The organism is Zooshikella ganghwensis DSM 15267, assembly GCF_000428585.1.
Classification (GTDB): Bacteria; Pseudomonadota; Gammaproteobacteria; order Pseudomonadales; family Zooshikellaceae; genus Zooshikella; species Zooshikella ganghwensis.
The window spans coordinates 1-57,671 of the sequence record NZ_AUAF01000004.1; the positions used below are offsets into that span (position 1 = coordinate 1).

At 41.1% G+C, this 57,671-nt stretch carries 46 protein-coding genes and 1 pseudogene (1 of these 47 running past the window's edge); 12 read left to right on the plus strand and 35 right to left on the minus strand.

The window, feature by feature from the left end:
* Positions 1 to 175, plus strand: a pseudogene (locus F607_RS35945) (IS982 family transposase); the annotation flags it as partial.
* 268 nt (positions 176 to 443) lie between these two features.
* Positions 444 to 2,375 (plus strand): acetate--CoA ligase, encoded by a 1,932-nt coding sequence (gene acs / locus F607_RS0101590; protein WP_027706633.1) that lies wholly within the window; start codon positions 444 to 446, stop codon positions 2,373 to 2,375.
* A 48-nt stretch (positions 2,376 to 2,423) separates the two neighbouring features.
* Here acs and F607_RS0101595 read toward each other — a convergent pair whose 3' ends face one another.
* Positions 2,424 to 2,993, minus strand: coding sequence for a DUF4124 domain-containing protein (locus F607_RS0101595; protein WP_027706634.1), 570 nt, complete (start codon positions 2,991 to 2,993; stop codon positions 2,424 to 2,426).
* 64 nt (positions 2,994 to 3,057) lie between these two features.
* Positions 3,058 to 3,585 carry a DUF805 domain-containing protein gene (locus tag F607_RS32445; RefSeq protein ID WP_051310685.1) on the minus strand — a complete coding sequence of 176 codons (528 nt, stop codon included), beginning with the start codon at positions 3,583 to 3,585 and terminating at the stop codon, positions 3,058 to 3,060.
* 586 nt (positions 3,586 to 4,171) lie between these two features.
* On the opposite strand from F607_RS32445, the gene F607_RS27710 reads away from it, so the two are divergent.
* Positions 4,172 to 5,389, plus strand: a complete 1,218-nt coding sequence (locus F607_RS27710; RefSeq protein ID WP_051310687.1) for a GH3 family acyl-acid amido synthetase — start codon at positions 4,172 to 4,174, stop codon at positions 5,387 to 5,389.
* Between the two features lie 44 nt (positions 5,390 to 5,433).
* Here the strand turns inward: F607_RS27710 and F607_RS0101610 are convergent, their stop codons facing one another.
* Genes F607_RS0101610 through F607_RS0101640 form a run of 7 tightly spaced genes read right to left on the minus strand, consistent with a single transcriptional unit; the run spans position 5,434 to position 10,500 of the window.
* The gene (locus F607_RS0101610) at positions 5,434 to 6,597 is read right to left on the minus strand and encodes a glutathionylspermidine synthase family protein (protein WP_027706635.1); all 1,164 of its coding nucleotides are present in this window, start codon (positions 6,595 to 6,597) and stop codon (positions 5,434 to 5,436) included.
* Positions 6,598 to 6,649: 52 nt separating this feature from the next.
* Entirely contained in the window at positions 6,650 to 7,255 is a 606-nt protein-coding gene (locus tag F607_RS0101615; protein WP_027706636.1) for a DUF1190 domain-containing protein, read from the minus strand.
* Positions 7,256 to 7,271: 16 nt separating this feature from the next.
* A complete protein-coding gene (locus F607_RS0101620; protein WP_027706637.1) occupies positions 7,272 to 7,682 on the minus strand; it encodes a DUF350 domain-containing protein in 411 nt (136 codons plus the stop codon).
* 12 nt (positions 7,683 to 7,694) lie between these two features.
* Positions 7,695 to 8,345, minus strand: coding sequence for a YjfK family protein (locus F607_RS0101625; protein WP_027706638.1), 651 nt, complete (start codon positions 8,343 to 8,345; stop codon positions 7,695 to 7,697).
* Complete coding sequence (locus F607_RS0101630; protein ID WP_027706639.1) at positions 8,338 to 9,381, minus strand: ion channel; 1,044 nt, start codon at positions 9,379 to 9,381, stop codon at positions 8,338 to 8,340. Before F607_RS0101630 ends, F607_RS0101625 begins: the two co-directional genes overlap by 8 nt.
* Before the next feature lie 3 nt (positions 9,382 to 9,384).
* The gene (locus F607_RS0101635) at positions 9,385 to 10,071 is read right to left on the minus strand and encodes a PspA/IM30 family protein (RefSeq protein ID WP_027706640.1); all 687 of its coding nucleotides are present in this window, start codon (positions 10,069 to 10,071) and stop codon (positions 9,385 to 9,387) included.
* Positions 10,072 to 10,110: 39 nt separating this feature from the next.
* Positions 10,111 to 10,500: a DUF2170 family protein gene (locus F607_RS0101640; protein WP_027706641.1), complete on the minus strand. Its 390-nt coding sequence runs from the start codon at positions 10,498 to 10,500 to the stop codon at positions 10,111 to 10,113.
* Positions 10,501 to 11,379: 879 nt separating this feature from the next.
* Here F607_RS0101640 and F607_RS32450 point away from each other — a divergent pair.
* Both F607_RS32450 and F607_RS0101650 read left to right on the plus strand, forming a co-directional pair.
* Entirely contained in the window at positions 11,380 to 13,530 is a 2,151-nt protein-coding gene (locus tag F607_RS32450; protein ID WP_084611061.1) for a trypsin-like peptidase domain-containing protein, read from the plus strand.
* A gap of 166 nt (positions 13,531 to 13,696) precedes the next feature.
* Positions 13,697 to 14,206 carry a hypothetical protein gene (locus F607_RS0101650; protein ID WP_027706642.1) on the plus strand — a complete coding sequence of 170 codons (510 nt, stop codon included), beginning with the start codon at positions 13,697 to 13,699 and terminating at the stop codon, positions 14,204 to 14,206.
* An 88-nt stretch (positions 14,207 to 14,294) separates the two neighbouring features.
* Here F607_RS0101650 and F607_RS0101655 read toward each other — a convergent pair whose 3' ends face one another.
* From F607_RS0101655 to F607_RS0101680, 6 genes are all read right to left on the minus strand, one after another.
* Positions 14,295 to 15,548, minus strand: a complete 1,254-nt coding sequence (locus tag F607_RS0101655) for a heme biosynthesis HemY N-terminal domain-containing protein (protein WP_027706643.1) — start codon at positions 15,546 to 15,548, stop codon at positions 14,295 to 14,297.
* Positions 15,549 to 15,560: 12 nt separating this feature from the next.
* On the minus strand, positions 15,561 to 16,967 hold the full coding sequence (locus tag F607_RS32455; protein ID WP_051310691.1) for a uroporphyrinogen-III C-methyltransferase: 1,407 nt from the start codon (positions 16,965 to 16,967) through the stop codon (positions 15,561 to 15,563).
* A gap of 287 nt (positions 16,968 to 17,254) precedes the next feature.
* A complete protein-coding gene (locus F607_RS27725; protein WP_084611062.1) occupies positions 17,255 to 18,010 on the minus strand; it encodes a uroporphyrinogen-III synthase in 756 nt (251 codons plus the stop codon).
* Between the two features lie 39 nt (positions 18,011 to 18,049).
* A complete protein-coding gene (hemC, locus tag F607_RS0101670; RefSeq protein ID WP_027706644.1) occupies positions 18,050 to 18,997 on the minus strand; it encodes a hydroxymethylbilane synthase in 948 nt (315 codons plus the stop codon).
* A gap of 112 nt (positions 18,998 to 19,109) precedes the next feature.
* Positions 19,110 to 19,856 carry a LytR/AlgR family response regulator transcription factor gene (locus F607_RS0101675; RefSeq protein ID WP_233468487.1) on the minus strand — a complete coding sequence of 249 codons (747 nt, stop codon included), beginning with the start codon at positions 19,854 to 19,856 and terminating at the stop codon, positions 19,110 to 19,112.
* 6 nt (positions 19,857 to 19,862) lie between these two features.
* Positions 19,863 to 20,954, minus strand: coding sequence for a sensor histidine kinase (locus F607_RS0101680; RefSeq protein ID WP_027706646.1), 1,092 nt, complete (start codon positions 20,952 to 20,954; stop codon positions 19,863 to 19,865).
* A gap of 183 nt (positions 20,955 to 21,137) precedes the next feature.
* Here F607_RS0101680 and argH point away from each other — a divergent pair, with 183 nt between their 5' ends.
* Both argH and F607_RS0101690 read left to right on the plus strand, forming a co-directional pair.
* A complete protein-coding gene (argH, locus tag F607_RS0101685; protein WP_051310695.1) occupies positions 21,138 to 22,580 on the plus strand; it encodes an argininosuccinate lyase in 1,443 nt (480 codons plus the stop codon).
* Positions 22,581 to 22,800: 220 nt separating this feature from the next.
* The gene (locus F607_RS0101690) at positions 22,801 to 23,574 is read left to right on the plus strand and encodes a hypothetical protein (RefSeq protein WP_027706648.1); all 774 of its coding nucleotides are present in this window, start codon (positions 22,801 to 22,803) and stop codon (positions 23,572 to 23,574) included.
* Here the strand turns inward: F607_RS0101690 and F607_RS0101695 are convergent, their stop codons facing one another.
* From F607_RS0101695 to tkt, 17 genes are all read right to left on the minus strand, one after another.
* On the minus strand, positions 23,575 to 24,096 hold the full coding sequence (locus tag F607_RS0101695) for an HNH endonuclease (protein WP_230400353.1): 522 nt from the start codon (positions 24,094 to 24,096) through the stop codon (positions 23,575 to 23,577). It abuts the gene before it with no gap.
* A 395-nt stretch (positions 24,097 to 24,491) separates the two neighbouring features.
* A complete protein-coding gene (locus tag F607_RS0101700; protein WP_027706650.1) occupies positions 24,492 to 25,538 on the minus strand; it encodes a putative urea ABC transporter substrate-binding protein in 1,047 nt (348 codons plus the stop codon).
* Positions 25,539 to 25,563: 25 nt separating this feature from the next.
* On the minus strand, positions 25,564 to 26,772 hold the full coding sequence (locus tag F607_RS27730) for a toxic anion resistance protein (protein ID WP_051310697.1): 1,209 nt from the start codon (positions 26,770 to 26,772) through the stop codon (positions 25,564 to 25,566).
* A 15-nt stretch (positions 26,773 to 26,787) separates the two neighbouring features.
* Complete coding sequence (locus F607_RS0101710) at positions 26,788 to 27,597, minus strand: hypothetical protein (protein WP_027706651.1); 810 nt, start codon at positions 27,595 to 27,597, stop codon at positions 26,788 to 26,790.
* A 96-nt stretch (positions 27,598 to 27,693) separates the two neighbouring features.
* Positions 27,694 to 29,241 carry a phosphate ABC transporter substrate-binding/OmpA family protein gene (locus tag F607_RS0101715; RefSeq protein WP_027706652.1) on the minus strand — a complete coding sequence of 516 codons (1,548 nt, stop codon included), beginning with the start codon at positions 29,239 to 29,241 and terminating at the stop codon, positions 27,694 to 27,696.
* A 2-nt stretch (positions 29,242 to 29,243) separates the two neighbouring features.
* Entirely contained in the window at positions 29,244 to 30,065 is an 822-nt protein-coding gene (locus F607_RS27735; protein WP_051310700.1) for a vWA domain-containing protein, read from the minus strand.
* 36 nt (positions 30,066 to 30,101) lie between these two features.
* The gene (locus tag F607_RS0101725; protein ID WP_027706653.1) at positions 30,102 to 31,805 is read right to left on the minus strand and encodes an ABC transporter substrate-binding protein; all 1,704 of its coding nucleotides are present in this window, start codon (positions 31,803 to 31,805) and stop codon (positions 30,102 to 30,104) included.
* A gap of 358 nt (positions 31,806 to 32,163) precedes the next feature.
* Positions 32,164 to 33,060, minus strand: a complete 897-nt coding sequence (locus tag F607_RS0101730) for an ABC transporter ATP-binding protein (protein ID WP_051310703.1) — start codon at positions 33,058 to 33,060, stop codon at positions 32,164 to 32,166.
* An 11-nt stretch (positions 33,061 to 33,071) separates the two neighbouring features.
* On the minus strand, positions 33,072 to 33,905 hold the full coding sequence (locus F607_RS0101735) for an ABC transporter permease (RefSeq protein ID WP_230400354.1): 834 nt from the start codon (positions 33,903 to 33,905) through the stop codon (positions 33,072 to 33,074).
* Between the two features lie 791 nt (positions 33,906 to 34,696).
* Positions 34,697 to 36,031, minus strand: a complete 1,335-nt coding sequence (locus tag F607_RS0101740; protein WP_027706656.1) for a hypothetical protein — start codon at positions 36,029 to 36,031, stop codon at positions 34,697 to 34,699.
* Positions 36,032 to 36,033: 2 nt separating this feature from the next.
* On the minus strand, positions 36,034 to 36,186 hold the full coding sequence (locus tag F607_RS35915) for a DUF5989 family protein (protein ID WP_338112600.1): 153 nt from the start codon (positions 36,184 to 36,186) through the stop codon (positions 36,034 to 36,036).
* Positions 36,186 to 36,581: an SxtJ family membrane protein gene (locus F607_RS0101750; protein ID WP_027706657.1), complete on the minus strand. Its 396-nt coding sequence runs from the start codon at positions 36,579 to 36,581 to the stop codon at positions 36,186 to 36,188. The genes F607_RS35915 and F607_RS0101750 overlap by 1 nt, the downstream gene beginning before the upstream one ends.
* On the minus strand, positions 36,568 to 38,394 hold the full coding sequence (locus F607_RS0101755; protein WP_027706658.1) for a carbamoyltransferase family protein: 1,827 nt from the start codon (positions 38,392 to 38,394) through the stop codon (positions 36,568 to 36,570). The genes F607_RS0101750 and F607_RS0101755 overlap by 14 nt, the downstream gene beginning before the upstream one ends.
* A gap of 223 nt (positions 38,395 to 38,617) precedes the next feature.
* Positions 38,618 to 39,649, minus strand: coding sequence for a class II fructose-bisphosphate aldolase (gene fbaA / locus F607_RS0101760; RefSeq protein WP_027706659.1), 1,032 nt, complete (start codon positions 39,647 to 39,649; stop codon positions 38,618 to 38,620).
* Positions 39,650 to 39,773: 124 nt separating this feature from the next.
* Positions 39,774 to 40,940 carry a phosphoglycerate kinase gene (locus F607_RS0101765; protein ID WP_027706660.1) on the minus strand — a complete coding sequence of 389 codons (1,167 nt, stop codon included), beginning with the start codon at positions 40,938 to 40,940 and terminating at the stop codon, positions 39,774 to 39,776.
* A gap of 158 nt (positions 40,941 to 41,098) precedes the next feature.
* Positions 41,099 to 42,118, minus strand: coding sequence for a type I glyceraldehyde-3-phosphate dehydrogenase (gene gap / locus F607_RS0101770; RefSeq protein ID WP_027706661.1), 1,020 nt, complete (start codon positions 42,116 to 42,118; stop codon positions 41,099 to 41,101).
* 268 nt (positions 42,119 to 42,386) lie between these two features.
* Complete coding sequence (gene tkt / locus F607_RS0101775) at positions 42,387 to 44,390, minus strand: transketolase (protein ID WP_027706662.1); 2,004 nt, start codon at positions 44,388 to 44,390, stop codon at positions 42,387 to 42,389.
* 218 nt (positions 44,391 to 44,608) lie between these two features.
* Between tkt and F607_RS0101780 the strand changes: the two genes are divergently transcribed.
* The 5 genes from F607_RS0101780 to F607_RS0101805 all read left to right on the plus strand — a co-directional run bounded on the left by F607_RS0101780 (position 44,609) and on the right by F607_RS0101805 (position 50,087).
* Positions 44,609 to 45,625, plus strand: a complete 1,017-nt coding sequence (locus tag F607_RS0101780; RefSeq protein ID WP_027706663.1) for an ArsR/SmtB family transcription factor — start codon at positions 44,609 to 44,611, stop codon at positions 45,623 to 45,625.
* Between the two features lie 23 nt (positions 45,626 to 45,648).
* Complete coding sequence (gene metK / locus F607_RS0101785; RefSeq protein ID WP_027706664.1) at positions 45,649 to 46,809, plus strand: methionine adenosyltransferase; 1,161 nt, start codon at positions 45,649 to 45,651, stop codon at positions 46,807 to 46,809.
* Between the two features lie 177 nt (positions 46,810 to 46,986).
* A complete protein-coding gene (ahcY, locus tag F607_RS0101795) occupies positions 46,987 to 48,357 on the plus strand; it encodes an adenosylhomocysteinase (RefSeq protein WP_027706665.1) in 1,371 nt (456 codons plus the stop codon).
* Between the two features lie 77 nt (positions 48,358 to 48,434).
* A complete protein-coding gene (metF, locus tag F607_RS0101800) occupies positions 48,435 to 49,298 on the plus strand; it encodes a methylenetetrahydrofolate reductase [NAD(P)H] (RefSeq protein ID WP_027706666.1) in 864 nt (287 codons plus the stop codon).
* Positions 49,299 to 49,358: 60 nt separating this feature from the next.
* Entirely contained in the window at positions 49,359 to 50,087 is a 729-nt protein-coding gene (locus F607_RS0101805) for a 16S rRNA (uracil(1498)-N(3))-methyltransferase (RefSeq protein ID WP_027706667.1), read from the plus strand.
* A gap of 72 nt (positions 50,088 to 50,159) precedes the next feature.
* Here F607_RS0101805 and F607_RS0101810 read toward each other — a convergent pair whose 3' ends face one another.
* The 3 genes in view from F607_RS0101810 to F607_RS0101820 are tightly spaced (at most 37 nt apart) and all read right to left on the minus strand, a layout consistent with a single transcriptional unit that may run on beyond the window.
* A complete protein-coding gene (locus F607_RS0101810; RefSeq protein ID WP_027706668.1) occupies positions 50,160 to 50,639 on the minus strand; it encodes a chemotaxis protein CheW in 480 nt (159 codons plus the stop codon).
* Between the two features lie 37 nt (positions 50,640 to 50,676).
* Positions 50,677 to 51,762, minus strand: a complete 1,086-nt coding sequence (locus tag F607_RS0101815; protein ID WP_038289597.1) for a chemotaxis protein CheB — start codon at positions 51,760 to 51,762, stop codon at positions 50,677 to 50,679.
* Positions 51,755 to 57,671, minus strand: partial view of an Hpt domain-containing protein gene (locus F607_RS0101820; protein WP_027706670.1) — the 3' portion only. It continues 833 nt past the right edge of the window; 5,917 of the gene's 6,750 nt are visible here — the last part of the coding sequence; its start codon lies beyond the right edge, outside the window; its stop codon occupies positions 51,755 to 51,757. Before F607_RS0101820 ends, F607_RS0101815 begins: the two co-directional genes overlap by 8 nt.

The following is a 57,671-nucleotide window of genomic DNA, read 5'->3' on the forward strand; positions in this document are numbered from 1 at the left end:
GGAGACAACGATTGGTCAGCTAGTAGAAAGGTTTAATATTCAGCGAACCAAAGGCAGAACACTATGGAGCTTGACTAATCGAATTACCCGCAAGCTATTATCACACAGTTTGTGTGTATTATTTAATAGGAACCAAGGCAATGCTCCTCTTCAGTTAGCTAAATTAATAGGCTAAAAAGTCGAGCATCGCGTTAAAATAGTATTAACAGAGCCACTTTTAATAAAAATAATACATAAAAAATATACCCATAACGAAGATTTTTTAGGGGGGCAGTTAAATGCTCCTGCATAAACTGCATTGCCACCCTCCCTAATGGCCAAGAGCACCAATCTCGATATCCTTTAGGGTAAGCACAATGGATAGTGCGCATAAAAATGATTCGTTAAGGGTATACGTCAAGCGATGTAAACCCTCGCCAAGGGGTTAACAACAAGGATACGACATGTTCAAAATAAAAAACCACGCGGTAAAGGAATCCTTTAAAACCGCATACATTACTGAACAGAACTATCAAGAACTGTACCAAGAATCAATCAACAATCCAGATGCTTTCTGGGCAGAACAAGCCAAAGTCCACCTGCATTGGTTTTCACCATGGGAAAAAGTTTATCAAGGAGACTTTGCGCAAGGCGACGTTGCTTGGTTTGTCGGTGGCAAGCTAAATGTTACCTATAACTGTATTGATCGCCACTTGCCAACCAAAGCCAATCAAACTGCGATTATTTGGGAAGCAGATGAACCAGGCCAGTCACTCATCATTACTTACCAGATGTTACATGATCACGTGTGTCGTATGGCTAATGTCTTAAAAGAACGGGGTGTTAAAAAAGGTGATCGGGTTTGTATTTATATGCCCATGATCCCTGAAGCCGCTTATGCCATGCTTGCCTGTGCCCGAATCGGTGCGATTCACTCTGTAGTGTTTGGTGGCTTTTCTCCAGAGTCTCTAAAAGAACGTATTTTAGATGCTGACTGCTCTGTTGTTATTACTGCTGATGAAGGTGTGCGTGGCGGTAAATTTATTCCCCTCAAACAAAATACCGATGCAGCCTTAGAGCATTGCCCCGATGTTCATTCAGTGATTGTTATAAAGCGCAATGGCGGAAACATTGCCTGGAAAGCGGGAAGAGACATTTGGTATCACGAACTTGCTGCAAAAGTAGCTTCCAGTTGCCCACCAGAAACAATGGATGCCGAAGACCCATTATTTATTCTTTATACATCGGGTTCAACAGGGAAGCCCAAAGGCGTTTTGCACACTACAGGTGGCTACCTGCTACAAGCAACCATGAGCTTTAAATATATCTTTGACTATCAGCCTGGGGAGGTATATTGGTGTACTGCTGATGTTGGCTGGGTAACGGGTCACTCTTATATCATTTATGGTCCCTTAGCCAATGGTGCAACTACCTTAATGTTTGAAGGTGTACCAACCTACCCAACTCCTGCACGCTGTTGGGAAGTGGTTGATAAACATAACGTTAATATTTTCTACACAGCCCCTACAGCCATTCGTGCACTTATGGCACAGGGGCGTGAGTTTGTCAGCAATACCTCTCGCAAATCCCTTAGACTGCTTGGCACTGTAGGGGAACCCATTAACCCTGAGGCCTGGGAATGGTATTACCATGTCGTTGGGGATGGACGCTGTCCTATAGTTGATACCTGGTGGCAAACGGAAACAGGTGCAATTTTAATTTCGCCATTCCCTGGTGCAAGCACTCTTAAACCAGGCTCTGCAACAAAACCTTTTTTCGGTGTAAAACCTGCACTGGTTGATAACAATGGTCAGCTGGTCGAAGGCCCTGGCTCAGGAAATTTAGTTATTACAGGGAGTTGGCCTAGCCAAATCAGAACGGTTTATGGCAATCATCAGCGTATGCTAGATACCTATTTTTCGACCTACCCTGGCTATTACTTTACAGGGGATGGTGCACGACGGGATGAAGATGGCGACTATTGGATCACCGGACGAGTTGATGATGTGCTCAATGTTTCAGGTCATCGTATGGGAACAGCTGAAGTGGAAAGTGCACTTGTGCTACATGATGCTGTTGCTGAAGCAGCCGTGGTTGGTTATCCCCATGAAATCAAAGGACAAGGAATTTATGCTTTTATCAGTCCAATGCATGATATTGAACCCAGCCCTCAGCTAGAAGCTGAGCTGCGTAGTTTTGTTACCAAAGAAATTGGTCCAATTGCCAAACCAGATATCTTGCACTGGACACCTGCTCTCCCCAAAACCCGCTCAGGTAAAATTATGCGGCGAATTTTACGAAAAATTGCGTGTAACGAATTTGACTCACTAGGAGATACCACAACCCTTGCCGATCCTAGCGTTATGGAGACGCTCATTAAAAATCGTCAAACTTAATCTCTCAACCATCATGGCACACATATTCCTGACGCTTAGGTATGTGTGCTATGAACAATGTTTTTGGTACAGTTTTCGCCACTCTTCTACTTTTTCAGCACGCTCTTTTTCGGTCATCGGAATTTGGTTACCATCTTTATCCACAAGTACTACAGGGCCTTCGAGAGATTTTAAGTTGTTCTTTAAACGCTTGCACTTTAACTGTTTACGTTCCTCTGTTTTAGCATTTTTTATCTGCTCTTCCAGCTGAATATCTTCTTGTACTTGCTTGTTTACTTCTTCCCGCCTTACAGACTCCATTCTATCCTCGTCCATATAGTTGAAATCATTATTTTTAACTCTGATATCAACTTTATCAGCCTTCTGCTCTGCATCGACTGGAGGTTTATCACTATAGTGAATGCGCCCCTGATCATCACGCCACTGATACATTTCAGCTTGAATTGAGAAGCTAGCCACTATTAACAGTACTGGCACCACTAACTGCTGAAAGCTTTTAGGCATTTTGTTACCCACTTGCCCTACTCCTTCACAAACAACCACATACTTGCTTTGTTTTGCCTGCTTATTCTTCTTAAAGTATGCTGGCTCCAACCCATATTGCCAAGTAAAAGTCATTTTGATTTCTAGCTCATATTAATGAGCTTTCAAACAGTCACTTTCAACCGGTTAAAGTGTTGTTTTATTGCATGCTTACTAACAAACCATAATAAACAAGTGTTCGACTTACTTTATAAATGAAAATTAGTGGTAGGGCTGAAAACATACCAAATATGATGTAGGTTCGAGGAGAGTTTGCCCGCGGTAAAGGCCCATACTGATTTAAATCACAAAAACCTGGCTTCGCTAGCAAAATATAGAAAATGTAAAGGTTATAACCAGGTATAAGTAAAGTCCAAACCCACCATCCAGATCGACCCAAGTCATGAAATCGCATCAGCGCAACAGGTAAAAGAAAAACTGCTACATAACCCGCGAAATAAGGCCAAACAAGATATAAATAAATTTCGACTAACTTACTGTACTGAGTATTTTTAGCTATGCTCGCCATATCCACTGCAATTAACACAGGCGCAATAATCAGCAAAAAATAGGTTGCAAACCGCAATCTACCTACGCGAGCAATTTGAAATCGCGTTGATGTAAGAGTATCAGACCGAGTTGCTGTCATTTGGTCTGACTCATCAGTTAATATGGGATCACAGCGCATCACTACTCATTCACTTACTCTAACGTATACCCTTCAGTCCTTTGCTTTCTTAACGCTACGTAGCAAGTGTATTCTATTCAGCAGTTCAAGAGAGATAATTGGCTAGCAAAACACAAAAAAAAGGCTATCCGATAAAGATAGCCAAACATCAACGCTAGGTTTAGGGAAGTAAATAATTACAGGAGGAGGTTTAAAACCAAATACTTTAACAATGATTCATCAAGTGAATGACTAATGGATCTCTCACAACCACCAGAAAAAGTATACGACAATTATAGTAAGTTAATCAGAGAAAACCGCTAACCAGTTCAAATTATTGGCATGCGTTATAACTAATATTAATAAAAAATTTATTGTTCAAAAAACATGCGTATATAGTTTTTTAACATTAGTCATAAGCTAGGTTTTAACAGGATTTGTCTCTCGCGAAGAAGAGTATAGTAGGTAATATGTTTGCTCTGTGCTTTACTTAACTTATAAAAAGCTCTCAACCTCTCACAAGATATGCTCTGTACTCAGCTTTAAGACACCGGAGTTCAAGTTTTTTTAGTCATGATTAAATTTTCAACCCATATTTAATTAGTTTATGCTCAAAACGGCTATAAATGCACTATGGTACCTTGGTAATATCCCAAACACTTATGTATTCAAAAAAGCAGCGCTTCATCCTGAGCGCACGCAGTCTACCAAGTTATTCCAGTACATCAAAAATAATGCATCTACTCAATTTGGCCAGCAACATAACTTTGAACACATAAAAACTTTCAGTGACTATCAGAAGTATGTTCCTATTAGGGGCTACAACGACTTTGAACCTTGGATACAAAAAGTAATTGAAGGGAAAACACATATCCTCACAATCGAAAGTGTACTTTGTTTAATGCCGACTAGTGGTGTAACTGGAGATATAAAACTCATTCCTTATACACAAGGACTCCAAAAAGAATTTAGTTTGGGTGTTGCACCATGGATCAACAACACTTTTAAGTTAAAACCAAATATTATGGGAGGATCATCCTATTGGTCTATTGCGCCTAGTTTAATAGAGTTTAATCAAAAATCAGCCGTTAAAATTGGGTATACAGAAAAAAGTAGCTATATAAGCAGTAAAATTCATGGACTCATAAACTCCGTTATTGCGGTGCCTAACTCTCTGATCAAGCTTCATTCTATAGACTCATTTAATTATCTGACATTACTTTACCTATTAGCCTGCAAAGATCTTCGTTTTGTTTCTGTCTGGCACCCGTACTATTTTTCTCAACTATTAAAACAACTAAAAAGCTACTGGCAGTTACTACTAAATGATCTTGCCACGGGTTCTATTTCATTAGATGAAAAACATGATATTAATGAGTATAAAATTGAGCCAATGCCAAAGCGTAGTGAGTTACTCGCAAAATTTACAGCTGACCAATACACTCGTATTTGGCCTGAGCTTTCCTTGATAAGCTGCTGGGGAGAAGAAAACAGTGTCTATGCTCTTAAAGATATAGCGAATAAATTCCCTCAAGCAGTTATCCAAGAAAAGGGGTTAATTGCTACAGAAGCCTTTATTTCTCTTCCTCTAGGCGTTAATCAAAATATTAAACCTATTAGTATAAACTCACATTTTTTTGAGTTTATTAATGATAAAGGGCAATCCAAGCTAGTTCATGAACTACGACTAGGAGAAGAGTATAACTTGGTAGTCAGCACCGCTGGTGGTTTATATCGTTATTTCCTGCAAGATCGCATAAAAGTAGTAGATTTTTTCCTCAACTTACCCTGCCTTAAGTTTATTGGGAAACCATCTATAGACTGATCTTCATTTTCCAACAAGGATGGTTTATGCCTAAAAAAATAAAATCAACTTAAAATAATATGCGGTAAATAACGAGATAAGTCTTGAGTGACCAATGAACTATCTTCTCGTACTGAAATACCTGCAGGCTCTTCATTAATAAGCCATGAGCCAATGAGTGTATAGCTTTCACCAAATTTTGGTAATGGGTAATAGGCTTGAATTATTTTTCCCTCTTCACCATAAGGCCCATCAATAAAGGTTGTCTGTTGACCATTTTGATAAACTTCAACGTTGCTACCTTCTCGAGAAAATATAGGCTTTATAACATAGTCCTGTAAATCAATATTTTTATCATCTTCAAAATAGCTAGGTAATAAGTTCGGGTGATTAGGGAATAAACGCCAAAGCATAGGTAGTAATGCTTTATTCGATAAAATAGCCTTCCAAGGCGGCTCTAGCCATGCTGTTTTATTATTCAGTAAATAGGGTGCATATTCTTCCCTTAACATGAATTCCCATGGATAGAGTTTAAACATCCAACGTACCGCATGGTCCTCAAGGTCAGTAAAGTCACCTTCATCAGAAAGACCAATATCTTCTACATAAACAAAAAAAGTATCAATACCTGCTTGTTCTGCACAGTCTTGTAAATATTGTACCGTCCCTCGATCCTCATCAGTATCTTTACTGCAAGAAAAAAATAAAGGAGAACCTGCACGCTCTTTTGCTAGCTGAACAAATCGGGTTATGAGTTTTTCCTGCAAAGAATTAAACTGATCTGATTGACGTGGTAGTTTCCCTTTGTTTACACACTCTTCTAACCATAACCATTGCCAAAATCCCGTTTCATATAAACTGGTAGGAGTATCTGCATTATTTTCATACAGTTTTGCTTCGCTTTTTCCATTATAAGCAAAGTCCAACCTAGAATATAAACAGGCATCTTTTCGTTGCCAGGAGGAAGCCACAAAATCCCAATGTGTTTCTGGAATGCAAAAACGCTCCATTAGCTCTTCTGAGCGAATGACTTTATCCACTACGGCAAGGCACATCTCATGAATTTCTGCAGTAGGGTCTTCTATGTCTTGCTCAATCTGTCGTAATGTAAATTGATAATAAGCAGTTTCATCCCAATAAGGTTCACCATACATGGTATGAAATTTAAAGCCAAACTCTTCTGCTCTTTTACGCCAATCGGCTCGTTCTTTTATTGGAATCCGTAACATAATAATACAACCATTAAGCTTGTGTTACTTCTTATTTGGGCAGGGTTGGAGTCTAACCGCCCCAACCACCACTAGAGGATGAACGCGAACTCCAAGAAGATGTAGCTTTTGCTTTGGACCCAAAACCACCACGACTAATTGTCCGTGTCACTTTAGGCGGTTCTTTTTTAAATGAGTCTTTTGAAACATAAACACTTTTATTGTATCGACTACCATAGGTACGACCATCAGTCGTCATCCAGTGGTCTCGAATATCAGAATATGGTGAATACGATGTAATTAAAGGCCGGCTGTAGCGAAAGTCTATATCTCTATCATTATCAAGTGCTTTTGCCAGAACAAAACCGGCCATTAAGGGAATCCAATTATCACTTTTAGAGTGTTGAATACACTGCCCATAACCAAATTCATACTCACAGTCAGCTAAACCTGCATACTGTGGAGCCGTTTTATATAACGACTTTAATGCTTTCTGGTAGGCAAACTCACACTGAGATTCATAATTCGGGTTGGCGGACTTACATTCATCTAAAGATCGATAAACCACTGCATTAGGCTGATCCGAACAACCTACTAATAAACTTGTACCAAGTCCAATGCTGCCAAAGGTCGTAACCTTGCGCATTACCTCTAAATTAATAAAACGAGTGCGTTTCATGCTTCCTGCCTCCTTTTTAATAAGTCATGCAGGCAGCGTTTAAAATACCTATTGCGATAGACACGCCCCCAAGCACAATACCTGCAGATACTTCAGCTTTTTCAATACGAGAAGCAATTAACGGCATAAATAGACGAACAATTAAATAAGCCAGTACTTGTGTGATTAAAGCTACAACAGCCCACACAATAAAATCAACATAATTGACTGAGTTTTTGGCGGCACTACCCAACGCAATGGCATAACCTATTAACGTTCCTGTTAAAGCAATGGCGGCAGCTGAATTATTACTCTTAACCAATGCCCACTCATCATAAGGCGTAATCATCGTGTAAATAAATTTAAACGCGAATAACGCAATAACCGAGCTGATAAAATAAAGCGCAAAGCCCCCCAGCCCCTGAATGGAGGTCAAAATCATATCCATGTTTGGTTCCCCTTAACCAATAATTTCAATGTCAGATGAGGTGAGATTAATACCAACAGATTCCACTAAACAACGATCATATTGATTATCAATAATTTTTTCTTCAGCAGAAACTAACAAAAATTCAAACAAATTATCGTCAACCTCTCGCTCATACAACATTATAAATTGATCAGTAATAGAGGTTGAGCCATCTTGCATATAAGTCTTTTCTGTCATTGCCACAGGCGGAGACGTTTCACCTACCTCCTCCCACACTCGTTTGAATGTATTGTTCTCTAACAAATAGGTAGGTTGGCTGACATGCTCATCAAGCACTTTATCCCATTGACTTTGTGAAGAAATACCTTGTGTATTATGGAAAAAAAATAATTTCACATCATCAATATGATTCTCAGTTAAACCACCTTTGCAGACAATTTGTAAAAAACCATCGTCATCTGTATAAAATCGTAATAATGTCGTACTTTCATCCAGTTTAACTTCACCGACAGCCTGGATTAACTGATTTCGATGAGCATTGGCAAACGTCAGCTTCTCTTCAATTAAACGTAATTTAAGATCATTTAACTGGAAAGAGCCACTGATATTTAAGCCCATGATTTCTGGTGCTTTAACTGCTGCAGGCTCTTCTTTTTTCTTTTTCTTGAAGAAATCAAACATGACTCAACGTCTCCCAGCTAATCTGCAAAATTCTTTTTTCAGCAATATAGTAAACGCGATTACCTGGTAACACTTGATGATCTAAAGCTGGGTTGACCAAAAGCTGACCATCTTGCTCAATACCAATTGCTGTTGCATTATGCTTTTCTTTAAAAACATGAAATATCTTGCTAAACGCAATAGCAGTGCATTCCTTAGGATAAGTAGCGGAATACTGAGTCATACCATGGGCTACACTTAGAAGTTGGTGATGAAGCTGACTTGATCCTGGGTCCATTGCTGATTTAACCATTAATTCAGTAGCAATAGAGGGCATACATTCCGCACGAGGGCAATGCAGCTTAAGTAGTTCACTCAGCTGCTCTTCTTGAAAGTAAGCAATTAAGTTAGCGCGCGTATTTATTTTGGCACAGTACAATGCCGTCGTCAGTGTTGTGTCATCAGCTTCTGTATCTACAATGATAATATCAGCATCAACAACACACGCTCTTTCCAGTTCCTTACTATTGCTAAAACTTTCAACTTGAACAAAATGGATTGCGTCAGGCATTGGGTTTTCCATGACTTTATCCACACACAACACTACTTGCCTTTGTAAGTTCTGCTGAGTTTCTCGTAATAACAACGTCAAAAGATGTGCTGTTCGCTGTCCCCGCCAACCAATAACGAGAATGTGATTATTCATACTTAATGCTCTCAGTCCATTCATGCCTTTTTGCCATTGGTTAAGTACAAGTGCAGCTACTTTGCCTGCCGACATGGCAAACATACTCAACCCAAAAGGAATAACAAAAATAGCGGTAAACAACTGACCACCAGGTGTTACAGGGGAAAAGTCACCATACCCGACAGTTGATGCTGTCACTAATAACCAGTAAAAGAATATGGATAAATCAGTTATTGCGGTTTCATGAAAAAGAGTGAGTCCTATCCATGTGACCAATACATAAACAGAGAGGGTTAATAATAACCCTCGTACTGTCATTTGAATCACATGATTAGCAAAGAAGCTTTTTAGTCTTTGTAAAATGATCATTGATTACTGTTTTTTTGCTTTCAACCGCTCCAGGACACTTTGCGCGCTTTGGTTTTCCATAATACCTGCTGCTTTGAGTCTTTCTTGTAAGCCTCGTCCGTCTTCCTCAGCAGCAAGATCATTGGCCGCATCAATTTCTGCAGCGCGTTGCTTCTGCTTCTCTTGAATTCGCTGCAACGACTCTGCAGCCGTTTTCATCTTTGAGTTAGCCCCCAAGTGACGAGAAGAAACGGCTTCTTGTGCTTTATGTAACGAAGCTGTCGCTTTTATATTGTCTACCTGAGTCTGCATCTGTCGTAGTTTCAATTTAGCATCTTTTATGGATGCTTTCAGTGACCTAACCGAATTATTTAACTGGTCAAGCATACCTTGCTCTGTCGCCAGACTGCCTTCAAACTCAGCAATTTTTTCAGCGATTTCAACCGCCAAGGCTTCATCACCTTTTTCCATTGCTTGCATTGCATAATTCTCATGCTCAGCAATCGAGGCTTTTAGCTCTTTCGTTTTTTGGTCAGCCAGCTTTTGTTTCGCTAAAATAGTGGTTAGTGACTCTTCTGACTTACGTAACTGATCTTTTGCTTCTCTCATTTCCTGATCAAGAATTCGCAAGGCTTGGCTATCTGCAACTGTTTCAGCCACCTCATTTGCGCCACCTTTAATTGCAGTAAATAACTTTTTCCAAACACTCATGACGACAACCTCAATTAAATAAATTCGTAGATTTAGTTACTATTTTAAGAAGTGCTCGTAACTTTCTAGCATGCCTTCAACATTGGTAAACAACAGTTCAATCTCTAATACAATGCTATCCACTTTAGAGCTGGCAGATAATGCACCAAATGCCGAGTAATACTGTTCACCATTAATCGTTTCAAGCGAAATAGTTGTCAATGGAAACAGTTTATGTGTTTCAAGTATCGTTTTATTTAATTCATTAGTGTCATTAACTTGTGCTGCTGGAAATAAAAGTGATTCAACTAATATTTGTTCGCCACTTACTGTCAAAAAAGCTTCAATTTCTTCTTCGTTTTTAACTTTTATGACATCTTCTTCCTGAGTAACGTCCCAACGAGGGTCTTCAGCAAGTAGCTTTTGTACTTCATTTAATGTCCATGCCATTCTTAAACTCCTAATCAATAAACTAAAAATAAATTAAGGAATATCTACACGCAACAACGTTAGCTGAAAAGGATAGCATTCATATTAAGCTCTACGCATTAGAAGTAGAGTGTCATTTGAGTATGCATACTGACATGACCGACATATTATGTCAATCACCATTAGTCGCAGCCATTCAAAATCCTGTCAGCCTAGTTATCTAGCACAATAGCATCACTCTCCTTGCACAATATCAGAACTACCGCCCCAAAAGGTTGGGGGTAATATGACAGTATTGACCAACAACCCTTAGAAAAGTTTTGAACAATAAAGGCAATCAGACACCAAGGCTCTAACACTATTAAATGAGCACTCATGGTATTTTCCGGCGACTATGGTCAATAGCAGACAAAAGCAAGATTCCCCACATTAAACAGTTTGCCACAAAGATACGAGCAACTAAGTTTCCAACGGATGGTATGTAGCCTGCTCGGGGTTTACCATGCCCACTTTTAATGTAGTGGTCTTTACCATTTGATGATGCAGCTTGTACCTTTAAAACAGCTTTTGAGAATATAACGCGTCTTCACAAATCAGACGCCTGCACTCAAAACCTCTGTTTAGTTATAAAAGCAAAGGTAATTACCCAAACTAAAAGAGTTAATGTGGATGGTAAACGGATAGAGATAAATTTGTTTTTTTTATTCACTTTAAATATTGGCTGAGCATATTATCTAAAACCATTATTAGCAATGTCTGCCAGCATCAAGTGAACTCAAATGTCTTCATGAAATCAATGTTTTTAGCCAGCAAATAAAGTTTTTCTGTTATAAGTATTAAATATATAACTGCTCTTTGAGTGCACCAACATGATGAGTAATACTTACAATAGCACCAACAATGTATGATTTTAGACTGATATACACATACCTAAGGCATTGTGCGTGGTGCATTCGATTCGTAATTTTAACCTATATTATTACCAGCACAGCCTATGCAGGTGTCTACAAATGGGTGGATGATCAAGGAAATATCCATTTTTCGGACTCCCATCCTGAAGCATCAAGTGCTGATCAAGGCTTTGAGACAGTAAAACCTAATAAACCACACTCAAGATTACCACAAGTCAAAGTTGCTTATCCAAAAGCTTATAATAAAAATATTCCAGCCTCACCACTAGCAGTTACACCATTAAAAGCGGAACTACCCGATGCCCAATATGGTGAAATTTCTGTTGGCACTCAATGGGCAGGGTATCAGTGTGATAAAAAAGTAGGGAAGCTCGTCTGGAAAGTTGGTAACACCTATTTAGCTGATGAATCAGCATTAAAAATGATTCAAAACACGCTTACCAAAAATAATTATAAAGTCGCAGATAACCTTGAAACACGTTTTATGTTAATAAGCAAACTAAAAAAAATTATCGTTGACACATGTGATAACTATGATGAAGGCACTTCAAAAAGCGATGTTTATCTCAAAATAGAATGGTCAGTTTTTGATTCCTTGTATAGAAAAAAGCAAATCTCTATAGATACTGATGGTGCAAGCTATGCCTCTTCATATGGCAATACAAATCAAAACACTTCTCAAGCTATTCTTTCTGCAATCCAAGTTTCCTTTGACAACTTTCTCTCAGATCAACGCGTAGCAGACTCTGTTGCGATTAATATCAAATTACTGGACACTCCCAATAAATTCGAACTAATTAAAATACCTTTGCGTTACCCAGAAGAACAACTCACATTTAAACAACGCAGTGCCATCATAAAAAAAACTGCAGCTACTATACGCAATGTTTCTGGACATGGCAGTGGTGTGCTTATCAGCTCACAAGGACATATTTTGACCAATGCACATGTAATTTCTGAAGGAAACCAGTTTTTGGTTTTCTTAAATAACGAAGAGTATGTTGCTCAACTATTAAGAAAAGATGTGAAGCGAGATGTAGCATTATTACAAACCACAACAGCTCCTGATATACAAGCAACCGTTATTAGCCAAACACTACCTGATGTGGGAGATACAATTTATGTAGTTGGCTCTCCCCTCTCAGAGTCACTTAAGTATACCGTAACCAGTGGTATCATATCCGCTCAACGAGAGCGTAAAGGACTTAGTTACTATCAAACAGATACTGTTATTCATCCAGGAAACTCTGGTGGGCCAGTTTACAACAAACAAGGTGAGCTAATTGCGATTAGCGTTTCTGGTCTCATCAGCGCTGCAGGTACATCAATGGGAATAAATTACCTTATCCCCGTTAATGATGCACTGGCAACCTTAGGTATTATTCAAGGAACTGCACCAGAAAAAACCGCAACGCAAACAACTAACGAAGAAGGTCAAGCGAAATCAGCATTTGGTTTTAAAACAACCCACATAACTAAACAAAAAAACACCTTATCAACCGGTAGCTTCTCCCAAAAGCCCACAGAACCTGGGGCCTCAACAAATACAGCTAACTCAGCAAATAATTTTAGAACCAATGAAGATAAAGCATTTGACCTTTACCAAAGTGCACTGAATGCTAAAGCAAATAGAGAGTTTCAACGTGCAATCCACTTGTTGCAGCAAGCTTTAGATGCTGCAACAATTAAACAAAAGCAGGTTATTTTCGATGAACTCCATATCGATACACCTTATGCTTATGCTCAATACCTCATCCAGCAGCGAGATATAGACGAAGTAAATACCATCATCAACAGAATGAAACAGTACGTCTCTCAAACAAGAAATCGTATAGCTAACTTAAAAAAAATTGAGCAATTAGAAACCACTTTACAGCACTTAAGTTCAGCTGAGCAAGCAAATATGAAAGCTAACCTAACTCCTGTAAAAATCTATATTATTGAAACATATTTAACGACTGGTCAGGCACCCCAAAATTTGCAAGAAATGAAAACTTTTTTTATGACGAATTTTAGAAGTGACATAACTTCTAAATTTAAAGTTTCAAACTATGAGCGCCAAGGTAGATCTATTCGTATTATTTTTGAAGATTATTCGGAAAATAAAACAACACTTAGCTTTACGCTTCCTTCCCAATGAAGCTAACTTAACAGACTAGCTCCACTAAAAATCCTTCACTATGAGTATAGATAGTTTATTCCCATAAAAAACTGCAGAAAAAATTCCCTCTTCTTTTGCTCTTTTAGTTCATTTAATTTCAACTCTCTCCTCAAAAGTACCTTACTAAAGAAAAGAGCACATACTGATGAACACAGATATTGATTATGCTAATAGAACTCACTCCACTTGTATTGATACAACATTTAAGACAACACCAATTTTAACCCTTGTAAACTGCACATCTTATCTACCACTTCACATGTCATTACGACATATTTTATTACCACAAGGTATGGCTTTGGCTAAAACACCTCGCTTGGTTGTCCCAAGTGGAGAAACAATTGAAACTTATATCGTTTCCAACAACGAATCCAAGGTTCAGTTTTCCTTAAGTCATGTTGTATATGACTATCCAACTGGCCACAAAACCATTGTTTTTATAAGTTACGAGTGGCAACCCACATCAGGTGAACGACTTGATGTTCAGTATGATATATGGAAAGGCACAAGCCGAATTGTCACAGAGAAAAGACGTGTACAAAAAAATTATGTAGTCGATATGTATAATGACAATTATAACTTACGTGTATTGACGATTATGTCTGTAGACCAGATTGCTGTCACCCTTGCGCCATGGGATAAAAGCTGGCGATGAAATATCATGTATAAAAAAAGAGCAGATTTCTGCTCTTTTTTTAGGGTAGTGCTGCAAGAGTATGACTACATTATTAACCGGTTTCCTATTAAGCCGCTGGCTGTTTTGCAATGGGAGTTGGATACTTAGTGACGTCTGAGCGTGCAACTAAAGCTAGCCCTTCCCTAAAGTGCTCTGTACTTTGTTGATGATCACCTAGGTGTGCTAGTAACCTACCCAACTCATTATACACTTCAGGTGTCTTACGAACTTTTAATGTGGATTCAAAGTAACTTCTTGCTTTACCCCACATTTCACTACGTAAGCATAAACGACCCAATGCCAGCATTATCTCAGGATTATCTGGATAACTTGCCAATAGCTGATCACACAGTGCCAACTGTTTTTTAACATCTTTTCCCGCCGTTAAGCCATAAAGCTTAATAAGTCGATCATCATAATTTCGACCAAGCGCCTCGCGCACGACTTTTTCAGCAACAACATGAGCATTTAGTTTTAATAAACAGCGTACATAAACTTCAACCACTGATACTTCGTGTTTTGCTTGGCGAGGTAAACTATCCCACACCGCTTGAATAGCTGAAGCCCTATCTTCATCCTTGTCCTCAATTTTGCTACGCTGACATGCCTGTTCGAGTTGCGCTTTCCAGGTGCGTTGCTGTAAGTCCTTTAACTCATCGTCCGAAATTACTTTTCGACGTTCTAATACAGGCAACAGCTCAGCCAGCTGATCCCAGTCATTAAGACGAATGCACACTTGTTTTAAAAGCTTTAAAACATATTTATGCCGAGGGACTTTACGACGTAACTCTTGCAAAGTTGCCAAGGCCTGCTCAAATTGCCCGGCAGATAATTGAAGTTGTGCTTGAGCAATACCTACACCTACTTTAGCACCAGATACACTTTTATCTGCTTTTCGTAAATAATCACTGACACTCTCACTATCGCCAGCTTCAAAAGCCGCTCGCGCTGCCGCCAAATAGTTAATTAGAGGGGCTTCACCTTGTTCTGCTGACTTTGACAGTAACCGTTGAGCCTGATCCCACTGGCCATTTATAAGGCAATTTAATCCTCTCACCGACTGACGCTTAGCACGTTGTTGGCGACTTGATGAGGTGATTGGTACAACCCAGCCTGTAGTACTCAACAACAAACTTATTAGCCAACGTAAAGCTTTATAGCCCAAAAAACCAATGCCCATAAATACAAACAACATCCACAGGGTGCTTTCAAAGACCATTCCATCCCAGGCAATACGGACATAGCCCTGATCTTGATTCATCCCGGTAATGATTGCGGCAATAGACAGCAATAATAATAAAAAATAAAAGAATATTTTCATTTTACTCCGCCCTTAATTTTGTGTCCGTTGTACTTCAGACATTAAGGCGTTGCGACTGCCGGCCTCAGTAGAAGTGTCACTCTCTGATTTATTTTTGGGTAGTTTACCCTCATGAAAACGGTGCAAATTATCAATATAGGCTTTAATTGCTTTAAGGGAGCCAGAAATATCAGGCATTTTTTGCGCAAGTTTAACGTTCTGTAATTCAGCAAGTTGTCCTAACATAGATTCAGCATCGCGACTGGAAAGCGAAAAGTAATTTTTTACCCAAAGCTCTGCTTTACTCAAGCTATTCAAATATATTTCTTGCTTTCCTTGTAACAAGGCAAGTTGCGCCTGCTCCAACATTAAACGTAAATTATGGCGTAAATAAAGTTCTTCATTAGGTGTTAATAGTAATTCTACTGGTTTGTCACGATCGGTGGAGAAACGAAAATACTGTGTAAATCCATCCCATAATACTGCAATATGGTTTTGAGCATACTCAAAAAAGCCATCATCCACTTTTTCCTCATCGCTAGTTGTAACTTGAGTAGGCTTCTCTGGCTCATAGCCTGCAGGTGGTATCAACGGAAGCTCATTAATTGCGCCTTCTAATGCTGATAATTGCAAATAGAGTCCTTCAAGATCAATGCTGGGAATCGCACGAACAGCCACTAAATCTTTGGCTAGCGCTTCACGAACAGGATAAAGCGAGTAATTATCCAAACCTGCCAGTATTTTATCCGCGCTCACTAAAATCGCTTCTACGCCCTGTGCATCCTTTTCTGTCAGTAACCGTTGATTGGCAAGACGCAACATATACTCCACTTCAGCTAACTGCCAGTCATCACGGCTTGTGCCTTGCATTTGATTAAACTGCTGACGTAAGTTACTTAAACTTTCTGATAAATCATTTGCTTGGTTACGGACTGATTGTGTTTGTTGCTGTTGCTTACTTACCAACTGTTGTATCTGCTGCTGTGATTGTTGGTTAGCACGCTTCATTTGCTGAAGCTCTCCTCCCAACTTATTATCCAACTGCTCAACCGCTGCAGATGTTGTCAGCTCTGGATTAAACTTTGTGCCTTCATGCTTAAAGTAATAGCCCACATCATAATCAATGTAAGCGATTGCTCCTACCAACCCCAAAGTGATTACACTGGTTGTTAAGGCAATAATGCTAACGAGATTACGCTTTTTGGGCATTTGCCCTGCAACAGCTTGCTCAGCAGGAGGCGTTTTTTGGGCCATGGAATGTTGGCTATCAGGTGCTGGTTGGGATGCTTGCAGATTTGTACTTTGCTCCTCTTGCGATGGCTGCTGATCAGCCTTTTTTGGATTTACTGTATTCGCCTGTTCATTGACATCATGCTTTCCTTTTGCATCTGGACTCGATGCCTCATTTGGCGTGTTATTTCCATCTTTCTTCGTTGTCATGAGCAAATTACCAAACTTTACATTCAAAAAAGCTGCTGAACAGGTTCAACAGATTCAATAGTACATTAATATTTCACAACTTGATGTGGACATATTTTAACTCAGGAAAACTACACTCGCTGTGAAAGGCTGACCAAGCCTATCAGCAATCTATTCACTTGCTGATTTTTATTTGTATGACACTTTATACATACTTACCGATACTAATACTGATACCTAACTTATGACTGGACCACCAGATACTGCCTCACAACGCCAAAGATTCTAACGTAACAAAAAAAACAGGATTAGGTTTTAAGAATATATCGCTGTATGCATTTCAAAATAGCTTGGTCACTCGCCCCCTCAGCTACAAAAATATCAGCCCATTGTTGATTTTGTTGGAGCAATGCCACACGTTCACTAGGCACAATAAGTTGCAGGTTGGCAGCCATCGTACCGTCAATATACTCTAATAAGTTACTAGCGATTTCTCCACTTGTGGCAATTATTGTTGTGACACCTTGGTCTTTAATGAGCTGTTCAACATCTTGAGCATGATACGCTGGCTCAATACGCTCATAAACACAACACACTGTCACATCCGCCCCTCTTGACTCAAGCGTTTGCTGAATCAATGAACGACCTCCTTTGCCTTTAATAAGCAACACTCGTTGCTGTTGTATTGCTTGTAATGATGGCAAAGCCAACAATGCTTCACTATCAGCACCCTGGTCTGATAAAGTACTGTCAATCGACAACTGTTGCATAACAGACGCCGTTGCTTGACCAATCGCAAACCACATCAAGCCTGCCGGCCACTGCGGCCAATACTGTTCAGCCTGATACAGTCCAATTTGAGCAGCCGCAGTACTGGTTACAATCACTTTATCGAACTGTGCTAAATTCTGCCAAATGGCACGAAGTGGTGCTGATTCTGGTAATGGCTGAATGGCAATCATAGGTAAAGCCAGTGCACGCAGCCCAGCCAATGCCAAGCTTTGGACCAATTGACTGGCCTGAGGTTCGGGACGAGTCACTAAAAATACTGGTGTAATCATCATTTCATCGGTTATGTGCTATCTTCCTGATTGATTGAAAGCTTATTTTATGACCAATGGATTCGTCCAATTCTCTAATAGTTTCTGCAAAATATCACCCGCCCCTTGTTGTATTAACTCTTTTGCCACCGTTTCACCTAATACTTTAGCCTGGCTGATATCACCTTCAATTTCACTCATATACACCTTACTGGCATCAGGCTCAGCAACAATTGCCGTTAAGCTCAGCTTGCCCTCCTGTAACGTTGCATAAGCGCCAATTGGAACCTGACAACCTCCTTTCAAATAAGTAACTACAGCACGCTCTGCTGTCACACAGGCAGCCGTTTCAGTGTCATGTAAAACACTTAGCGCCTTTTTAAGCTCGGTATCAGCTGTACGACACTCAATACCTAAGGCTCCTTGGCCTGCGGCAGGAATCATGATGTCCGGAGAAAAATAGTCCGTAATGCGCGCTTCCAACTCGAGTCTTTTCAGTCCCGCAGCCGCAAGGATGATGGCATCATATTCACCCGCATCCAGCTTGCCTAGACGCGTATTGACATTTCCACGCAAAAAATTAATCGTTAAATCAGGTCGGTGTTTTAACAGCTGGCATTGCCTTCGTAAGCTGGAGGTTCCAACGATAGCCCCTTGTGGAAGCTCATCCAAACAACTGGCACTATGGCTGACAAAAGCATCACGGGGATCTTCGCGCAACCCAATAACTGGTAGACATAACCCTACTGGAAACTCCATAGGCACATCTTTCATGGAATGTACTGCAATATCTGCAGCACCAGAAAGCAGCGCTTTTTCTAACTCTTTAACAAAGAGTCCTTTACCCCCTATTTTTGCTAAAGGCGCATCAAGCAGTTTATCCCCTTGGCTTATCATCGCGACAAGCTCAACATGTACGTCAGGATAAGCACATTCAAGTTGTTGCTTAACATGGTTTGCTTGCCAAAGAGCAAGTGCACTTTTACGGGTGGCAATTCGAATGGTTTTCACGTCAACACTTCCGGTTAAGGGCTATTCACACCGATAGTGTAACAATTTGCGGCAATACAAACAGCCCAGGTAACTCTGGGCTGCTCAACAAACATAGACAGAAAAAGAAGTACTATAAAGACTTTAGTAGCCGACGCATCTCTGCAACATGCCGGCGACTCACTTGAAGAGGTTTAATCACATCTCGTAAATGAATCTCATAAGAACCTTGATCATTACGTGTCATACTTTCTATCGCTCGACGCGCCACCAAGGCATTGCGATGAATTCTAACAAACGCATCAGCAAATTCAGTTTCTAATTCTTTTAGTGTTTCATCAATAAGTACCTCACCTTTGGCATGGTTTACTGTCACGTATTTATTATCGGCCTGAAAAAAACGAACATCGTTCAATGGAATAAGTTCAATGCCTTTATATGTTCGCGCACTTATATGCGTTCTTTTTTTCAGCTCATTTTCGGACAGTCGATCATTTAACGCAGCTAACTGGGAGCGATTGGTGCGTTGTGCATTTTGAAGTGCTTTACATAGCGCTTCCTGCTTAACAGGCTTCAATAAGTAACCTACAGCCTGAACATGAAACGCTTCTAAAGCATATTGATCATATGCAGTACAAAAAATGATAGCAGGGGGACAGTCCATTTCACACAGAACCATAGCTGCTTCTAAACCATCCATCATCGGCATACGAATATCTAATAAAACAACATCAGGTTTACGCTGATGAGCAATTGCAATCGCCTCTGCCCCAGTTCGCGCTTCTTCTTCAAGGACGCAAAACCCCTCAATCCCCTCTGTCATACGGCGCAAACGGTCACGGGCTAAAGGCTCATCATCAGCAATCAACACTTTGATCATTACTGCTCACTCTCCCCGGCCAGCCTCAACTCCTGGCTGGCATGGATATTTTAACTCCGTCACAAACATATTGTCGGACTTGCTGGCAGACAGCTGGGCTTGATACCCGTATAGGGCTTGTAAACGGGCCTGAATATTAGCCAACGCTAAACGATTACCTTTTCCCGGCTGTTGTTGATAATACATAGCTAACGGGTTAACAACACGCAAGATAAGTAGATCATTTAAATATTCTAACGTGACTTCTATCACACCTCCATCCGGAATTGGTTGAATTCCATGCAGCACCGCATTCTCTAAAATGGGCTGAATAGTCAATAACGGAATCGGTAAATCCATTGGCACACCCTTCATATGCCAGTTCACAGTTAAGCGCTCCCCAAACCGGTGCTGTTCAATACGAATATATTGCTGACAAACTTCGACTTCCCGCTGCAAAGTGACTTCTAAAGTCACATCATCCAGTGTAGCCCGTAGTAACCCTGCCAGATCCTCAACAGCTTGCTCAGCTTTATCAGGATTGATAACTATCAGGCTAGCAATACTATTGAGACTGTTAAACAAAAAATGTGGATGAATACGCGATTGCAAAGCTTGTAAGCGCGCCTGTAGCTCTGCCTGTTGTTGATAGTATAGTTGCTGGTGAACATAAAAATAGCGCAAGAATAAACTGGCTAAAATAACAGCCAGTAACACATACTTACCCAGCTTGGTAATATCAATACCTTGCCAAAAAGGCTGAAACCCTCTTGGTAAATAGAGCGCCCATTCTGCAGCAAGCGCAAAAGTAACTGTGACAAAAACCACAATACCATAGCAACATGCTAAGGTGAGCCATAAAGGTTTTTTAGCTAACCAAGAACGCAACCAACAAAGCAATGCAGCACTTACCAACACAATCCACTGAACAAAAAACGAGGCTAGTGCCAGTCGATTCCAGTCAAATGTAGCTTCCTGTGGCAGTGCAAGTACCCAAACAAATACAATCAACTCTGCCAGCAGCACCAATAAAAATACCGCTTTTGTAGTGCACAAGTCAGGCAGAAAAAAGTCATCTTTCAACGTTCCTGGTTGTTCTAAATCAGTGTTATGCGCCATAAAAAATAACTTATTTATTTGAAGAGTATTGGTTATCAAGAGCGGATCATTAGAACGAGTATTCCAATTATCAGCTAAAAAAGATTGCTACATAAATATTTTAATTGTGTATCAAATATACGCTATTATCATTTCTCTATGGTGGAGAGCGCTCAAAACATACGCAGATAAAAGGCCAACTTAATGAGTAACTCAAAAAAAATACAAACCAATCAGCCTTCAACCAATCAACAGTGGGGCGGTCGATTCAGTGAAGCGACTGATGCCTTCGTTGCCTCATTTACGGCCTCTATTCACTTTGACCACCGTCTCTACCGACATGACATTAATGGCTCTATTGCTCATGCTAAAATGCTTACTAAAGTAGGCATCCTGACAGCCGCAGAGAGTGACTCAATTATTACAGGCTTACAAGAAATAGCAGATGAGATAGCCTCAGGTAAAATTGAATGGTCAATTGCGCTTGAAGATATTCATATGAATATTGAAGCACGCCTTACGGATAAAATTGGTATTGCGGGGAAAAAACTTCACACTGGACGCTCGCGAAATGATCAGGTTGCCACAGATATACGACTGTACTTGCGCGATCAAATTAATGCCATTTTATTTGCTATTACTCGTGTTCAACAAGCGCTTACTGAACTGGCTTGCCAAGAAGCAAATACTATCATGCCAGGCTTTACCCATTTACAAACGGCACAACCGGTTACCTTTGGCCACCATTTAATGGCTTGGTATGAAATGTTAGAGCGTGATTATTCACGATTAGAAGACTGTCAACGTCGAATGAACCAGTGTCCCTTAGGTGCTGCTGCACTTGCTGGAACAACCTACCCTATTGATCGTCATTATACGGCACAAGCACTCAACTTCGATCAGCCAACTGGCAATTCATTAGACTCTGTAAGTGACCGTGATTTTGCAATCGAATTTACAGCTGCTGCTAGCATTATCATGATGCATTTATCTCGCATGTCAGAAGAGCTAATTATCTGGACATCAGCGCAATTCAATTTTATTGATTTACCTGACCGTTTTTGTACAGGCTCTTCCATCATGCCACAAAAGAAAAACCCTGATGTACCTGAACTTATTCGTGGAAAAACAGGCCGAGTATATGGACACCTTAATGCGCTCTTAACATTAATGAAAGCGCAGCCACTCGCCTATAACAAAGACAATCAAGAAGATAAAGAGCCCCTCTTTGATACTGTGGATACACTACTAGGGTGCCTGAGAGCCTATGGTGATATGATCCCAGCCATTCGTGCAAACAGAGACATTATGTGCGAAGCGGCTCGTAAAGGCTTTGCAACAGCAACAGATTTGGCTGATTACTTAGTCAAAAAAGGCGTCGCCTTCCGTGATGCGCATGAAATTGTGGGGCAATCTGTCGCTTATGCTCTCAAAAAACAGCAAGACCTATCTGAGCTTTCTCTTGAAGAACTACAACAGTTTTCGACGGTCATTACCAGTGACGTTTATAATGTGCTCACCCTTGAAGGTTCGGTCAGTGCACGAAATCATTTTGGTGGTACCGCCCCCTCTCAAGTAATTGAAGCGACAAATCGCGCACAAAACAATCTCTCCAAGCGCTTAGCTACCCTCTCAGAAGTTGAATAACATACGATTATTAGCAATCAAACGAAAAGTAATAAGAATACCCACAGTAATGGGTATTCTTACAACCTTCTGTGTTAAAGAGAAACTTAAATTGTCATCATAGTTTTATCTAAATGCAATATAACACTATACTATCAGTACAACCCTTCTTAGGGAAAAAGTACCCTCAGTGAAGGGTATATCGATGGCAACGCTTCTTTAAAACCAGGAGTAGTACGGTGTGAAACCGGCTCATCACGAAACCCAGATTCATACTTTTTTAAATTTAAGCTCAACACAAATTGACCGCTTTACCTTTTGTTCACAAGAGCAAAGAAAACTCCCAACAGGCTTTTTAGCTATAGAACCTTTTATACAGCAAAAAACTCAAAAAGGTATTCTTCAGTTTTTTTTCCAGATAGATAACCAACGAGCATTCATTTATTGTAGTGATGAGATGGGAGATTTTTATTACTTTCATGTTCCCTACCTGAACCATCACTTATTTCTGAATAAACTACAACGATTTACTCATCACTGGCTGAGTCAAAGAGATGCGGATCTTAAACCTGGAACATCTATACAGGAGCTGCAATTTTGGGAAATAATCACGATTAATAACGATCAGTCTCAGATTACCCCCATTGCCACTAAAAATTTTCACAGTGATTTTGGTAATGAATTTGATATCCACGTTCAAGTTACACTAAATCACACTAAGAATACCAACATAAAAATAACATGTGAAAACAAGGAGTACGATGAAAACCATTTGGGAAAAGTAGTCTTTATTAAAGTTGCACAAGCAATTTTAAACCACCGAGAAATGTCTCTTCCCTACCCCGCTTATATTATTAACCTTGATCTATCGCCATTACAGCATACGGTATTTAAAGGAGTATTTCCCAGTTTTATTGACCATATACAATATAAACTACTCATTGAACAACAACTCAATTCAGCCCTACAAAAAGAAGCCATGCAAATCCCTAACGATATAGAACTACCAGAGTAGTTAGTGCACAAACATTTCCCAATGGGGTCTATTACTAAACCTATTCCTCAAAAACTCCATTTGATCTGCTAGCACATGGTGATTTGCTAAATATAAAAACTCGTAAATATTAGGCTGAAAAGGCACTGCCAATAATTCCATATCAGCTTCTTCAGGTGTTTTATTCCCCTTACGCATATTACACCGTTTGCAGGCCGTTACGACATTAGTCCAATGATCTTTTCCACCTAAACATCTTGGTTTTACATGATCTCGGGATAAGTCACTGTAGCCAAATTGCTTGCCACAGTACATACACATGAAGTAGTCCCGTCTGAATAAATAAATATTTTTTAAAGGTGGCGCATTACTTTTATCCTGAACTTTACCATCGACAGCCATAATACTTGGTAGATAAATAATTGAACGCTGCCCCGTACGGGATATTCCTCCTCGCATAACAAAAGTTTTTTCACCAATGCTCCATAAAACTTGCTGTTTAACATGTAAGATAACGGCTTCTTCTGTTGTAAGCCACCGCACTGGTTTTCCTGACTTGTCAAGTTTTAGTATTTTATGGGCCGTTTCCATCATGCTACCTTTTATTTCACGAATAAGTACTCCAAAATAAAAAAGCCCAGTGAGACATCTCAACTGGGCCTTGAACTACAGCCAAGAAAAATACTATGCCTGTTAGCATCATACTGTGGCATAACGATTTCTACTTGACTAAACATGTTTAAACCTGCTTTCAAAGTAGCTCCATAGTCAAATCTACATTCAGGAATGGAGCTTTACTTTTGAGATACAATATGACTCTGTTATTTTTTACAGTGACTATTGCAACACATATATTACATAAGTATATATTGCTTTTAGCAGATCGTGTATATAGATATTAGAAATATACCAGGCTTTGCCGGTATAAAATCTTTTTATTACAGTTTATTATCAGCAGCCATTTTCATATACTTGTCTGTAAATCGAAGCTTAACATTTTTCTTATTACCTAACACATCTCTATTAGCAAACTCTATTCCTACAAAGTCAGGAGAGGAAGCATTTGCGCCAAATAACCCTTTATCGAACGAAAACTGTCTGACATGCTCCATCGTTTTCTTCACATCACCACTAGCAGCCAACTCCGAAGCTTCTTTAGCAGTATAAAACATATGTGTTGTTTTTAACTGAGCATTGAACTCAGCTTCAGTCGCCCCTGAGTTACTAGCCATAAATTGGATAGCCTCTTTACCTACTTTATCACGCTTAGACATAATGGCCATTGTTTCATACCAGGCACCCGTTAATGCTTTTTTTAGGCGCTCATCTGCGTCTGTTTTTACGATCATTAAGTCTAAAATTTCACCTGGAATTTTTGAGGAATCATACACCAGGTTTGCACCTTTACTGTTTCTTACTTGTTGTAGAGGTGGATTCCAAGTTACAGTTGCCGCATTTTCATTAGCAATAAAAAGTGAAGCAATATCAGAGTCGGAGGTATTAACCACCTTAACATCTCGCTCTGACATACCATTCATATCCAGTGCTCTTGCGAGTAGATAGTGAGATACAGAGAGTTCAACTAACGTCACCTCACGACCTTTAAGATCTTTAACCGTTTTGCCATTTTTAAGTACAATGCCATCATTGCCATTTGAGTAATCACCAATGATGATAGCCGTTGAGTCAATACCACCAACTGCCGGTATGGTTAAGGCATCCATATTCGTCATAGTGCAAGCATCAAACTTACCACCTGTATAAAGATTAATTGACTCTATATAATCATTTACCAGTGTGAGTTTTATTTCAATATCATACTTATCAGCCCACTTTTTTAAAATGCCTTTTTCATCAGCATAGGCCCAAGGTTCCCAACCAGTATAATGAGACCATGCCACATTAAACGTATCTGCCGCTTGTATTAACGTACTTAATAGTGATGCAGTAGCAAATAGAGTTGCCTTTTTTAAAAAACTAATCATTTTTTCTCCTTAATTTTGGAATCTTTTAGCGACCATTTTCAACATCAACTATTTCCAAACCAAATTCTTGTTCAACCGCTTTACCTTTTTGGAGCTTATCAATAGCCTTACCAGCTCTTTCATTTAATTGATCCATCTCCAATACAGTCTGCGCCATTTTTGGAAGCGCTTCTTGACGGAATTTTGATAAGTCTTCAATTGCAGCATTTACATCATCAAACGCTTTCTTTAGCGTATCCATATCCAATTGCGTAGATGCTGCTTGCTTATGAATCTCGGCCCCCTGCTGACGTAATCGTGCAGCAGTACCTGCGATAAGATTATTGGTAGTTTCATTAACAGCTGCCACTTTCTTAAGCACAATACGCTGATTTTCTAATGCAAGCGCTAATGTCACCGCAACCTGAAGCGCCTGTACAGTGACACTAACAGCACGATTAACACCACGAATTAACTCTTTATTATTGCGAATAATTACTTCAATCGTGAGAATACCTTGCTGGTTAACCGCAAGCTGCTGTTGCAAGTCCATAATACGCTGAGTTAAAGGAAACAAAATTTCTTCTTTAATAAAATTATGCTTCGGATCATCCATTGGAATTTCTGTTTCCAACTTTTCATTTAGCTTATCTGCTATTGCTTGCGCTAACGTAATAGCTTTTTTCAGCCGGACCGTCAGATCATGCATAGAGGACTGGTCTTTTTGTAACGTAATATTATCGCGTTTCAGCTGCTCACGACCTTTTTCTAAACTTTCCACAATGTCGTCAATGACACGCCCTGAACTTTGATACATTGCAAAGTATCGGGCTAATGGAGAACCTACAAATGGCAGCTTACACAGCAACCGACGGATAAAACTGGCTGAAAACTCAAATTTATTCGGATCAAGAGACTCTACAGTATTACGAAGTTGTAATAACGAATCAGCAACAGGCCCTCCATCTTCTCCAGCTTGAGCCAAGCTATGTATTGGCTGCTTTAGCATATCAGAGCGCGCAGCAGCTTCACGTTGAAGCTTTCCACCTACTTGCTCAACAGCAGCGATTGCTTGATTTTTTTGGTTTAAATCCGCAGGACTTACGCTAAGCAAGTTATCAACAACTGATGCTGCTTGTGTCATTAATTCGTTGGAAATATCTGCTTTTACAGCATCATCTCCAGTCATGAGTTCTTTACGGACAGTTTCCACATCAAACGTATTTAACGTTTGTTCAGTTGACACTTGTACCATAACTATATGCTCCAACTATTGCTGCAAATTATAATCTGATGCACGCTCTGCGACTTGTTGTAACTCTTGCATTGCCATATCCATATCAACTTTAGCTCTCCCACTTGTTGTCTTAATATTTGCAAGTTGGGTTGAGACATTATCAATTTGGGTGAGCGCCTGTTCATTGGTTACAAGTAAATCATGCATACGCTGCAACTGACTCTCATACATATCTAAACGGCTTTGCAATGTTTTTCTTTCCAGATCAGCATTTGCTGAACTATCTTCAGCTAGCTTACTGATTTTTTTTTGTAAGGTTTCAGTGTCCATAGCACTTACACTTTTCAAACCAAGTGCAACCCCTTCTAAATTGTCTAAACCAGCAAGAAATACCTGCTCAGCAATGGCGAGGTATCGACTAAACGTCAACTCAGTCGAATTAAATTTTTTCTGTAAAATGTCCTGGAAGTTATCAAATTTCTTTTTAAATAATTCCAGTTGACGAATACCCTCCTTAGAGTCAACCGTATTTAGTTCACTCTCTAGCTTTTTAAGCATCGCATTACGTTTAGTTACCATCGATTCATGAATTTCTCCTAAAAAAGCAATGATATGATTATTCTCTTGAATAAAGTACTCATATATCCACCCCAGAGATGCACCTGCAAAACCTGTAATAGCACCCACTAAAGCAATGGTAGAAAAGTCAAAGAACATCATTGCTGCGGTGGAAAGTACACCAACAACTGTGGGATATAATAAAAAAGGGCTTTGTAGCGAACGCTTTAATACCGCTTTACTAATTGCCTTTTTAGATAGGTCTACTTTTTTACCGACCAACATAAGATATACCTACTGTTATATACTTCAGCAATCATCGCTTTCATTTTGCCTATATTTTTGGTTTATTCTCAACAACTCGCTCTGTACTTATTCACATTAAAAGTTTTCTCCTACTAGAACCAATTCCACACGCGGCAACCTGTAGTAATAAGCTCTAGAGGATTCACCTGAGCGTTTAGCAAGAGGTTTCGTTCCACCAAACCCTTTTGCACGAATGCGGTGCTCTGCAATAGCATGAGTGATTAATAAATAACGACGCACCGCATCGGCACGTTCTTGAGAAAGTCTTAAGTTAGCGTCTTTATCACCTCTAGTTGACGTGTGACCACGCACTTCAATCCGAAAACGCGGATAGTGCTTTAAGTTTTCCGCAGCCCGATCAAGCTGTTCTTTACCTTCCAAGGTAAGCTGATCTGTTCCAGATGAAAATACGACAGGGCGTACTTTTAAGGTTCCTACATCTACTAACCGATCCCACTGTTTATCCGTTAAAGCTTTAAAATCAGGGGCTACGGTACTTTGAGAAACTTGATCCAGTTGTCCTTGCTGTGAAAACTGATCGAATAAACTAGCGACAAACTGGCTATTAGTTATCCGGTAAGGATCTTCACCAGGCAAAGGGTTATGAGTAACATCTCCATACTCACGCAATATACCAATTGTGCCTTCAATCGTATTGATTAAGGTTTCATTCGCATAGCCTTGCGCATGTGTACCAAACCAAATTCGTGCATTATCAGCCAGAGAAATCCAGCGCACACCATCAAGTACAGTACTAATTTCATCGTCATCTAATCGTAGCGTTTTTTTCAAATCTTTTTGCAGTTGCTTCGGGTTATCCCGATAATATTTTTGGGTTTGATAATAGGCCTGTAAAAACAGTTTTACTTTTTCAGGCTGGTCTTTTGATAACTCTCGATTTACTAAAAGTACATCCACAATTAATTGTGCAGTTTGATCACTACCCAATATTCTAATAATGCCATCTTCTTTTAACGCTTTACTGACATGAGGCTCCCAGAGTACTGCGGCATCCACATCACCCTCTAACAGTTTTTCTAATGCCTGCGCGGAACCTTCTGCTGTTACCGCCCAGTTACCCCGCTGTCGTAGGTGTGGGATATCAAAATGTACTGATAATGCCTTAAGTAAATGGTCACTGGGAGAATCTGGAGTAAATGCTATTCGTATATTGTTTTTTGCTTTTAATTCATCCAGCGAAGCAAGTGTATCTTCTCTTGCAACCAGAGCATCCCCCCCTTTCGACTCATCAATCACATTAATAATGGTTCCAGGGTAATTAGTCTCACTTCCTGTTAAAACATAAGCATCAACTGTCGCCACCGCAAAATCCAGTTTTCCTTTTGCAAGTCCTTTCATGCGTTGTGCATAATCGGCTTTATCATTGATACAATTTAATCGGTAACCTTCCTGCCGTAGTCTCGACTTAATATGAGGAGAGCATAATGGGAAATAACCTACCCAATCATCAACCGCAATACTAATTTCACCTTTTGTTATACGCGCATCACTCGTTGTCTTTTGTTCCCATTCTGAAAACCAGGGTTTTATCAGGCTGGTTATTCCCATGACAACCAGACCTAAAATAATTAAAAATATGGTTGCTTTAACGTGCTTTGACATAACTACTCACCAAACGTATCAAGCGTAAAATCCTCTGACTCTGCCAGTACTTGTTCTAAACTACGCTGCAAACTTTGTGGATCATTCGCCGCTTTATAATCAATAATACCAGGCTGATTCAGAGAGTGAGCTTCGTTAATACAAAAGCCAATGGTATGAATCATTACTGGGGATTCTCGACCAATTTTTCCAACTATAGACTCTGGCTCTTCGCCAATATTTGCCTCACCATCAGTCACAATAACTAAGTGATATTCACCATAGCCTAGTTGCGCTTTGGCTTGTTGAGAGAGCGCTTGATAACCTGTGCGAATGGCCGAAAGCAAAGGTGTACCACCTTCAACAGTGACAGATTTAACTGCTTGTACGAACTGGTCTTTGTTATTAGACGAGAGTGTAACCCTTTCAGAAAGTCCGTTTTTATCAAATACTAATAACCCCAAGTTCGCACTAGCAGGAATCTGACCTGCAAAAACTTCTAGTGCTTCCATTGCGGCGTATATTTTTAACTTTCCACCACCACAATCTCCCCCTGCCATTGAACCACTACCATCAAGCACTACATAATAATTAGTTTGCAATAAATCCTCTGCCACAGGGTTATTTTCTGGCAGTGTTGGCCAAGTGTTGAGTAAAGGCTGCATATTATAGGGGCGTCCATCATCACGAATTGATGGGACAGATTGAATATCTTCTCCATTAACAAGCGAAGATTTTGCAGCGCTATTTGCAGCTGAACTATTTTGTGTACTGTTTGTACCTGACTCTTCACAAGCAGTTAGCCAAAACGACAACACAAGTATTATAAATAAGCGTTTATCCATGTGACCATTCCTTACCTTGACTGCTTTTCAGATTGCCTATAATGGTCTGAACACGGACGACTCTGCTTCAACCTGCAGAATTCTAAACTGCACCCGCATATTTGACCGCCATTGCTTTTCTGTTTTTGGTACACAAGGATCAGCACCACAAACCCCTGTTTTAGGTGCACTAATACCATGGCCAATAACCGCAAACTGGGAAGAGTCTAGTGATACTCCTTTACTTTTAGCAAAATCGATGATGTTATCACGTACTTCTTGTGCTCGACTCAGACTTAAATTTCGTGCTGCTTGCTTAATTCTGCCCAACACCATCTGCGAAGCATTTGCTTTGCGTTTTCGTAAATAATTCATGGGATCACTATGCCCTTCTACAGTGATAATTGCGCCACCATAGGTACTGGCTAAATCCATTACTTTTTTGAAAGCATCTTCATATAGCTCAGCAGAAAAAGTTTTTTGGTTAGGTTGAAAAAATACTTCAAATGAAAATAACTCACCTTGGTCAAGATTACCTTGTTGTTGTTTTTGCGTGACCAAAGCAGCCACTTTACTTTCATCAAACTTAGGGGCTTCAGCTACATTAACTTGTGATAAACCTTTTTTAAGCTTGTCATAATCCCACTTCGCCTGAGCAACTTCTTGCTGTTGGCGTAACAAACCCACTTGCTGCAATCCATTCTGACTTTCTTTAACAATGACAGTAAAACGACGTGGATACGTATTATTTGCAAAAAATTTAACATTTCCATCATATCCAACATGACGAGCATCCTGATACATACCTTCAGCATCCGCTAAAGCCTGTTCACTATCCAACAAGCCTTTTGCAGCCGCTCTCATCATTTGCTCATAAGCCTTGCTATCCACCGAACGTTGCTGAACAACATTGGTCATAGACTCTTGCCCTAACAACAAACTCCGTGCAAATTTTTCTACCAATTCACGATTTTGTTTAAAAAAATCACTACGAACAGCGTAAACATCCGCAATCACTGTATCCGCAGTTTTTGTGGATAATAATATTTTTGCTCCTTTAACTGAGTCTTCAGCCCCTGTTCCTACAGTTCCTCCAGAGGTCAACGCCAATGCATCCGGGATAATGACAAACACCGCATCAATATCTTTTTCATAAAATGCAGCCATAGGACTATTATCAGTGCCTGTTAAGTCTTTCACCCAGCGGACATTAATATCCTTAAACGTTAATCCTGCATCAGCAAGTATTCGAGATAAATAGTCAACATGAGGCCCATAAGCTTGTAATACGACTGTTTTGCCTTTTAAATCCTTTACAGTTTTAATGCCAGGCTTAACGACTAAGGCATCGCCTCCAGCAGAATCTGTTAACTTATAAATTACAATAGGCTTTGTTTTGGCATCTTTACTGATAACATCCATGGCCATGTTCAACATACCAATAGTCCCCCTCAGAAAAGGAGAATCACCTTTCAAATAATGTTGAACTTGTTTTGCAAAATCATCTTCACGCGTTAGTCTTAATTGAAGTCCTTGTTGTGCAGCAATTGAGTTAGCTTGAGTAGACAGACTATTACCATTAGCGTGTATGACTGCTATGTCGCCTCCCCAACTAATAAAGGGAACCTGCAGTACACCCCCTTTTACTGTCCCAATGCTAGCTGGAACCACTTGATCTAAGGGCTTTATATTTATGTATTCAACCGCTGCAGCTAAACTGCTTAATAGTAGGCTTGCGGTCACTACTAATGCTCGCAGCATATACCTCTCCTTTCATATAAATCTTTTTGTTATCTATACCCAATACGAATGATTTCTAGGTTTTGTTATCTTCACTCCTCACCCCAACCACCTATTAATATAGGCTCATGGGGCTTCGTCACTCGATGGCCGCACCTAAAAACCATTCGTATTGGGTATATCTTTAATATGCAGTAATTATTGTGAATACAAACTGTCTTATTAACTCAATAGAACTGCGAAATCATACGATGTTTACATTCATAAAACAGTGAAGATTACGTATTTTTACATATTTTTTAATTTTTTTATCGCAAAAAAATTTTAAATAACTAATAACAACTTTAGTTTAAGCCAACATACGCTACTTGTACCTTATTCAATACTCATTTAACGTCCTGAATGAGTCTGGATGGTTTAAGTTAAAATTATCAACATGTTGCCTTATTTCAGGACTGAATCCTTCTCTTCTGACCGACTCAATCAAATCTCTGAACTCCACTTGATCTTTAATCACTGTGCTGCCTGCACTGTTTTTAAGAGAATGATCAGCCACAATTTTTCCTCCGCGATTAACACTAGGTCCATTACCTCGATCATCAGTATAGTACTGAGATAACACAAGTAACCGCGATCCCAAAAAACAGGCTTCCTCTAAATCATGAGTAACGAAAAATATTGTAAGCTGCTCTTTTTCCCAAATATCCAATAAAAAAATCTGCAAATCTTCACGAGTATCTGGATCTAGAGCACCAAAAGGCTCATCCATCAACAATATGGGATGCTTCATAATCAGCGCCTGAGCAATGGCTGCACGTTGCTGCATACCACCAGACAGCTCATGAGGATATTTTTCTGCCGCTTCAGCCAAACGAACTCTCTCAAGCAAACTCATTGCTTCTTCTTTCCAGTCAGACTGACGTCGCCAGGGCATCCACCACTGCTGGTGAGTAAGATGCTTCCCTAACAATACATTGTCTAAAACCGATAAATGAGGAAACAATGAATATTTCTGAAAGACAATGCCTCGGTAAGGATCAGGAAATCCAACAGGTTGCCCTTCCACTAAAATTGATCCCTGGTCTGACTGTTCTTGACCAAGTATCAATCTTAGCAAGGTGGACTTTCCACAACCACTTGGTCCCACTAGTGTACAGAACTCACCGTGTGATACATGCAAGTCAATGTCATCTAACACACATTTTGAGCCATAGCTTTTCACTACATCAGTTATTTCTAGCTTTTTGAATGCAGCACCAGCCCCTGTTAATGTCATATGATTTGCCTTTACTTTTTGCTTTCTGTATACCAGCTAAACACTTTGCGATTAAGCAAACTTAGCAGGAAATCAAGAGTGAAACCCAGAAGTGTAATCCAGGCAACATAAGGAATAATCACATCCATCGCTAAATATCGACGCATAAGAAATATGCGATAACCCAAACCTTCAGTTGCAGCGATTGCTTCAGATGCAATTAAAAAGAGCCATGCAGCTCCTAAACTCAATCGTAAAGAGTCAATTGCTCTAGGTAACACCTGCGGTAGAATAATACGGTATGCCAGAGCCATGGAAGAGGCCCCCATAGTTAATGATTTTACCAGCTGCTCCCTTGGTATTTTTATCACCGCTAAATATATATCCCTTGTCATTACAGGAAACGTACCAATAAAAATAAGTGCAACTTTTCCAAACTCATCAACACCAAATGCGATGAATAGAATGGGTAAAATTGCCAGTGGAGGTACCATTGCCACCATCGTGATAAAAGCTAAAAGTACAGACCGGAAGCCTATAAACAAGCCCATATTTAAGCCCAATAAAATGGCAACCAGTAACGCACTACCTACACCAATCACTATTCGGGTCAAACTGGCAAGGGTATCTTGCCAAAGCAGATATTCACCCGTTCGACGATCAGGAGCAAAAGCCATCCGTTGAATAGCATCTCCCATCTGAGACAAACTCGGCAGAATCTTATCCGCAGGATTTTCAGCCAAACGCGCATCAGAAGCCCAAAGGTACACAACGACCACTAAGACAAAAGGCAATACTATTAGCAGACGCTTTAGCCATACAGGTGGATTTGCATGCAACCCCATGACTAATGGTGGTTTATTCATAAATGGCACCTTATAAACGATCACAAAGTTTTCTGCATACTACACTATAAAGTGTAATCACTGATCATCCACTAAAGAAGGTCATCTATAGTTTGTAGTTCTTCACACTCTCTAGGCTTAAACCACATTTAAGACCGAAGAACTGAACCTCAACAAAGTAAATGCAATACCCGAAGAATAACGAAACTTGATATTAAAGACAGGTCGAATCTAAAAGAATAAATAACTAAAAAAGCGAATAGAGATTTATAAAAAAGCTAGCGTATCAAGATACTATTAACTGAAACCGCGAGATAAAAAAAGCATAGTGATAATAATTAAAAATGTTACTTTTATGCAACAGAATAGTTACTGTCAAAAAATTTGTTACAGATTGTATACTCACAATCTCCGGTTATGGTTTATAAATAAACCATAACCGCCCTTATTATGTCGCAGTATTTTAACAAAAATGTCGCTTATACGCAATATTTATAGAAATAAGCTCACCCTAGAAAACCAAACCAACGTACAACAATATAGTTTAGCTCTGAAGTCGCACATAATTTAAGAAGTGATAACATCCACAGTTGTTTTTAAAAGCGCTAGTAAGACTCTCATCCTGTGAAAATGCTTATATTAATAAGTAGGCATAGTGAAAATATCTGACAACTAAGCTGTACTAATGTATCAGTACGCATTAGTACAACTTAGTTAATCCAACAAGAGCGTTATCGACAACAGAAATAATTCGTGTAAGTTCTATATCACTAAACTTTAAGTTATTATCCAAAACTTGTACGTTATTAATCTTATTTTTTTGTATAAATATGTTGAACTTGAGCAAAATTACCCATTGGCTTTAACCTTTTTAATTGGTCTTCTCTCAACCTAGGTAGCTCGTTTACATTCAATTTTTCGATTAACCCTCGATCAAAAACCATCCAGAACTTTTTCTTATCAACAAAAATAAGACCAGGATATGATGCACTCTCTGCTACTGCAAACCCTTGCGTAAAATCTGGAATTTCCTTGACTATGGTATCAGCAATAGCTCGAGCAATCACAGCATATCCTGATAATACTGGATGGCCATTTTCATTCTTTGGATATAGCATTACTCGATTTAAAGCAGCTTTCTGTAAAGGTTCAACAATATCTATATACACACTTCCATTACCAATCTTACTCAACTCTTCACTGAACCATTTGATTCGCACTTCCTCATCTGCAATTAATTTTTTATAATGATCTGGAGTACTTAATCCTTTTTCTAAATTAACTTTATCTTTATAAACTAGCTCTTTTGTTGGGATAATAGTATATATAGTTTTAATATTAATTGGATTTAAAATATTTCTTATATCTTTTGCTACCTGCAGCATTATTTTATACCCAACATCAACAACAGGTGATTGCAAGTTATTCTCACCACGAATTTTAGGTGTAAAAACTGTTGATACACCATCACCAAAACTGACAGCCCATTGATATTTTTTAGGCTCTGGAAACTCAACCGTAGGAGCATCATTGGCTGACAAATTAGTATTCAGTCTATACCTTGCCCAAAGATCTGATCCATACGCTAAACTGAAAGTTTCTAAAGGGTCATTACCAGTATAAAAAGCAATTATCAGAAGAAGAGGCTGAAAAACTGAAGCATTTCGCGCAGCTTCAAAGTATTGAATTGCCCCCCAACCACCTGTGGCCATAGTGTATTGCGTTATAAATTTATTTTTCGAATCCAAGTAATTATTAAAGATATGTGGCCAGTTATATATAATAGGCGCATTATTGCCATAGGTTTGGCTATCCCCCACAATCACTATCTCTGCATGATTTGGAACGCCAAAGTTTCTAAACCCTAATATATCGTGGGGGCCAACTCCCCCCATTTCAGGTAATAGTGGTTTAGCTCTCACTTTAAAAACTGGATCTTGTATTAGAAAGTCCATAGACTTAATATCTTCGTCTCTGAAAATATTGTCAAAAAAAGGAGGAACCTTCTTATCTATTTGTACTAGTTGCAAGTCAGTACCTTGACCAAGCAGACCAGGCGCTAAATATCTCAATAAAAGCAAGGCAATAGATAGTAAGAATAGAGTAATTAAGCCAATAGAAGTATATTCTTTAAGTTTCTCGTTCATAGTTAAAATAGTGTATATATAAAAGGTGCAATGGCTGAGCCTTGAGATAAAACGATTAAAGCCCCTAACAGTACAAATACTGTAATAATTGGCATTAACCAGTATTTTTTGCGAGCTTTCATCAGCCCCCAAAGATCTTTCATTAAATCCCACATTAGAAAGGCCTCTCGAAATCAAATGTTTTCATATGGTCTGATGGTATTATATAGCTACTCTTAGACTCATATTCATCTGACTCTATCTCAAGTTTTTTAAGTTTTCGCAGGACAAAACCAAATGGGGTTATTACAATAAAAAACAGTAAAGCTAATATTAAAAAAGTGTTGACTTTACCAATCACTCCAGCAAACGTCATCCAACCATCAAACAATTTGTTCTTGAAATTAAAGCTAGCAAGTAGGAGTAAAAAAGATATGCCAGCAATAATAAAAGGCCATAATGGTATTTCATACTCAAAAACCCATGGTAATAAAAGTCCAAAAATAAGTATTACCATCACACCAAAAATAACAAAAAAATTATTAACCTGTTTTCTATCAGTCTGGTTCATAGTCCTTTTTCCATTTTCTTGCCAGTAATTCTTCTGGCTGTTGACTTTTATAAATAAGAACTTGTTCCAATACCAGTATATCCATGTCAGTCGCCATGAAACATTCGAAAGCATCTTTTGGCGAGCATACAGGAGGTTCGCCTCGAACATTAAAAGATGTATTAATTACCATTGGAACACCTGTAAGCTTGTAAAAACTTGAAATAAGTTTATGAAACTTAGGATTGGTTTCCTCACTTACAGTTTGCAGCCTTGCAGAGTAGTCAGCGTGAGTTATTGCAGGCACATCAGATTTTTCAATACTTAATAGCTCTAACCCTTTTACAGAGTCAGGAATTTTCTTCCTATGATTTTCTTTTACAGGAGCTGTAAATAGCATGTAAGGGCTTACCTGTGAAAAGTCAAAGTATTCTTCTGTATACTCTTCTAATACTGCAGGAGCAAACGGTCTAAATGACTCCCTAAACTTAATTTTCATATTCATTTTCATTTGCATATCTGGAGAACGTGGGTCACCAATTATTGATCTACCTCCCAATGCTCTTGGCCCAAACTCCATTGGCCCTTGATACCAACCAACAACATTTTGGTTATTAATTTCATTTGCAACTTCAACACAAAGTTCATCATCAGATTTTATAGTATAAACTACATTGAGACTATCTAAGTAGTGGGTTATTTCTTCTAAAGAGTACTTATTCCCAAGAAATGCTCCTCGCATATTATCATTATGACAAACCCTTCTCTCATTATTGAAGTGTAAGTACCACAGCGCCAATGCAGCACCTAGTGACCCTCCCGCATCGCCAGAAGCAGGTTGAATCCAAACATTAGAAAAAGGTCCACTTTGTAACAACTTGCTATTAGCCACGCAGTTCAAAGCCACCCCACCGGATAAGCAAATAGAATTAATTTGCTGATTTTTATAAAGTGTATTAGCAAGTTTCAAAATAATTTCCTCGGTTACCTCTTGTATTGATGCAGCAATATCAAGATCTAACTGTCGAATAGACTGATTTGGTTTACGAGGCTCATCTTTAAACAATTTTGCAAAGGAGTCATTTGTCATTTTCAACCCAGTAACATAGTCAAAATACTCCATATTTAACTTATATGACCCATCATCCTTTATCTCAACAATTTTTTCTCTTATTAAGTTACTATATTTTGCTTCTCCATAAGGCGCTAACCCCATTAACTTATACTCACCACTATTAACTTTAAAACCTGTAAAATAGGTAAAGGCTGAGTAAAGTAGACCTATTGAATGAGGGAAATTAATTTGCCACAAAGGTGTAATTTTTTCTTTTTCGCCTAACCAGGCACTCGATGTAGCCCACTCTCCTACCCCGTCAAGACATAGAATAAGGGCCTTATCAAATGGTGAGGGATAAAATGCTGATGCAGCATGAGATAAGTGGTGCTCAGAAAAGAACAGTTTTCCTTTAAATTTTTCCTCAGCAATATTACTTAATTGTTGCTTAATTTCTCTTTTAAGATATAGCTTTTCTTTAAGCCAAATTGGCATTGAGGTTTTAAAGGACTGCCACCCCTTGGGTGCATAAGCCAAATAGCTTTCCACCAAACGTTCAAATTTCAATAAGGGCTTGTCATAAAAAACTACACAGTCAACATCAGACAGTTGAATACCTTCCAATGACAAGCACATCTTGATGGCTTTTACAGGAAATCTTGCGTCATGCTTTATTCTGCTAAACCTCTCCTCTTGTAAAGCATATAAAATTTTTCCATCTTTCAGTAAGGCTGCAGCACTATCATGATAATATGCAGAAATACCTAATATATAAGTCATTACAGTTTTCTTTCTTATAAAATTTTATTTTCATAAATATAGCTATTACTCTAGTTCAATGAGAGAAAGCTGTTATACCTTTCGCACAAACTTAAATAAAATTTATTAAAGAAATGAGTAATGATTTAGATAATCATTAAAAAACTACGATACTTTTTTTGCTCATAGATAAAAAAAAGGGCCTATATGGCCCCTTTTTTTTGGAATAACTAAACAGGGATGTTTAGATATTTTTACCCAATGAAGTATTTTCAGAACGCAAGTCGCGACATGCTTGAGCAATACGTTCAGCCATACCCAACTCTGCAGCTTTACCCCAAGAGCGAGGGTCGTAGACTTTCTTATTACCTACTTCACCTTCAACTTTTAGGACACCGTCATAGTTTTTAAACATATGATCCACAACCGGGCGTGTAAATGCATATTGTGTATCTGTGTCAATATTCATTTTAACTACGCCGTATTCCAGTGTCTCATGAATTTCATGCAATTCAGAGCCAGAGCCACCGTGAAATACTAAGTCTAAACGAGCATCTTTTCCTAGCGCTTTTGCTACAGCATCTTGCCCATCACGCAAAATAGTGGGTTTCAGTTTAACGTTACCTGGCTTGTAAACACCATGTACGTTACCGAACGTTGCGGCCAGCAAGAAACGACCCATTGAGCCAATTTCTTTCGCTGCCATCACCATATCTTCTGGTGTAGTGTAGAGCTTGTCAGCAGAAACACCGGAGGTGTCGTGACCATCTTCCTCCCCACCAACAACACCTGTTTCAATTTCCAGAATAATTTCATTAGCGACACAGTCAGCCATGATTCTTTTAGACTCTGCAATGTTTTGATCCATTGGTAGAGCAGAACCATCATACATATGAGAGTTAAACAGATTCGGCAAACCTGCTGCACGACGTTTTTTAGTTTCTTCAATAAGTGGCTTCAAGAATGAGTCAACATACTCTGGATGGCAGTGGTCAGTGTGCAGAGCAACGTTAATATCATACTCTTCAGCAAGAATATGTACGTAAACAGCCAGCGCAATTGCACCTTTTGACATTGACCCTACAGCTTGGCCAGACGCAAACTTTCCACCACCTGTGGATACTTGAATAATGCCATCAGAGTTTGCCATTTTTAAGCCCAGCAAAGTAGCATTAGCTGTTTCACTGGAAGAAACATTAATTGCTGGGTAGGCAAATTTATTCTGCTTTGCATTATCCAGCATTTGACAATACTGTTGGTAATTAACCACTGGCATGATGCGTTTTCTCCGATTATTGAAATATTTAAAAGTTTGTAGTGTAGTGAGCTCAACCTGTCGCCAAGCCCATTACCTTAAAGTCTAATAACCAAGCGCAATGTGCTTTGGTTATATGGTGTAATTAACTTTGTTGAGCACGCTCTTCAAGCATTGCCACAGCAGGTAGTTTTTTGCCTTCTACAAATTCCAAGAAAGCTCCACCACCAGTAGAGATATAAGACACTTTCTCAGCAATATCATACTTATCAATTGCCGCAAGTGTGTCGCCCCCACCCGCCAGAGAAAAAGCATCACTATCTGCAATTGCAAGTGAAAGCGCTTTTGTACCTTCACCAAACTGGTCAAACTCAAAAACACCTACAGGTCCATTCCAGATAATGGTTTTAGTTTCAGCCAGCAATTCTGCAAACTGTTTTGCTGTTTCAGGGCCAATATCTAAAATCATATCGTCATCTGCAACATCATCTACAGATTTAATAGTAGCTTCTGCAGATTCAGAAAACTCTTTAGCAGTAACTACATCAACAGGCAGTGGAATATTGGTTTTAGCCATTAGCTTTTTAGCTTCAGGAATCAAGTCATGCTCACATAGAGACTTACCTACAGGTTTACCTGCAGCGGCTAAAAATGTATTAGCGATACCACCACCCACTATCAACTGATCAACGACATTTGATAATGATTCAAGCACAGTCAGCTTGGTAGAAACCTTAGAACCACCGACAATAGCTGCAACAGGCTTAGCAGGACTCAATAAAGCTTTTGCTAAAGCATCTAATTCATTGGCTAACAAAGGTCCTGCACACGCTATTGGAGCATACTGCCCAACACCATGGGTAGATCCTTGTGCCCGGTGAGCGGTACCAAATGCATCCATAACGTAAACATCACATAGCGCAGCCATTTTTTTAGCTAACGCTTCATCATTCTTTTTCTCGCCCTTGTTAAAGCGAACATTTTCCAGTAATACGACCTCTCCGGCATTAACCTCAACACCATCAAGCCAGTCTTTCAATAAGCGAACTGGCTGGCCTAGTTTTTCGCTCATATATTCTGCAACAGGTGCTAAAGAAAACTCTTCAGCATATTCACCTTCTGTTGGACGACCTAAGTGAGACATTAGCATCACTTTTGCACCGGCAGCGATGGCTTGCTTAACCGTTGGCAAAGAAGCCATGATACGGGCATCACTGGCAACCTTTCCATTTTTTATGGGTACGTTCAGATCTTCACGGATAAGTACTCGCTTGCCCGCCAGATCAAGATCAGTCATTTTCAATATGGTCATGCTGTTTCCTATATACCTTCTTGTTGCAACGTATTACTCAATACACATCTATGAGTGTATTACTCCTATCTTTCACTGTTTTTATTGGTTTATGTGATGTCATTGGAGCACTCGACAACACCATAAGATGTAGTGTAATCGAGAATTTTTGTGTTGTTTCAAGCCATCTGCTTAAGCCAATGTAGACTGACGTCCAGCATACGATTGGCAAATCCCCACTCGTTATCAAACCAGGTGACCATTTTCACCATCTGACCACGAATAACTTTGGTTTGGGTCAAGTCAACTATAGATGAGTGTGAATCATGGTTAAAATCACATGAAACAAGTGGCTCTTCAACGTATCTCATCAGCCCTCTTAATGGGCCTCGAGCCGTTTGACGGATCATTTCATTTATTTCCGCCACGGTTGTTGTACGTTTTACCTGTACAGTTAAGTCCATTGCTGACACATTAATGGTAGGTACACGCATTGATAAAGCAGCGAAGCACCCAGCTAAGTGAGGCATGAGACGGTCTATTCCCTTAGCCAATCCAGTATCTCTCGGTATAATTGACTGCATTGCACTTCGTGTCAGACGTAAGTCTGTATGGTGATATGCATCAATAACCGGCTGATCATTCATGGCGGAATGGATAGTGGTAATCGTCCCATGCTCAATACCAAAATGGTCGTCTAATGTTTTTAGTACAGGAACAATACAGTTGGTGGTGCAAGACGCATTGGAAACAATTCTGTGGAAAGGTTTTAATTGTACTTCGTTAATACCATAAACGATGGTGGCATCAACTGTAGATTCTGCTGGTTGTGAAAATAACAGCCGTTTAGCGCCACTTTGCAGATGCACTTCGGCAGTTTCTCTATCTGTGTAGGAGCCCGTACACTCCAAAACCAAATCAATCCCAAGTGCCTCCCAAGGCAAATTTTTAGGTTCGGGATGATTAAGCAGCCGTATTTGATCCCCATTAACAACGAGTGAATTATTTTCTTGTCTGACCTGAGCAGGAAAATAACCATGCGTAGTATCAAAACGGGTAAGGTAAGCTATTGTTTCAGGATCGGCTAACTCATTAATGGCTACTACTTGCAGGTGCTGGCGATAACGGTTTTCATATAACGCTCTTAATACGCACTGCCCAATTCGACCATAACCATTAATTGCTATACGGTGGGCCATTAAGTTACTGGATACCTCACTTTAAGTTTCACTTCTGAAAAAACTCCAATCAGGTAAACACTTTACTTAGGAGCGACTGGTCTATTATATGTTGTTGTTAACAGCCACGTAATGTTTGTATGAGACTTCTTGGTAGCACTTATTAGTCACTATCAAGCTTAGCAAAGTAACGAATTAACCTCTACTACATGCTTTGTTATTGAACATTATAAAACCTGCCCCATAACCAAAATGGGCGACTAACGCCGCCCATTTCTGCATGCCGGAATTAAATATCAGAAAGTAAATCTTCTGCAGTACTCACAACATGGTCTACTGTAAAGCCAAACATCTCGAATAATTCACCCGCAGGTGCTGATTCGCCATAGGTTGTCATACCCACAATACGACCATCCAAGCCAACATATTTATACCAGAAGTCAGCATGGGCAGCTTCGATAGCAATTCTTGCGGTGACTTCTAAAGGTAAAACTGACTGTTTGTATTCAACAGACTGCTCATCAAACACATCAGTAGAAGGCATTGATACAACACGTACCTTATGTCCTTTAACGGATAGTGCATCGGCAGCATCCATCGCCAAGCCCACTTCTGAGCCTGTTGCAATTAGAATCAAGTCAGGTGTACCTTCGCTATCACGAAGTACATATCCACCCTTAGCTACATCTGCAACTTGAACATCAGTACGTGCTTGATGAGGCAGGTTTTGACGAGAGAAAATCAATGCAGAAGGGCCATCTACACGCTCAATGGCAGACTTCCATGCTACTGCAGTTTCAACCGTGTCACATGGACGCCACATTGCTAGGTTGGGTGTTGATCTTAGGTTCGCCAATTGCTCAATCGGCTGGTGTGTAGGACCGTCTTCACCCAGACCAATAGAGTCATGTGTATACACGAAAATACTGCGCTTCTTCATCAAAGCAGCCATACGCACGGCATTACGCGCATATTCCATGAACACAAGGAACGTCGCACCATAAGGCACAAAACCACCATGCAATGCCAGGCCATTCATGATCGCAGACATCCCAAACTCACGAACCCCGTAAAACAGGTAGTTACCTGCAGGCATCTCTTTGCTTACACCTACGCAACCTTTCCATAATGTCAGGTTAGAACCTGCAAGGTCAGCGGAACCACCCATAAACTCAGGCAACAAAGGACCAAACGCGTTTAAGGTATTTTGCGATGCTTTACGACTTGCAATAGTCTCACCTGTCAGCTGACAGTCACGGATATATTGGTCCGCTTGAGCAGAAAAGTTAGCTGGCAACTCACCACTCATGCGACGACTAAACTCAGCAGCTAGCTCTGGATATTCTTTTTGATAAGCAGCAAATAGGTCATTCCATTGCTGCTCACGGTTTTTGCCCGCTTCTTTCGCATCCCAAGCACTATAAATACTTTCAGGCACTTCAAAAGGTGCATGCTGCCAACCCAACTGCTGGCGAGTTAAGGCAATTTCATCATCACCCAGAGGTGCACCATGACATTCTTCTTTACCAGACTTATTTGGAGAACCATAACCAATAATGGTTTTACAGCAGATTAACGTGGGTTGATCCGTGTTAGCACGAGCTTGTTCGATCGCCGCTTTAATGGCTTCAGGATCATGACCATCAACACCAGGAATAACTTGCCAGCCATAAGCTTCAAAACGCTTGGCAGTATCATCAGTGAACCAGCCTTCTACCTCACCATCAATGGAAATACCATTATCGTCATAAAAGGCAATTAACTTACCAAGCCCCAGCGTACCAGCGAGAGAGCACACTTCATGGGAAATACCTTCCATGAGGCAGCCATCACCTAAGAATGCATAAGTAAAGTGATCAACAATAGAAAGATTTGGACGATTGAATTGGCCTGCCAATACTTTTTCTGCAACAGCAAAACCTACTGCGTTGGCAATACCTTGTCCCAAAGGACCTGTTGTTGTCTCAACACCAGGCGCATAACCATACTCTGGGTGTCCTGCTGTTTTTGAATGCAGTTGGCGGAAGTCCTTCAAGTCATCAATAGACAACTCATAACCACTCAAATGCAATAAAGAGTACAACAACATGGAGCCATGACCATTAGATAGTACAAACCGGTCACGGTTACTCCAGTCAGGATTTACAGGATTATGTTGCAGGTAATCGCGCCAAAGTACTTCTGCGATATCTGCCATGCCCATGGGGGCACCCGGATGGCCACTTTTAGCCTTTTGTACTGCATCCATGCTAAGTGCACGAATTGCATTAGCACATTCTTTCCGAGGTGACATGGCTTCACTAGACGGCATGGAAAACTCCTAGGATGTTCAAGTAGCAACCAAAGAACGGCATTTTCGCTTTTTCTGGCCTTCACAGCAAATTTCTTGCACGTTAAAACCACCTACCAACCATCAAATATTAAAAAGCAAATATTAATAAACAATATCTATATCAATGAGATTTGATATAGATATTGTGATCACATTTTAATACTGCTAGACTGCCCCACATGAAATCCCAAGACCTACTACCAAATGACACCTATCACCTTTCGATTGATCGACTGGTCAGGCTTTGCAAAGCCTGTGCAGACCCTCAAAGAATGGCTATTTTACGGGTACTAAAAAACAACTCATTTGGAGTTCTTGAGTTATCAACTATTTTGGATTGCCGACAGTCTGGTGTCAGTCATCACCTAAAAGTATTAGTTCAAGCTGAACTAATTACGCACCATCGCGAAGGTAATTCGATCTTTTACCGACGAGCGGTGATACCTCAACCCCATCCTCTAAGAGCTGTCATTCAAGGTTTATTCAATAACCTTGATCAGTTGCCTTTGGAGGAAAAGTATCAGCAAGGGGTGGATATGATTCGTGCCCAGCGTGCTGAATCATCCCAGGCGTTCTTTGCACGCCATGCTGACCGCTTCAATGAACAACAAGTGCTTATTGCAGAATACGGACAATACGCAAGGGTTGCTGCTGATGCTGTCCATGGGCTTCACTTTGAGTCAAAAAATACGGCCATTGAAATTGGTCCAGGTGAAGGGGTATTTCTTGCGGAGCTAGCACCACAGTTTTCAAAGATTTTTGCTGTTGATAACTCACAGCAAATGTTAGACCGTGCTCAAGCCTTTGCTCAGGTGAACCAGCTTAATAATATTGAGTTTATACATGGGGAAGCCCAACAAGCACTTGAGCGTGGAGTACAAGCAGACTGTGTGGTAATGAATATGGTTTTACACCATGTCCCTTCACCCGCAGAGCTGTTTATCACCATTGGTAAACTTCTTAAGCCAGAAGGGCATCTGGTGGTATGCGACCTTTGCCGCCATGACCAAAGCTGGGTCAGGGATAATTGTGGCGACTTATGGTTGGGGTTTGCCAGTGAAGACTTTTCCGAGTGGGCACACAATGCCCAGTTGGAAACAGGAGAAAGCCTGTACCTTGGGCTGCGTAATGGTTTCCAGATCCAGGTACGCTGCTTTCGTAAACAATCAAAGCCAAATGAATCAAGTATCACTTAATTTCCAGAAAAGGATATGCCGTTATGGCTGAATACTCTTTGTTTACGTCAGAATCCGTCTCAGAAGGACATCCTGATAAAGTAGCGGACCAGATATCCGATGCCATTCTAGATGCCATTATAAAAGACGACCCTAATGCACGCGTTGCTGTTGAAACACTGGTTAAAACAGGCATGGTTTTGGTCGCAGGCGAAGTCCGCACTGAAACCTATGTAGATATTGAAGACCTTGTTCGTGATGTTGTACTGAAAATAGGTTATGACCATTCAGATATGGGCTTCGATGGCGCTTCATGTGCTGTCTTAAATGCGATTGGTAAACAGTCGGCTGATATCGCCGTCGGTGTCGATGAAAGCGACAGCAAAAAACTAGGTGCTGGCGACCAAGGCCTGATGTTCGGCTATGCCTCCAATGAAACCGAGGTACTGATGCCTGCGCCTATTACTTATGCACACCGCTTGGTAGAGCGCCAAGCTCATGTGCGCAAAAGAGGTGTTTTGCCCTGGTTACGTCCCGATGCAAAAAGCCAAGTCACTTTCCATTATGACAGCTACGGTAAGCCAGTGGGTATTGATGCGGTCGTCCTTTCAACCCAGCACGAAGAAGGTATCAGCCAAGAGAATATTCGCGAAGCTGTGCTTGAAGAAATTATCAAGCCTGTGCTACCAGCCGAGTGGCTTGGCAAGCATACCAAGTACTTTATCAATCCAACCGGCAAGTTTGTTATTGGTGGACCTGTTGGTGACTGTGGACTAACAGGCCGCAAGATCATTGTTGACACATACGGTGGTATGGCTCGTCATGGTGGTGGTGCTTTCTCTGGTAAAGACCCATCAAAAGTAGACCGCAGTGCGGCTTATGCAGGTCGATATGTGGCCAAGAATATTGTTGCTGCGGGTCTGGCTGAACGCTGTGAAATTCAGGTGTCTTACGCCATTGGTGTCTCTGAACCAACCTCGATCAGTATTAACACCTTCGGTACAGGTAAAGCGTCAGACGAACAAATTGAAGCTTTGGTACGTGAGCACTTTGACTTAACACCACAAGGTTTGATTGACATGCTGAATCTACGGCGTCCTATTTACCAGAGAACAGCAGCCTATGGGCACTTTGGTCGTGAAGAACCTGAGTTTTCCTGGGAGCAAACAGACAAAGCTCAAATTCTTCGTGATGCAGTAAGCTAATTACCTAGACTTCAAGGATTGAAATGTTGCAAAAATATGCGCAACTTTGGCCTTAATTTTTATCATGGTGATTTTAATAAAGCCGCTTTAGCCATATTTTTGCAACACATTGAATTGCACATCTCAGCAAACATCGCCCGTTTATAATAAAAAATGACAAATCACAGGACAGAAGCTATGGCAAATAATGACTATAAAGTGGCTGATATTTCTCTGGCAGACTGGGGACACCAGGAAATAGCCATTGCTGAAACAGAAATGCCCGCCCTCATGGCTATTCGTGCCCAATATAAAAATCAAAAACCCTTAGCCGGCGCGAAAATCATGGGCTGTATTCACATGACAATCCAAACTGCTGTATTAATTGACACTTTAATTGATCTCGGCGCAGAAGTACGCTGGTCCTCATGTAATATTTTCTCAACCCAAGATCATGCTGCAGCAGCAATGGCAGATAAAGGTGTTCCCGTTTTTGCCTGGAAGGGTGAAACAGAAGAAGAATACTTGTGGTGTATTGAGCAAACCATTCTCAAAGATGGAAAGCCTTGGGGTGGTAATATGATTCTAGATGATGGTGGTGACTTAACAGAAATACTCCATCATAAATACCCCGAATTATTAGATGCGGTACATGGCATTTCAGAAGAAACCACTACAGGTGTCCACCGTCTACTTGAAATGCTTGAGCAAGGCACCTTAAAAGTACCCGCCATTAACGTTAACGACGCCATCACCAAGTCCAAAAATGACAATAAATATGGATGTCGCCATAGTCTGAATGATGCGATAAAAAGAGGAACAGACCATTTACTTTCTGGCAAAAAAGCGCTGGTGATTGGTTATGGTGATGTCGGCAAAGGCTCAGCTGCTTCCCTTCGACAAGAAGGCATGATTGTGAAAGTGACCGAAATTGACCCCATCTGTGCTATGCAAGCCTGTATGGATGGCTTTGAGGTCGTATCCCCCTATATCAACGGCAAAAATACAGGTAATGCTGATGGTATTAATCAAGCCCTGTTAAATACCACTGATTTAATTGTTACGACTACCGGTAATGCCGATGTTTGTGATCGCTTTATGTTAGCTGCGCTCAAGCCTGGCGCCGTTGTCTGTAACATAGGTCACTTTGATATCGAAATTGATACGGCCTACATGCGTAAACACTGGCGTTGGGAAGAAATTAAACCCCAAGTCCATAAAATTTATCGCAGTGATGAGGCTAAAGATTTCATTCTACTGCTTTCTGAAGGACGACTCGTTAACCTGGGTAATGCTACAGGTCACCCATCACGTATTATGGATGGCTCATTTGCCAATCAGGTTTTAGCCCAAATTCATTTATTCCAAGCCAAGTTTGCAGACCTATCACCTGCCGAAAAGACCAAAAGTCTTTATGTACGAGTACTGCCTAAAAAACTCGATGAAGAAGTAGCTCGCTATATGGTGGAAGGTTTTGGTGGTGTGATTACCCAGCTTACACCTGAGCAAGCTAAATATATTAATGTAGCTGTTGAGGGACCTTATAAACCCGATAGCTATAAATATTAATTTATACCAGAGCACTTCCTGGCTATTCGCCTTAGCTGGCCAGGAAGACATGGTAAAACTGTCGTATAGCCACAACTATGGAATCACAAAAAAAACACCCAAAACGCTTTAGCTTTGAATTTTTCCCAGCCAAAACTCCCGCAGGCCAAGAAAAGCTTTTAACAACGGCGAAGAGACTGGCCGAGTATAAACCTGACTTTTTTTCTGTCACCTATGGCGCTGCAGGCTCTACCCGTGATAGAACCAAAGACACCGTGCTTGCAATAACTGAAGCAACACAGATAGATACTGCACCTCACCTCTCGTGTATTGGTGCCAGTAAAGAAGAAATCGCAGACTTATTAAACGATTATAAAACACATCAGATTAAGCGTATCGTTGCACTTCGTGGGGATATGCCTTCTGGAATGGGGCTAGCTACAGGCGAAATGCGCTATGCTAATGAGCTTGTCAGCTTTATTCGGGAAACAACCCAGCAGCAATTTATTTTAGAAGTAGCTGCCTATCCTGAAATTCACCCTCAGGCGCCTAATGCAGAAAAAGACCTGGAAAACTTTAAGCGTAAAGTAGATGCTGGAGCGAATGCTGCAATTACCCAGTATTTTTATAATGCCGACAGTTATTTTTATTTTGTTGAACGCTGTGAAAAACTGGGCATTACCATTCCAATTACCCCAGGCATTATGCCGATCACTAATTACACCAAGCTAGCTCGATTCAGTGATGCTTGTGGTGCAGAGTTACCTCGCTGGATCAGAAAACAACTTGAAGCCTACGGTGATGACATCACAAGTATTCGTCAGTTTGGGGAAGAAGTTATCACTCGACTGTGTGAGCAGCTACTAGACGCTGGCGCACCAGGCATTCACTTTTATACGCTCAACCAAGCCGATCCAAGTTTGGCTGTTTGGAATAATCTGGACCTGTCAAATCGACGTTAGTCAGAACCCCTCACTATGCTATAGTTGCCGTTCTGGCAATATAGCTTAGTGATTGACCTCATGCGAATTCCTCGAATTTATACTCCCCAACCACTATCCCATACTACACTCCTGACACTTGATGCTTTAGCCGCCAACCATGTGGGTAAAGTGTTAAGAATGAAGCCTGGGGAACAGATTTATTTATTTAATGGCACAGGGGATGACTATTTAGCAGAACTTAGCGAGGTCTCCAAAAAGACTGTTGTTGCCAATGTACTTAAGAAACTCACAACCCAGCATGAATCGCCCTTATCAATCCACATAGGCCAATGTTTATCTCGTGGTGAGCGTATGGACTACGCTATTCAAAAGGCGACAGAAATGGGGGTGACACAAATTACACCGCTGTTTAGCACACGCTGTGAAGTCAAGCTAGCCAAAGAAAGGCAGGAAAAAAAGCTACAGCACTGGCGACAAATTGCCATAAGTGCGTGCGAACAATGTGGCCGTAATCTGTTACCTGAAATCCATGCGCCTTTACCCATTGATCAATGGTTAGCCCAACGTTCGGAAGCATTACGATTAGTGCTGCATCACCATGCTGCAACCCCACTGGGCAACCATAAACAACCCCATGATATTGCGCTACTCATTGGTCCTGAAGGTGGACTAACAGAGGAAGAAGTCAGCCTGGCTAACCAACATCAATTTCATTCAACAACCTTTGGTCCGCGTGTCTTGAGAACAGAAACAGCCCCCGTGGCAGCACTTGCGGTACTTCAGTATTGCTGGGGGGATTGGCGGTAGAAGAATCGCTGTATTAAAAAACAAAAGCCTGCATTTGCAGGCTTTTTAAACTTAGCAAAATAGATCGCGAGCTTAAGCTAAACCATAAGCCAAAATCATCGTTTCAAGGCTATCAAGTTTAGGAATGATTGCTGGCTCGCCATGGGCAAGTACATGCATTGCTTCAAGCTCACCTTGGTTAGGCTCATCCTGAGCAATCACATCTGACTCTGTTAGGCGTACTGAGTGTGGTATACCTTGCACGACAATGGCAAAAAAAGGCAGCTCCCGATTGCCACTGATGCTGTTAATAATCGCTACCCTTGCATTACGGCTGGTGCCTCGATACTCCTCACCGTTAGCCACTTCAAACGAAATGACCGGTATTGACTGATCGCGCCAATTTATCTGTCCAAGATGCCACTCAGGAGTATCACTTGAAGATGAAGGTTGTTGAAAACCAATGATTTCAGCCACACTCACGTTGGGTAACAACAACATTTTGTCTTGGATGGGAATGAGTAAGCTTGAAAGAACTTCATCCCGGTCTTGGGTTAACTGTGCTTTTGCCATAGGGCTTTATCTCTTTCTCTCTTACGTCAAATCATTTCTAGGCAGTTAGTCCAGGATTTTTTTTTATATCAGCCACCAGTGTTTCTACCAACTGCTGAGCAAGTAATTGCGGTGTACCACTAAAAGCACTTAACCCTTTAGCCTCTATCGCATCAGGCATCGTGCTACTTGCACAGCTTTCTTTACATTGTGTCCAAAGCGGTAATTTGCGCTCAGCATAAAACTCAGCCGCATCAGCACCATCTTGCCCCATGCCACTAAAAATAATGGCACCACACTTATCCTGAAAACCTGCCAATACATTGAGCATTACCTGGTCTATCGATGGGTTATAAGGACCAGGCCAAGTCTCTCCAGTAAACTGAACTGTTTGATCAAAATCGAAGACAATTTCTTGCTCTATCGGTACTACTAAGACTTCACCACTTCGCAACGGGTCCCCTTCAACGACGTTTTTCACCTTTAAGCAACTATGTCGTCCCACAGAGTTTACTAACACCTCTTCAAAGCTGGCATCGATATGCTGGGCATACACAAAGGCAATTGGCAAATCACCAGGCAGGCAGTCCAAAAATGCTTTGACTGCGCTAGGCCCTCCTAACGATGCTCCTAATACCCAGACCCGTTGTGGCGCTTTAGAAGCAAGCTCTTTATTTGGCAGGTCAGGTAGCTCAATAACCTTTTCCCTGGCCTTAAAATCAAGCTTAATCGGAGTTGATAGCGTAGGAATAGCGGATTGTTCAGCTACGGGCTTATCTTCAACCTGCTCTTGTAAAGTGGGAATGACCTCTTGCTCAAGCTTGGCCAGTATTCTTCGCTCCCAGCGAGGGTATAGCTCTGACGTTCTGGCAGGTGCTTCCCCTTCACCAAATAATACAGGTACCTCACTAGCATCCAGCAAATCATCAAGTGGCTCCGCCCAGCCATCCTCTCCAGTGACGTCAATGAACCACGCATCAACTTTCAATTCATGGTGGCTTGGCTCAAGGCGATCTGGCGAGGTATTGATTAACACATCATAATGATGGGTTTGCATCAATACCTGAAGTAGGTGCCGCTGTAATGATGAGTCAGCAACAACACCTATTTTTCCCCGCCATCCACTCTTGCCTTCATTAGGCATCCGTTTTTACCATTCGCTCAATTGTTTCTAGTAAGGGGCCTTCCTGGAAGGGCTTACCTAAATACTCATTGACCCCAATGGCTAAAGCCCGCTCCCGGTGCTTCTCACCAGTACGTGAGGTTATCATGATAATCGGCACACTCTTTAAGCGCCTATCATTTCGAACCGTACTAGCCACTTCAAAGCCATCCATTCTTGGCATTTCAATGTCCAGCAACATCACATCAGGCTTGCGGTCTTGCAACAATGAAATAGCTTCTACCCCATCCCGTGCAAGTAAAACTTCATAACCATTACGCTCTAACAGTCTTGAAGTTACCTTCCGTACCGTTACCGAGTCGTCAACCACCATAACCAATGGTATGCGCTCAACTTGAGCCGGTACTTCAATCTCTTCCGCAACCACTTCGGCAGTAAGCAGCAGTCCTTGATGTGCGTAATCAGAACGTATCAGAGCAACTACATCAAGGATGATTACGACACGACCATCACCCAAAATAGTAGCACCTGATACACCTGGTAAGCTGGCAAACTGGAAGCCAAGACTTTTTACAACGATCTCGCGGCTACCTGCTAAGCTATCTACTTGAAGCGCAACACTGTGCTCAGCACCACGAGTCAAAATCACTGGTAAAGGCGCCAAAGCACCTTGTAGGTTAGGCTTGCCAGAACGGTGTAACAAATCACCTAAATACTTAAGCTTGTAATCCTGCCCAGCATATTCAAAGTCTGGTGCATCATCTTCGTAATACGCTTCAAGCTCATAAGGACTGACCCGAACAACCCCTTCAATACTATTTAAAGGAATAGCATACAAGTCCTCACCTATGTAAACCATCAGTGCTCGGTTCACAGATACAGTGAACGGTAGGCGAACCCGGAAAGTTGTTCCTTTGCCTGGTGTTGAGTGAATTGTCACTGAACCACCCAGCTGCTTAATCTCACTATGCACCACATCCATACCCACGCCACGTCCAGAAATCTGGGTCACAGCGCGCGCGGTGCTAAAACCAGCCTCAAGAATAAACTGCAATATTTCATTATCAGAAAGGTCAGCATCAGGGTCCATAAGTCCACGTTCGATAGCTTTAGCTCTGACAGCATCAAGGTTAACCCCACTACCGTCGTCACTCATTTCTAATAGAATATCGCCCCCTTCACGGGATAAGCTCAAAGCTACTTGCCCAACAGCTTCTTTGCCTGAAGCCTTCCGCTGCTCTTCAGGCTCAATACCATGGTCAATGGCATTACGTAACATATGCTCTAAAGGTGCAACCATACGCTCCAGTACAGTTCGGTCCATTTCACCTTCTGCATTTTCAACATTAAACTCAACTTGCTTATCCAACTCACTGGATATTTGCCGGACAATTCGGCGTAGCCTAGGCATCAGACGATTAAAGGGTACCATGCGTGTCTGCATTAACCCTTCTTGCAGCTCAGTATTAACCCGTGCCTGTTGCAGAAGCAGTGTTTCAGCATCGCGGTTTTTGTCAACCAATGCTTCTTTCAAGTCCATCAAGTCGCTGGCAGACTCAAAGAGTGAGCGAGATAGCTGGGTCAGCTCGGAGTATTGGTCCATCTCCAATGGGTCAAACTCCAAGGCCATAGATGCAGCTTCTGCTTCGTGTTTAGAGATAATCTGGGTTTGTGTCTCAATATCAAGCCGGCGAAGCTGCTCTCGAACCCGCTCAATAGTGGTATGCATTTCCTCAAGCGTAAAACTGATATCCGAAATCTGCTGTTCAACCCGGCCTCTCGAAATACTGGTTTCACCAGCAAGGTTAACCAGGCTTTCTAGCAAATCAGCTGGTACTTTCACCATCTCTTGGGGCTGACGAGCTTTCCCTGCCGCGCGCTTAGCCGCTGAGATCGGCTTCACCTTCGCAGGCATGGTATCGCCTGGGGATACTGGCTCAACTGCCTTTGTTTTTGGAGTAAACGGAAGAATTTCCGCAGATGGCTCTGCAGCCGCAGGAGTAGCTTTTTCAGCCACCACAGGAGCCTCACCTGACATATGCTTTTTCACATGATCAACATGCGTTTGCAACTTATCTTGCCGAGTGAAAACATCCGCAAAGAAAGCACCTTCTAAGTCAGGTAAGCGATTTTGAGCCTGGGTAATAAACATCTCAAACTCATGGGTAAAATCCCCTAGTTTAGAGAGTCCTGCAAGGCGAGCACCACCTTTCAGAGTATGGAGTAAACGTAACAACTCATCAGCATACTGGCCATTGGCTGGATCTTTGCGCCAGGCATCTGTAGACCTTTCGACACCATCAACCAAGTCAACAGCTTCTTCCAAAAAGATATCCAGTACATCAGTATCTGCTAACGCCAGATCGTCCAGGTCCTGGGCAACTGCTGGCTCATGAGGGCTAGCCTCCGCCAGCTCTCCAGTAACTAACGGAGCCTGCTCCAGTTCTGGCTTTGGTGGGCTGGTCTGCTCAAGCTCACTGGTTTGCGATAGCAGTTTGTGAATGTTTGGAATGCCACTATCAGGATTAGCTCGGTAAGTTTTTAAAGCATCAATAAGCCAGTCGACGTTACGGCAATAGCCTTGCGTTTTAAGCTCATCAAGCATATCTGCTAACAAGTCATGACATGCCAACAATAAGTCAAAGAGAGGTGTTTCGGTCTTCAGTCGACCATCACTTAAACCTTCATAAATAAACTCTAACTCATGGCTAAAATCACCAATTTGAGTGATCTCAGCCATTCTTGCACCACCTTTTAGAGTATGCAGATCTCGCTGTAACTCCTTAACCTCCATGGTGCTTTCTGGATTTTCAATCCATTTTTGGAGAGAGCTGGCAGTGCTTTCCATGATATCACCAGCTTCTTCCAGGAAGATTTCAACCAGCTCAGGATCAATCAACGGGCCTTTTTCTTCTTGAGTAACCACTGGTGCTGCTGGCTGCTCAACAGGCTCAGGCTCCTGAGTACTTACCTCCAGCGCTTCTTCACCTAGCTCACCCAGCTGAATAGGCTCTTCAGGAATCTCTTCTGCCTCAATATTTAAGGTTTCCAGCTCCTCTTCTGGCAGCCCCATATCAATATCAGTATCTACTTCAATAATGGGTAGTGTTTCTTCATCGAGGCTTAGTGACTCTTCCAGATCAGCATTAAGATCAACCTCTTCTACTTCAGGCATTGCTGGTTCAGCAATCTCAAAGCTTTCCACATCCTCTTCTGCTGTCAGTCTATGGAGCTGCTGAATGCAGTCGGTAGCAGGTTCAACTGTTTGGACGGCAGCAATACTATCCATCATACTAATCAGCTGCTCATGTCCATCACGTACGGCTTTGAAAAAGTCATCACTTAAAGGACACTGGCCTTCAACAACAGCCTTGTACGCATCAATCAATGCTTCACAGAGTTCTGCAACAGGATCCAGCTCAGCAATTTCTGCACCTTTAGCCAGCGTTTCCAGCTCCTCAAGAAGCATGTTTAACTCATCACCGGCTACAGGATTACGGCTCCACTCTTCAAGGATTTCCCCTGCATCCAGCAATACCTCCATGCCTTCAGCTAAGAACATAGAGATTACTTGAGTGTCTTGCTCTACCGCTTCATCTTCTGATGCATCTTCAGCAAAAAGTCGCCTTTGAATCTGATCAACATCCTGTAAAAACTGGTCCAACCCATCAAGCTCCATAAGTGGGTTTGCCTTCATTGACGCTAAGGCAGTTTCACCCAGCTCACCCGCTCTCTGAAGGATAAGGGCCACTTCATGATCTGCTTTTACTAAGTTGGCGCGTAAATCCTTAATCAACTGCTCTAGCGGCGATACCAGTTGAGCAATACAAATAACACCCGCCATATGTGCACTACCCTTCAGGGTGTGAAGTGCACGCTGAAGTGCCTCATCTATAGCAATCGGTTGCTGAGCCTCATGGTACTGAGCAACAAACTGTTTGACCGTTGCAAAGTGGGAGACAGCTTCATCATGGAAAATATCAAGCAAGACAGGGTCAAACTCTGGTGCTGCCTCACTGGGTAATGACACTTCCACTTCTTCCGCAACTTCATCAGTTGCAGGAATGTCTTCCTCCGTCAAGCCCATCTGCAGCAGTTCAAGCTCTTCTGCGACACTACCGTCCTCTTGTTCTGGTAGAGGAATCTCTTCAATTTCCTCAACAGATTCAGCTTTGATTTCCTCTTCATCTTCATCAGCAGGCAGCTCTTGTTCATCCATGATGAACGACTCAACTGCAGACTCCCAAATTATCTCATCTTCAGCTAATTCTTCTGCTTCAAGAGCCGCCTGCTCTTCAGCAAAATCATCTTCTGAAATAACAGGCTCTGCCATTAACTCTTCAGGGAAAGTCTCAGCCTCTACAGGTTTTTCAAAAGGTAGACCTTTCGCATAGGCCTCTGCTTCAGCGACAAATGCGTCAACATCTGGAGTTTGTTTCTGCTGTTGGTTTTCAAAGTCTTTAACCAGCCCTGGCAACCTGCCAGTAACGCGCCTCACCAGATCAAAATGATCATCACTAATGCTGATGGTATTATCGATTATTCGATTCAGCATGTTTTCGATAGCCCAGGCGAGTTCACCCACCACAGTTGCACCTACCAGGCGACCACTACCCTTGAGAGTATGGAATGCTCGTCGTACTTCACCACGCGCATCGGCATCATCAAGATTACTCTGCCATTTCGGGAGATATTCATTAATGGTTTCTAAAACCTCACCCGCTTCTTCAATAAAGATCTCAATGACCTCATCATCGATTAGGCTTTCTTCTTCCTCATCGACAGGTGCAGGCTCAGCTGTAACAGTGACAGGCTCTGGTTCAGCTGCAGGTGCTTCAAAAACGTCTTCAGCTGACTCAGCTGGAGCAACCTCCTCTAGTGCTATATCCTCTATCTCTTCTTGAGTTTCTACATCCTCTTCTGGGTACAACGCCTCAGCTTCTTCTAGCTCCTCAGGCTCTTTGAGTACAGGGCCTTCATCTTCCTCGCCAGATGTATCTGCAGCTTCTATCGCTTGACGCGCTTCAGCCTCAGCTAGCACTTCAGCCTCTGGTCTTACCGGGGGCTGACGTAAGTCATCGCTACTGAAGCCAAGATGAACGAGGCTTTCTTCTGCAACATCAAGAATTAATTCATTTTGACTGGTATTACCCTCAGCAAGCCGTTCTAAATAATATTCAACACTGGTTATTGCATCAGCTAGCGTATCCAGTGCTTGCCACTGAGGTACTTGTTGTTTATCCAGCAGCTGTTCTTTCACATAACGCCGACAAGCTGCAATCAATGTTGCCGCCCTCTCAAGCGGAATCATGATTAAGCCGCCACGAACAGCGTCTAGAACTTCTGGGACATTAACTAAATTTTGGTGATTCCACTGAGAAGCAATAAATTCAATAATGGCATCTTTGGCTTGCTCAAGCCCGTTCCTTGCCTCACGAATGACTGCTTCATGAGCCTCACTCATCTCTGAGACAGGCACAACACTTTCTGTTACTCGCGGCTTACCTGTGGAGCTATCAACAATACCGGTCAGTGTTGCTTCTACATAGAGCAGGGAGCCAGCAATATCCATCAGCGCAGCATCATCCATCTCTCTGTTACCAGCAACCATCTGTTGCATGATATCAAGCTGCTCCATGAGCACTTTGCGGGGAATACCGAGACCTAGTACAGCAATAGTATCAGCGATGCGCTTTAAGACAGGTACCTGCTCTTTAAAGTTGGTAATATCATGACGATCACTGCGAACAAAAAGGTCTAATGCCTCTTTGATACTGGTTAGCTCATCGGTTAATACGGTAACAACCGATGCCATTGCTTCTTTATCAGGGCCTGAAAATAGATCTCTTTCCTGGTTTAGCGTGTCTTCATCAGGTAGCGCTTCAACGAGATTAAAGGCTTCCTTAAGGGCTCTGATGCGAGGTGTTTCA

Excerpts from the sequence above, each read along its gene's own strand:
- acs (WP_027706633.1), top strand. The coding sequence starts at position 444 with ATGTTCAAAATAAAAAACCACGCGGTAAAGGAATCCTTTAAAACCGCA.
- F607_RS0101595 (WP_027706634.1), bottom strand. The coding sequence starts at position 2,993 with ATGACTTTTACTTGGCAATATGGGTTGGAGCCAGCATACTTTAAGAAG.
- F607_RS32445 (WP_051310685.1), bottom strand. The coding sequence starts at position 3,585 with ATGCGCTGTGATCCCATATTAACTGATGAGTCAGACCAAATGACAGCA.
- F607_RS27710 (WP_051310687.1), top strand. The coding sequence starts at position 4,172 with ATGCTCAAAACGGCTATAAATGCACTATGGTACCTTGGTAATATCCCA.
- F607_RS0101610 (WP_027706635.1), bottom strand. The coding sequence starts at position 6,597 with ATGTTACGGATTCCAATAAAAGAACGAGCCGATTGGCGTAAAAGAGCA.
- F607_RS0101615 (WP_027706636.1), bottom strand. The coding sequence starts at position 7,255 with ATGAAACGCACTCGTTTTATTAATTTAGAGGTAATGCGCAAGGTTACG.
- F607_RS0101620 (WP_027706637.1), bottom strand. The coding sequence starts at position 7,682 with ATGGATATGATTTTGACCTCCATTCAGGGGCTGGGGGGCTTTGCGCTT.
- F607_RS0101625 (WP_027706638.1), bottom strand. The coding sequence starts at position 8,345 with ATGTTTGATTTCTTCAAGAAAAAGAAAAAAGAAGAGCCTGCAGCAGTT.
- F607_RS0101630 (WP_027706639.1), bottom strand. The coding sequence starts at position 9,381 with ATGATCATTTTACAAAGACTAAAAAGCTTCTTTGCTAATCATGTGATT.
- F607_RS0101635 (WP_027706640.1), bottom strand. The coding sequence starts at position 10,071 with ATGAGTGTTTGGAAAAAGTTATTTACTGCAATTAAAGGTGGCGCAAAT.
- F607_RS0101640 (WP_027706641.1), bottom strand. The coding sequence starts at position 10,500 with ATGGCATGGACATTAAATGAAGTACAAAAGCTACTTGCTGAAGACCCT.
- F607_RS32450 (WP_084611061.1), top strand. The coding sequence starts at position 11,380 with ATGTATGATTTTAGACTGATATACACATACCTAAGGCATTGTGCGTGG.
- F607_RS0101650 (WP_027706642.1), top strand. The coding sequence starts at position 13,697 with ATGAACACAGATATTGATTATGCTAATAGAACTCACTCCACTTGTATT.
- F607_RS0101655 (WP_027706643.1), bottom strand. The coding sequence starts at position 15,548 with ATGAAAATATTCTTTTATTTTTTATTATTATTGCTGTCTATTGCCGCA.
- F607_RS32455 (WP_051310691.1), bottom strand. The coding sequence starts at position 16,967 with ATGACAACGAAGAAAGATGGAAATAACACGCCAAATGAGGCATCGAGT.
- F607_RS27725 (WP_084611062.1), bottom strand. The coding sequence starts at position 18,010 with ATGATGATTACACCAGTATTTTTAGTGACTCGTCCCGAACCTCAGGCC.
- F607_RS0101675 (WP_233468487.1), bottom strand. The coding sequence starts at position 19,856 with ATGATCAAAGTGTTGATTGCTGATGATGAGCCTTTAGCCCGTGACCGT.
- F607_RS0101680 (WP_027706646.1), bottom strand. The coding sequence starts at position 20,954 with ATGGCGCATAACACTGATTTAGAACAACCAGGAACGTTGAAAGATGAC.
- argH (WP_051310695.1), top strand. The coding sequence starts at position 21,138 with ATGAGTAACTCAAAAAAAATACAAACCAATCAGCCTTCAACCAATCAA.
- F607_RS0101700 (WP_027706650.1), bottom strand. The coding sequence starts at position 25,538 with ATGATTAGTTTTTTAAAAAAGGCAACTCTATTTGCTACTGCATCACTA.
- F607_RS27730 (WP_051310697.1), bottom strand. The coding sequence starts at position 26,772 with ATGGTACAAGTGTCAACTGAACAAACGTTAAATACGTTTGATGTGGAA.
- F607_RS0101710 (WP_027706651.1), bottom strand. The coding sequence starts at position 27,597 with ATGTTGGTCGGTAAAAAAGTAGACCTATCTAAAAAGGCAATTAGTAAA.
- F607_RS0101715 (WP_027706652.1), bottom strand. The coding sequence starts at position 29,241 with ATGTCAAAGCACGTTAAAGCAACCATATTTTTAATTATTTTAGGTCTG.
- F607_RS27735 (WP_051310700.1), bottom strand. The coding sequence starts at position 30,065 with ATGGATAAACGCTTATTTATAATACTTGTGTTGTCGTTTTGGCTAACT.
- F607_RS0101725 (WP_027706653.1), bottom strand. The coding sequence starts at position 31,805 with ATGCTGCGAGCATTAGTAGTGACCGCAAGCCTACTATTAAGCAGTTTA.
- F607_RS0101730 (WP_051310703.1), bottom strand. The coding sequence starts at position 33,060 with ATGACATTAACAGGGGCTGGTGCTGCATTCAAAAAGCTAGAAATAACT.
- F607_RS0101735 (WP_230400354.1), bottom strand. The coding sequence starts at position 33,905 with ATGAATAAACCACCATTAGTCATGGGGTTGCATGCAAATCCACCTGTA.
- F607_RS0101740 (WP_027706656.1), bottom strand. The coding sequence starts at position 36,031 with ATGAACGAGAAACTTAAAGAATATACTTCTATTGGCTTAATTACTCTA.
- F607_RS35915 (WP_338112600.1), bottom strand. The coding sequence starts at position 36,186 with ATGTGGGATTTAATGAAAGATCTTTGGGGGCTGATGAAAGCTCGCAAA.
- F607_RS0101750 (WP_027706657.1), bottom strand. The coding sequence starts at position 36,581 with ATGAACCAGACTGATAGAAAACAGGTTAATAATTTTTTTGTTATTTTT.
- F607_RS0101755 (WP_027706658.1), bottom strand. The coding sequence starts at position 38,394 with ATGACTTATATATTAGGTATTTCTGCATATTATCATGATAGTGCTGCA.
- fbaA (WP_027706659.1), bottom strand. The coding sequence starts at position 39,649 with ATGCCAGTGGTTAATTACCAACAGTATTGTCAAATGCTGGATAATGCA.
- F607_RS0101765 (WP_027706660.1), bottom strand. The coding sequence starts at position 40,940 with ATGACCATATTGAAAATGACTGATCTTGATCTGGCGGGCAAGCGAGTA.
- gap (WP_027706661.1), bottom strand. The coding sequence starts at position 42,118 with ATGGCCCACCGTATAGCAATTAATGGTTATGGTCGAATTGGGCAGTGC.
- tkt (WP_027706662.1), bottom strand. The coding sequence starts at position 44,390 with ATGTCACCTCGGAAAGAATGTGCTAATGCAATTCGTGCACTTAGCATG.
- F607_RS0101780 (WP_027706663.1), top strand. The coding sequence starts at position 44,609 with ATGAAATCCCAAGACCTACTACCAAATGACACCTATCACCTTTCGATT.
- metK (WP_027706664.1), top strand. The coding sequence starts at position 45,649 with ATGGCTGAATACTCTTTGTTTACGTCAGAATCCGTCTCAGAAGGACAT.
- ahcY (WP_027706665.1), top strand. The coding sequence starts at position 46,987 with ATGGCAAATAATGACTATAAAGTGGCTGATATTTCTCTGGCAGACTGG.
- metF (WP_027706666.1), top strand. The coding sequence starts at position 48,435 with ATGGAATCACAAAAAAAACACCCAAAACGCTTTAGCTTTGAATTTTTC.
- F607_RS0101805 (WP_027706667.1), top strand. The coding sequence starts at position 49,359 with ATGCGAATTCCTCGAATTTATACTCCCCAACCACTATCCCATACTACA.
- F607_RS0101810 (WP_027706668.1), bottom strand. The coding sequence starts at position 50,639 with ATGGCAAAAGCACAGTTAACCCAAGACCGGGATGAAGTTCTTTCAAGC.
- F607_RS0101815 (WP_038289597.1), bottom strand. The coding sequence starts at position 51,762 with ATGCCTAATGAAGGCAAGAGTGGATGGCGGGGAAAAATAGGTGTTGTT.